The following is a 55360-nucleotide window of genomic DNA, read 5'->3' as shown; positions in this document are numbered from 1 at the left end:
CCACGAGACCCTGGCCCCCTGGAGCCAGGCCACCCTCACCTGGAACAACCGCCCACCGATCGGCCCGGTCATCGACGGCTGGGAGGACATCACCGCGCTCGGGCTGTACTTCTGCGACATCACCGCACTGGTGCAGCAATGGGTCGACGGTGCGCCGAATCACGGCATTGCGGTCACCTCGGACGAACTCCGCGTGATCGGTTTCTGGACTTTCGAGGACGGCACGGTCAGTCCCAACTTCAAGCCGAGCCTCCTCGTCGAGACGCTTCCCGAACCCACGATGACCGCAGGACTGCTCTGTGGCGGCGCAGCCGTGCTCGCGTTGCGCCGCGTCCGCGCAAGACGGGAATCCAAGAGCGCGCGGAAATCCCAGATGAAGACTAGGAGTTCATGATGAAGATCCGATTCCACTTACTCGCACTGGTGCTCGCGCTCGCCGCGCCGGCACACGCCCAGCTGTTCGACGTGACCATCGATCCGGTTGACTTCGACCGCTGGATGTATCCCTTCAACGGGACGCCCGGGGTCCGCAACGCAGCCTCGACGTTCATTGCATTGGATCCCTGCTTCGACAACAAGGACGGGCAGTTCGTGATCGCCGTCGACACGGCGGCTGCGGGGATCCCGACCGGCCAGGGACTCTCGAACTACAGCTTCATCACCATCCGCGTGACTGCGACCCACTCCTTCGTGTCGGCGGGCGGCGCGGGCATGACCTACGACCCGACCTACGACGCCTGGCAGACCTACCTCGATCCGATGGACCCGCTCTACGTCGCGGACGGAGACTCGGGGCGTCCCATCGAACTCTACGGCGTCGGCATTCGAACGCCCTACGTCGGCCCGCTCTCCTTCAACCCGCTGACGGCCGGTCCCACCGAGTTCGAAGAAGCCGAGCGCTTCACCGAGGTGCCCTTCGATCCCATGGACATGCCCTGCCTGGGTCAGACGCCAGGGATTCGCAACATCTATCCCCTCGGCTTCGGTACGCCCGACCCCGAAGACGACGTGTCCAACAACGTGCAGCGCAACGCGCCGCTCACGGGCAGCGGCTTCGACGTCACGCCGTGGGCGATCGGGGAGTCCACCTCGGGCCTCACGCCTGGGGATCCGGTACCCGAAGGCGCCTTCAACGTGTCCGCGGGCGAGACCTTCGAGTTCATCCTCGACCTCTCCGATCCCGACATCGAGAACTACGTGAAGGAAGGCCTCAACGCGGGGACGCTCTCCTTCGCGATCACGTCGATGCACTCGACGGGTGCCATGTCCAGTGACTCCAACCCGAACTTCTACACCTTCGAGTCGACCGACACGGCGGCCATCGACCCGACCGTCGAGATCGGCGTCATCGTTCCCGAACCCGGTGTCGGGGCCCTGCTGGCTGCCGGCGGGTTGCTGGTTGTGTGCTTGGCCCGGCGTCGAAATCGTTGATTTTTCGGCGATTTTGAATTGAAATCGACTTTCGATTTCAGTAAGGTTTCCTTCATGCGCGAACGATCCCGCTCCTGCAAGCACCTGAACCTCGTCACGAACCGCGTAGCCCGCGTCGATCAGTGCAGCCATGGGACACTGCACCTTCAACTCGGCGACATGACGCTCCGCCTGGCACCGGACGACTTCCTCGATCTCGCCCAGGCCTTGAGCGTGGCCGCGGCTCGGGTCGAACGGCCGCGTCTCGTCAGCTGACGATCGCGAGCCTACAGGCCGCACAAGCAGAAGCGCAGCGCGCACCGTTCGGGCTCGGACTTCGGTCCGGGCCCGAACGCTCGTTGCGCCCGTTCAGGCGTAGGATTGGGCGTCCTCGAGTTGGATCTCGAGTTCTGCCGCGATCACCTCGCTGACCCCGAGCACCTGCGCCTCCGCGGACGCCGCGAGGTTCAGGTCAGGCTGGGGCTCGATGCCGATCCCGAGCTTGTTGCAGGCCTGGTCGACGAGCCGGACCACGAGCAGGAGCTCGTCGTCGTCGGCGAAGTCGGGGTCGTGGTGATGCTGGGCGACCCGCGCGTAGAGCGCGGGGAGGCTCCATTTCTCGAGGAGGTCGCCGCCGCAGCGCGTGTGCAGCTTCACCAGCATCTCGCGCACGAGACCTTCCGGCGGGTCGAAGTCCGGTCGGCTCGCGGTGAGCTCGTCGATCACCCGCAGCACCAGCAGCTTGCCGATGTCGTGGAGCATCCCGGCCATGAACGCGGAGTCCGCGAGGTCCCGGCGCTTGATCCGACCCGCCAACCAGCGCGCTCCCAAACTGCACGCCACCGCGTGGTTCCACAGCTTGGCGACGATCTCTTGCAGCAGGCGATCCTTCATCCGGTAGTTCGACTTCAGCGCAACCACCACCGCGATGCCCGCCATGCGCTTCGCACCGAGGCGGACCACGGCGTCGCGCACGCTGTCCACCTGGGAGAGCCCCCCGTAGAAGGGCGAGTTCGCCATACGCAACGCCGCGCTCGCCAGGACGGGATCCTGCTCGATGACGGCCTCGAGCGCGGGAACGTCGATGCTCTCGGCGTTCGCGAGCTGCTGGACACGAAGCGACGTCCCGTCGAAGACCGGAAGCTCGGTCCGGTTCGCTTCGATGTGGGATTCGATGATCTCGGAGAAACTCGCTGACACCTTCTACTTCCCCACCATGCGCCACAGCTCGGGGAGCGGTCGCGGTACGTCCAAGCGAGGCAACATGCGATAGAGCTCGGAGACGGTCGTGAGGCCCTGCGCGGCCTTCACCAGGCCATCTTCGAACAGGCTCACGAGACCCGATTGCTCGCGGCTGATCCGGCGAATCTCGTAGGAGGTCTTGTGGTCGAGGATCGCGTCCCGGACCTCCTCGCCCAGCACCAGCAGCTCGAAGATCGCGATCCGACCTCGGTAGCCCGAACCCCGACAGGCGCCGCAGCCGCGTCCGATGCGCATCTCGGCTCCCTCGAGCTGGTCGGGCTGGAGACCGAGCCGGCGATGGTCGGCCGCCGTCAGCGTATAGGGCTCGGAACACTTGCTGCAGATCTTTCGGACCAACCGCTGGGCCAGCACGCTCACGACGGTCGATGAGATCAAGAACGCCTCGATCTCCATGTTGAGGAGGCGCACCAACCCACCAATCGTGTCTTCGGTGTGGAAGGTCGTGATGACCTTGTGGCCGGTGAGCGCCGCCTGGATCGCAGCGCCGGCCGAGTTCTGGTCGCGAATCTCGCCGATCACGATCACGTCCGGGTCCTGCCGCACCATGTGTCGCAGGGTCTCGTCGTACGTGAGATCGATCTCGGGATTGAGCGAGCACTGAGAGATCCCCTCGATCAGATACTCGACGGGGTCTTCGGCGGTCGTGATGGCCAGACCGTCGTGGTTGATGTGGTGCACCGAGCTGTAGAGGGTGCTCGTCTTGCCGGAACCCGTCGGGCCGGTCACGAGGATCACACCACTCGGACGCTCGAGCGCGTCCTCTTTGAAGCGTTGGAGGGTGCGGGGCGGCATCCCGATCTCGTCCAGGGGCTGGAGCGAGCGGGAGCGATTCAAGATCCGCAGGACCGCCTTCTCCCCGTGCACCGTCACGTAGAAGGAGACGCGCAGATCGAGCTCGCGCCCGCCTGCCTCGTAGGTCAGGCGCCCCCCCTGGTGACGGCGGCGCTCGGCGATGTCCGTACTGCACAGCACCTTGAGTCGTGTCGTGAACGGGGCCGTCAACGCAGACGGTAGATCGCGATAGGGGACGAGGACGCCGTCCTCGCGGAAACGGATGCGGAGGCGTCCCTCCTGCGGTTCGACGTGAATGTCACTCGCATCGCGTTCGATCGCGGCGAGGATCATGGCGTCGACTTCGCGAACGATGGCGGACTCGTGGGAGCCCGGGAGGTCGTCACGCACTGCGGTTCCCGCGAGACGCTCCCAGAGCTCCTCGACCTGACTGGGACGCGCGAGAAGCGGATCGACGCGCAGGCTGGGAAAGAGCCGCCGCGCGGCGTCACGACTCACCCGGTCTTCGTAGTCGGCGAACGCGATGGTCACGCTCGCTTCGTCGCGCCGGATCGGCAGCAACCGATGGCGCCGGCACCATGCGTGGGGCACCGCGGCGACCAGGGTGCGGTCGGGAGGCATCCGTTCGGCGTCGTAGACACCGCAGCCCATGCGCAACGACTGCAACCCAACCAAGGCGTCCTCCCCGACGAACCCCTCGTCCAACAGGACGTCGACGAGGGATCGCTTCGGGTCGGTCGCTTCGTTCGCGAGATCTTCCGCCTGGGCCCAGGTATCGGCATCGAGGAGACCGAGCCCGATCGCCAGTTGCTGCAGACTCAGCTCGACGGGTGCGGTCTTGAGGGTCGCCTGGAGCTCGCGCTCTCCCAGGATCTCGAGTTCCGAGAGGACGTGCGCGATGGGCTTCCGCCCCGGAAGCTTCGACCGAACGCGATCGGCGTAGGCGATCTGTTCCGGCGTGACCGCGCCGCGCTCCACGAGGAGCGCCGCGAGCCCGTCGGCTTCCGCCGCCTCGGGTTTCGCACGGGATGCCATGACCCTACATCGGAGGAAGTCGCGAACGGGCTTGAGGTACGCAGCTCACCGAGCCGACGATCCGTCGGTGTTCCTACCGAGGCCGGCTCGGAGAGAACCGGCACTCGACATCGCCCTTAGGAGTTCTCGTCCTCGACGTCGAGATCCGGGTCGGGCGCCGCCGGCGCGGCCGCGCCCGACGTCTCGCCCAGGTCGTCTTCCGGCCCCGGCTCGCCGCCCGGCGCGAGAACACCCGACTCGGTGGTCTGGATGCCGATGCGGAAGGCTGCGAAGCCCGGCATCACGACCTGATTGAGGGCCATGCCGAGCACGCGTCCATCCGAAGGCGCGGTCAGATCGGAGCGCACGTTCGTGATCGGGTCGGTCACGCTTCCGAGCACCTGACCCTTCTTCACGCGCTGGCCGAGGATCACGTCACCGAAGAGCAGGCCGCCGCGATCGGCGCGCACCCAGGTCGACTGGTAGTAGACCGGTTCGGGTTCGCCCCAGATCCGCACCCGGGTGTACATGCCGAGCTTGTTGAGCAGGGTCTGGATGCCCTTGGTCGCGTGATCGATCTCTTTTTCTTGGAGCGTCACCGGCTCGCCGGTTTCGAGGGTCACCGCGGGAATGCCGGCCTCGACGGCTGCGCGACGCAGCGTGCCGATCGCGCCCTGACTATGCAGCACGGCCGTGGCGCCGAACCCCTCGGTGAGAGCAGCCACGGTCGGTACGCTCATGTCGGCGCGCAGCTGGGGCAGGTTCGTTCGCTGGAACGAACCCGTGTGGATGTCCACCAGCGCGTCACAGTTGGCGATCACCTCGTTGAAGAACGAATAGGCGATGCGCGACGCGGAGCTGCCCGACTCGGTGCCGGGGAAGAAGCGGTTCAGGTCGCGTCGGTCCGGGAGGTAGCGCGAGCTGCGCCGGAAGCCCTGGAGATTCACGATCGGCACACCGATCACGGTTCCCTTCAGCTTCGACGGATCGAGGTCGTACATGACGCGACGCACGATCTCGATTCCGTTCAGCTCGTCGCCGTGGACGGCGGCCGTCAGACACAGCACGAGGCCGTCGTCCGCGCCGTTCACCACGAGCACCGGCGTCGGCACGGTGATGCCGTCGAAGCGCTGGTCGAGTGACCAGGAGAGACGTGCCGCGGTCCCGGACTGGACCTTCTCCCCCAGCAGCAGCAGGGGCTGGGAGGCCTCGGGGTCGACCGCTGCGGTCTGGGGCTCGGCGGGCTGCGGCGGCTCGGGAACGACGGGCTCGGGCTCGGGCGGTGCCACTTCGGGCTCTTCGGGCGCGGCCGGCTCCACCACGGGCTCGCTCAGATCGACGTTCTCGGCGACCGGCGCAGCCGCGACCTCTTCCGGGTCGGCCGCGCTCTGGGTCTGGGTCTGGGCCGAGCCCTGAGCGAGGGCGAGCAGCAGGCTCGCGCACAGCGCGGTGGCCAGAAGGCTCCGGCGCAGGCGCTCGGGCGCGCGCGCGGTCCGCTGCTGGTCTCGGTAGTGGGGCCAGGGGAATTGCATGGGGGGGAGGAATCCCGGATTTCGCGCCAGGGGGGAAGTGAGGCGGGTCACAGGAGCATAGGGATTCTGGGGGGGACATCGGCACGTGGGGCGCGTGTCTTTCGCCCCAATCGGCCCCGCCCCTTCAGGCAGCGGCAAGCGACTGGCAGGCGCTACGCCCCGACTGTGGCTTCGCCGTGGAGCTCGATCACGTCGCGCATCGCGCGCGTGAGCTGGGCGAGATCGGCGCTCTCGATGCTGTAGGGCGGCATGGTGTAGACGAGCCGGCCGAAGGGCCGCACCCAGACACCCCGCTCGACGAACGCCGGCTGCACGACGGCCATGTCCACCGGCGTCTCGAGCTCGACCACTCCGATGGCGCCGAGCACACGAACGTCCGCGACTCCCGGCTGTGTGCGCGCGGGCTCCAGCTGCTCCTTGAGCTGGGCCTCGAGGCCCGCGACCCGCGGCTGCCAGGGCTCGGCTTCGAGCAGATCCAGGCTGGCGTTCGCCGCGGCACAAGCGAGTGGGTTCCCCATGAAGGTCGGGCCGTGCATGAAGACGCCCGGGTCGGCGCTCGCGATCGCGTCGCAAACCGCCGCGCTGGCCAGGGTCGCCGCGAGACTCATCGTGCCGCCCGTCAGCGCCTTCCCCACACACAAGATGTCCGGCGTGACGTCGGCATACTCGCAGGCGAAGAGCCGACCGGCGCGACCGAAGCCCGTGGCGATCTCGTCCGCCACCAGCAGGAGCCCATGGCGATCGCAGAGCTCGCGCACGCGGCGCAGGTAGTCGGGCGCGTAGAACCACATGCCGCCCGCCCCCTGCACGATCGGCTCGAGGACGATGGCCGCCAGGCGATCCCCCTCCCGTTCGAGCGCCGCCTCGAGCTCGGCGGTGTCCGCGGGCGTGCACGGCGCGTCGAAGGCACACGCGGGACGTGGCACGAAGACATGCTCGGCCAGCACGTCCTGAAACAGGGTGTGCATCCCGGTCACCGGGTCGCAGACGCCCATCGCTCCGAAGGTGTCGCCGTGGTAGCCGCCGCGAACCGTCAAGAACTTCTGTCGCCCGGTCTCGCCGCGCGCCTGCCAGACCTGGAGCGCCATCTTGAGCGCGACCTCGACGGCCACCGATCCCGAGTCCGACAGGAAGACCCGCGACAGCCCGGCGGGCGTCATGTCGACGAGTCGCTCGCAGAGCCGCACGGCCGGCTCGTGGGTGAGGCCCCCGAACATCACGTGGGGCATGCGCGCAAGCTGGTCGGCCACCGCTTGCTGCAGCACCGGGTGGCCGTAGCCGTGAATCGCCGACCACCAGGACGACATCCCGTCGATCAGCTCGCGCCCATCGGTGAGCCGCAGACGGACCCCCTTCGCGCTCTCGACCGGGAAGATCGGGGACGCGGCGGGAGCCGCGTAGGGGTGCCAGACCGCGCGCGCGTCGCGCGCCACCAGGGAGTCGGAACCAGACATGGATTCCACGCTACCGCACCCGCGGCGCTCGCCAGCGTTTGCAGAACGTGAACCCGCTGGCGACACTCGGCGTGGGAGAATCGTATGGCCGCACCGTCTCCGAGCCCGGGCTCATCTACGGGGCTCGACTCCAACATCGCCGGCGCCCTCTGCTACGCCCTCGGCTTCATCACCGGGATCGTCTTCCTCGTGATCGAGCGCGAGGACCGCGACGTCCGCTTCCACGCCTACCAGTCGCTCGGCGTCTTCTTCTCGATCTTCGTGGTGTCGGTGGTGGCGGGCTGGGTGCCGCTGATCGGCTGGCTGATCGCCCTGCTCCTGACGCCGGTCACCGTGATCCTGTGGCTCGTCCTGATGATCAAGGCCTTCCAGGGAGAGCAGTGGCGGGTGCCTGTCGTCGGCGACTGGGCCGCGGAACAGGCTGACCGCAGCTGACAAGCCTCAGGTATTCGCCCACCAGATCCGGCGCAGCAGCACGGCGCCGGCGGCGATCGGATACCCGGTGACGACGTACGCGCCCATGAAGAGCGCCAGGTCGACGCGGGCCAGACCGGCGAGCGCCACGATCCCGGCGACGCCGATGTTGCGGGTCGAGAACTCGATCAGGAACGTGAAGCGATCGCGCGACTCGAGGCCCAGCAACCACGCGACCGTCCAACCGAGGGCCATTGCGGCGAGGGTCCAGACCGCCGCTCCGAGCACGCCCGCCTGTGCATCGTCGAAATCGAGTCCGTCGGACTCGCCATAGGCCACGCCCAGCGCCGTCAGCCCGACGATCACGATGAGCGCGCTCGCTTGCAGCAGGCGCCCCCGCCGCGCCACGAACTCGGGCCAGCGCGCGCGCAAGAACATGCCGAGACCGAGCGGCACCAGCAGCGTGAAGAAGAGCTGGGCGATCAGCTGCAACACCGGGACGTCGACGTCCACGCTCTCGCCCATGAAGACTTCGAGCCCGAGGGACGCGAAGGTCGGCAGGGAGAACGCGGCCAACGCCGACGCGAAGGCGGTGAGCGTCACGGACAGGGCCGTGTTCGCGCCGGCCGCCGCCACGAAGACGTTCGAGATCCCCGCGCCCGGCGCGACGGCCACGAGCACCGCCCCGGCGCCAAAGATCGGCGGGAGGTCCAGGAGCACGACGACTCCCCAGGTCAGGAGCGGGAGGCCGATCAGCTGAGCCGCCGTCCCACCCACCACCGCACCCGGACTCTTGCGAAGACGCCGGAAGTCGTCGGGCACGAGCTCGAGACCGACGGCGGTCATCAGCAGGAAGAGCACCACCGGGCCGACCCACTGGGCCAGCTCGTTCACCGATGACATCGCAGAGCCTCGCGCCGTCGCCTGCGGGGGAACGGGCGCGCCACCCCCGGGCCGGTCTCGATTGCGACGCAGAGCCTAGCGAGATCTACCAGGTGTCGATGCAGGGTCGCTTCTTCTCGGTCCGGGGCGGACTCGGCGGAACCGACGCCAGCGCCCGGAGGATCCAGCGCCGGGAGTCGGCCGGATCGATCACGTCGTCGATCTCGAAGACCGACGACATGTTCACGCCCTTCCCGTGCTCGTACATGCGGGCGACCATTTCGTCGAAGAGGGCACGACGCTTCTCGGGATCGGTCTCGGCCGCGAGCTCGTTGCGGTACCCGAGCTTGACGGCGCCTTCGAGGCCCATTCCGCCGAACTCGCCGGTTGGCCAGGCCACGGTGAACATCGGCGCCTTGAAGCTGCCCCCGGCCATGGCCTGGGCGCCGAGGCCGTAGCCCTTGCGCAGAACGATCGTGAAGAACGGCACCGTCAGGCTCGCCCCGGTCACGAACATGCGCGCCGCGTGCCGCACCAACCCGGTCTTCTCGACCTCGGGGCCGACCATGATGCCGGGCGTGTCGCAGAGGAAGAGGATCGGGAGATCGTGGGCGTCGCAGAGCTGCATGAAACGCGCCGCCTTGTCGGCCCCCGCGCTGTCGATCGCTCCTGCGAGATGCTGGGGGTTGTTCGCGAGGATCCCCATCGGCCGGCCCTCGATGCGGGCCAGCGCCGTCACCATGCCGTGACCGAAACCGCGCCGCAGCTCGAGCACGCTGCCCGTGTCGGCCAGTAGTTCGATCACGCGGCGCACGTCGTAGATGCGCAGCCGGTTCTCGGGGATCACCTGGCGCAGCAGGCGCGGGTCCCCGGCGTCCCCGCTGTCGAGCGGCCCCTGGAAGTACGCGAGGTACTGCTTCGCCACCTCGACCGCTTCGGCCTCGTCCTCGACGGCGATGTCGACGACGCCATTCGGGACCTGGTCGGTCATCGGGCCGACTTCCTCGGGCCGGAACACGCCGAGCCCGCCGCCCTCGATCATGGCCGGACCGCCCATGCCGATGTTCGAGTTGGCGGTGGCGATCACGACGTCGCAGCAGCCGAGGAGCGCTGCGTTCCCGGCAAAGCAGCGTCCCGAGTTGATGCCCACCATCGGCACCAGCCCGGAGAGCTTTCCCCAGTACGCGAAGGCCCAGCAGTCGAGCCCCGCGACACCAGCGCCATCCGTGTCCCCCGGCCGGCCACCGCCGCCCTCGGTGAAGAACACGACGGGCAAACGCCACTGCTCGGCGAGCTCGAACATGCGGTCCTTCTTGCGGTGGTTCTGCAGCCCCTGGGTCCCGGCAAGCACGGTGTAGTCGTAGGAGAGCACCATGCAGCGGGCGCGCTCCTCTCCGAAGGCCTCGGCATTCACGGTGCCGACACCCGCGACGAGTCCATCGCCCGGCGTCTTCTCGATCAGGTCTTCGAGGGTGCGACGCCGACGCTGGGCGGCGAGGGCCAGCGGTCCGTACTCAATGAAGCTCTCGGCATCGCAGAGATCGGCGATGTTCTCTCGCGCCGTGCGCTGCCCGGTCTTGCGGCGACGCGCCACCGCGTCCGGGCGCCGTTCGTCGTGCCCGACCGCATGGCGCTCGAGGGCCTCGGCCAGATCCGGACGGATCCGATCGAGATCCGCGGCGGACGCGTCGTCTCGCCGCTCGGCCGCGACATCCGCCTCTTCGAGGAACACCAGCGGGTGATCCTCCGCGACGGTGTCGCCCTCGCGCACGGGAATGGCCCGGACCACGCCACTGCGATCGGCTTCGATCACGTGCTCCATCTTCATGGCTTCGAGCACGAGGAGCGGAGCGCCTGCCGCCACGGCATCTCCCGGTGCCACCGCCACGCTGACGATCGTCCCCTGCAAGGGAGCGCGCTGGGCCACCGTCCCCGGCGGGCCCGAGGCCGCTTCGGCCAGCGCCGGGGCAGGTGCGGTCGGGGCGGAAACGGCGGCGCCCGTCGATTTGCCGTGATCGAGAACGGCGAGGGGATCGCTGGCGTCGATCTGGGCGCCCACGGTCTGGGCCCCGGCCCGCGGCGTCGCGGTCGAGGGCGCAGGGGACGCTGGCGGGGCCGACTCGGCGTGGAGGCGAGCGTGCTCGTCGTCGGCGGCGGCGACCAGTTCGGCCGCGTGCTCTTCCACGAACCGCGTCGTGATCTCCTGGGCCGCGAAGGCCGGATGCTTCACCAGGGCCTGCAAGAGTCCGCGGTTGGTCTGGATCCCCTCGATGCGGAACTCGCAGAGCGCGCGGTAGGCGCGGTTCAACGCATCGGTGAAATCGCGCGACGGCGAGTGCACGACCAGCTTCGCGAGCAGGGAGTCGAAGCGCGGATTCGTCTGATAGCCGACGTGGCCGGCCGTATCGACGCGCACGCCCAACCCGCCCGGCGGTTCGAAGGCGGTCAGCGTTCCCGAGGCGGGCAGCGCGAGACCGTCCTTCTTGCGCAGCTTCTCGGTGTTGATGCGCAGCTGGATCGCGTGGCCGCGCGCCCGGGGAATCTCGGGCTGCGAGAACCCCAGCTCGGCGAGCGAGCGCCCTTCGGCGAGATCGAGCTGCAGGGACACGAGATCGACGCCGGTGACCTCCTCGGTCACCGTGTGTTCGACCTGGAGGCGGGCGTTCGCCTCCATGAAGGTGAACGCGTCGGGTCGCGTGGCGTCCACCAGGAACTCGATGGTGCCCACCCCGGTGTATCCGGCGGCGCGACCGAGCGCGATCGCCGCGTCCCAGATGCGCTGACGCAGCCCGTCCTCCAACCACGGGGCCGGCGCGAGCTCGATCAGCTTCTGGTGTCGCCGCTGGGTGCTGCACTCGCGTTCGCCGAAGTGGACCAGCTCGCCCGCGGCGTCACCGGCGATCTGCACCTCGACGTGACGCGCGGAGGGCAGCCAACGCTCGACGTAGAGATCCCCGTTGCCGAACGCAGCCGCGGCTTCGCTCGAGCAGCGTGCGAACGCTTTCTCGAGCTCCTCGACCGAATGTACGGGCCGCACGCCGCGCCCCCCGCCCCCGGAGATCGCCTTGATCATCGCCGACGCGCCCGGGCCGAGCGAAGCGAGGAAGGCCCTCGCATCTTCGAGGGTGGTGGCGCCCTCGGTGCCTTCGATGACCGGCACGCCGCACTCGATTGCGAGGGCGCGGGCACGCGCCTTGTCGCCGAAGAGTTCGAGGGCTCCGGGTGTCGGCCCCACGAAGGTCAACCCGGCGGCGCTGCAGCGCTCGGCGAACGCGGCGCTCTCTGACAAGAAGCCGTAGCCCGGGTGGACCGCATCGCAGCCCGCGCGCTGTGCCGCCGCGACCAGCGCGTCGGGGTCCAGGTAGGCCGCGGCTCCCTCCCCAGAGAGGGCCTCAGCGGCATCGGCCTTGCGCACGTGAAGTGCGTCCCTCTCGTCTTCCGAGAACACCGCGACGCTCCGCAACCCGCGTGCGGCAGCGGCGCGCATCACGCGAATGGCGATCTCGCCGCGGTTGGCGACCAACAGGCTCTGGTGGGGCATGGGGACTCGCTTGGGGCCGGGGGAAATTCCGGAACCCCTAGAGATGCCACAGTTCTGCCGGGTCCCGCACGCTTCCTCCCCTGGGGCTCAATCTGGAGGCGAGATCGTCCGAATCGCCAGGAGCCGCCCTCCGGAGCCCTCACTCTGTTTCCCGCCGATCTCACCCTCGACACACCGTTCCGGCTGCGTTTCGAGCGCAGCCGATCGCTGGATCTCGCTGCGCAAATCGAGGAGTGCGCCGACTACTTGCACTTTCCCGACGTGCTCGTCGCCGAGTTCCTCGAGTCGTACTACCAGGTCGAAGGAAAGCTCGATCCCGAACGCGAGGACGAACGACTCGAAGCGAGCCTCGCCGAGATCGTGCTCGAGCCCTACTTCGACTCCCTCGAGCTGCACTCCCAGATGGGACCGAAGACCGAGACCATCACCTGCTTGAGCGGTGCGTTCGCGCCCGTAGCCGGGGAGCAGCACCCGGCGCTCGAACGCAGCGGCGTGGACTTCGTGGGCGTTCGCCAGGGGCGCGAGAGCCTGGTCTTCGGCGTGACCGATCCCGAGGGCGAGGACTCGCCCTTCGTGTTGCTGCTCCGCGGCTTGAACTGTCTGGCCGAGTTGTCGCCCCCCTTCCAGATGGCGCGACTGGGGCGTCATGTGCTGAAGAATCGCGTCGGCCAGGATGCCCGCTTCGACCTCCAGCTGGGGATTCCGAAGCGCGAGCGCGGCCCCAGCGAACTTTCCTTGTGGGTCCTGACCCGCGACCTCGCCGAGGTCTTCAAGGCCCGGATCGCGGAGGAGGCCCAGTTCCGCGGCGAGATCGGGCTGATCGAGTGCGTCGAGCTCCCCGACGGCGAGAACGCGGCGCTGCGGGTGCGCTGGCGCGCCTAGGTCTCCAGCAGCGAGGTTCGAACGCCGTATACTGCGGCGCGATGCCGATCGTGGAAGGCTATGCGCACCGCACCGGCGAACACTGCGCCTCGACAGCGCTTCGGAACCTGATGGCGTTCCGCGGAACCGAGCTCTCCGAGGGGATGGTGTTCGGCCTCGCGAGCGGGCTGGGCTTCTACTACCTCGAGGCCGACGGCATCTCGCCCACGCGCATGTTCCATGGCCGCACGGCCACCCTCGAGAGCGATTTCGGATCGAACACCGGAATCGGAATGGTCGATCGTCCGGAAGACGACGACGCCCGGGCGTGGCAGCTCCTGCGCGAGCACATCGACCACGGCGAACCGGTGATGCTCTCGACGGACACCTTCTACCTCGGGTACCACAACACCACGAGCCACTTCCCAGGACACCGCTGCGTGGTGGTCGGCTACGACGACGAGACGGAAGAAGTCTGGATCGCCGACCGGAAGTACGACACCTACCAGCGCTGCGGCTACGAGGAACTGCGCGCCGCGCGCAACGCCCGCGACTATCCGATCTCCTGCCAGAACCAGTGGGGCGACTTCCGCGATGCGAAACCCCTCACCGATCTTCCCGGCGCGATCCGGCGCGCGCTCCGAAAGAACGCGCACGCCATGCTCGATCCCCACGAAGCGCTGCCGGCCGGCATTCCGGCGATGCGGCGACTGGCGCGCGCCCTCCCCGACTGGAGCGACGCAACCGACTGGTCCTGGGCCGCGCGCTTCGGCTATCAGATCATCCTGAAGCGAGGCGCCGCCGGCAGCTTCTTCCGCGCGCTCTACTTCGAGTTCCTCCGTGAGGCAGAAGGCTTCTGCCCGGGCCTCGGCGAGCACGGGCTCGTGCCCGCGATCGAAACGATCGTGACCCAGTGGCAGGAGCTCGCGGTTCCGCTGAAGGAGCAGAGCGAGCGCGAGACTTGCGACCCGGGCCTCTTCCGGGAGGCCGGCGCCCAGGTGGCACGACTCGCAGACGCCGAACAGGCGTTCTTCGAGCGGGTCCTCCGGGCCACCGCGGCCTGAGTTCGGTTGGAGAGCCGCCTGGGCGGCTCTCCGTACGGCGCTGCCCACCCGTTCTCGCGGCCCGGATGCCCTCGCTCGGGATTTTTTTCGCAGATCGGCCCGCGGACTTCCGAGCCCCGCTGCACCCGCCTTGCCGGTGCCGTCTCGCTTTTTCATTGACGTGGGAAATCTTCCCACTATTCTGGGTCGCTCAGGGGGAGTGGGAATGTTTCCCACGGACCCTGAACCAAGACCCAGCGGGCCAGGGGCCCGCGGAGTGGAGAAGAACCCCATGCGTGCTTCGAAGATGAGTCTGTGGGTGGCACTGACCGCCCTTTGTGTGGGCCTGGGCAGCGCCGCCAGCGCCCAGGAGTTGATGCTGGACACGCGCGACGCCGTCGAGGTCGACCGCGACGGCGTCGCCCTGATCGACGCGATCCGCGTCCCCGAGCCGGACCGGGATGTCGCCGACACGGCGATCGTCCTCACGAACTTCGGCCCCCGCGATCAGAAGGTCGTTTGCGGTGGCTTCAACAAGAATGGCCGCGCCGTGGGCCGCGTCTGGGTGAAGGTGCCGGCGCACGGTCTGCGCTACGTGCTCGCCTCCGACCTGGCCGATGACCTCGACTTCATCGGTTCGGCGCAATGTGCAGCCAGTGGGAACATCCGCGGCTCGGCGATCTTCCTCGGCCCCGGGCTGACGGACCTGCCGGTCCAGCAGATCCATGGCGCTGCGGGTCGCCTGCGCTTCCCGCTGGTGGCCACCTACTGAGGCCCCTCTCGGTGTCCCCGACCCGGGTGCGCGACCGATGCACCGGCTGGCCGAGCGAGCCCGGCCGGTGCGCGCCGCCGGTTCGTGCTCGGGTCGGGGCTCCGAGACGTTCCTCGCGAGACGCGCCCCGTTTGGCGACGGGGCGGGAGCGGCCCATCATGCGCGGGAGCCCTGCCACGCAGGTGCCGGAGCCCCGATGAGCCGAACCGAAGGTCCCCCCCAGACACAGGTGCCCCCGGCGCTGGCGCGCGCCGTTTCCTACCTGTTACGTCCGCTGGTACGACTGCTGATGGACCACGGCGTCACCTACCCGACCTTCGCGGGCTGGCTGAAGCAGGTGTACTTCGACGTCGCCCGGGAAGACTCCGAGCGGCGCGGCGAAGCGGCGAATGCCAGCCGCTGGAGCGTGCGCACCGGGCTGCACCGCAAGGACCTGAAGCGCCTGCAAGAGGCGTCGGTCGCGGGTCCGCTCGTCGCACCGCCTGCTGTCTCCCTCGGCGCGCGCGTGCTCGCCCAATGGACGGGCGACGCGCGCTTTTGCGACGCCGAGGGCCAGCCCCTCGCCCTTGCTCGCAGCGACGACCCGGCGGCAGCGACCGACGGGAGTCCGAGCTTCGAGACCCTCGTCGAATCCGTCAGCACCGACGTGCGGCCGCGCGCCGTCCTGGACGCGTGGCTCGAGCTCGGGCTCGTCGAGGAAGACGACGAAGGTCGCCTGCGTCTCGTCTCCGACGCGTTCGTCCCACGCCGCGGTTTCGACGAGAAGGCGCACTACTTCGGACGCAACCTCCACGATCACCTGGCCGCCGCCGCCGGAAACCTCGCCGGCGATCCGCCGCGCCTCGAGCGCAGTGTCCACTACGGATCCCTGCGTGCGTCCAGCGTGCGCGAGCTGCGCGAACTGGCCGAGTCCGACGGCATGGACACCCTGCGTCGCCTGAACCGACGCGCGCGCGCCCTGCAGGAACGCGACGCCGATGCGCCCGACGCCGCCCACCGGATCAATGTCGGTCTCTACGTGTACGACGCGTCACAGGGCGACCCGGAGCCCGAATCATGACGTCACAAGGGCTCGCGGTTTTCCTGCTGTGGCTCGTCTTCTTCGCGTCGTCGTCCCCCGCCGCGGCCCAGCTCCCCTGCGTCGAGTTCGCCCAGCGCGGCGGCGACGACGGCATCGGCGGCACCGGTCGGTCGAGCGGCGTCGACGGCGAAGACGGGTTGGGCGGAACCGGGCGCGATCCCGGAGATGGCATCGGTGGAACGGGCATCTACGGCGCGATCACCGGCTTCGGCAGCATCTGCGTGAACGGGCTGCGCATCCACTACGACGAGGAAGTCCCGGTCGAGCGGGACGGGGTGCCCGGTACGCTGCGCGACCTCGCCGTCGGCCGGGTCGTCTGGGCATTGGCCGACGTGCGTGAAGGCGAGCTCTGGGCGACCTCCCTCTCGGTCGAGAGCGCTCTGCGCGGACCGATCGAAGCCCTCGCGCCCCAAGGCCGCCGCTTCCGAGTGGCCGGTGTCGAGGTGCGGGTGCCCGAAGGGGTTCCGTCCCCGGGCGCCGCGCTCGCCGCCGGACAGAGCGTCGAGGTGAGTGGCTTCTGGCGCGACGCGGGAACCCTCGTCGCGTCACGGGTCGAGCGCGCGCCCGCCGGCCCAGCGCTGCAGCGACCCCGCTTCGACGGGCCGGCTCGGGTCCGCGGTCTCGGCTGGGTGTCGCTCGAGGGGCACGTGACACCGCTACGCCCCGAGACCGCCCGCGCGGACGTGGCGCGCGGCGTTCAGGGTCTCGCCCTCGAACGCGCGCCCGCCCCGGATGGCACACGCGTCTGGGTCGAGGTGCGTCCGGTCGCTGGCAGCTGGCGCCCCGAACGCGTGCGGGAACGCGTGGAGCGTCCGCCCGCCACGCGCCGTCCCAGCCCGGACCGGACGCGCCCCACCACGCCGGACCGCGCGCCCGAACCCGTGCCCGCGCCCGACCTCGAACGCCCGGAACGGGTCGAGCGCCCGGAACGACCGCTCCCGCCCGAGCGACCGCCGACCCTCGACCGCATCGAACCGATCGACAGACAAGTGAAACCGGCGACCGACGTGCTGCGATAGCGACTCAGGGGTTCCAATCGAGTCGCAGCTGGGCGCCCAGCGCGTAGTCGGGACTGCCCTCGGTGAGTCCCGCCACGGCATACGGACCGAACCGCAGCCCGGGACGCGCGCGCCACCAGGAGAAGGCGACGATTTCGTTGGCGTGCTCGTTGCCGGGCTGCGCCGCGTGTCGCCAGTCGTAGAGGACGCCGACCGTGAGGGCCTCGTGCAGCCGCCAGCTCACGCCTCCGCTCGCGAGCCAGCGATCCACCAGGCGCACGAAACGCGGCTCGCCCATGAAGCGGCGACCGATGCTCCCGAAGGGCGTGAAGGGGCCGAAGCGGCGCGATACCCCGAGTTCGACGGTGACGTCGGTCCGCCCGGTCCCGAGGCCACGGCTGGCGTCGGCGGTCGGAAACTTGACCTGCGCCGACACGTCGACGTTCGGAAGCCAGGACTCCCTCGGCGCGGCGACGAAATAGCTCCCGCGCAGCACCACGTCTCCCAGCCCGCGCTGACGTTCGGTGTTGCGCGGCGCGCCGCCGACGAAGCTGCCGACGCGGTCCACCGAACCCGGCCCGGACACCTCCACCACGGGCAGAGTCGCGCGGATCTCGAGCCAATCGTGTGCGCCCTTCGTGAGGGGCAGCTCGGGGCTGAGATAGGCCAGCGAGAGCGTCGCGAACTGGATCTCGGTCGTCCGACTCGGACGGGCGTCGTAATCGCCGCGGCTCCAGTCGTAGCCGAGCCCCAGGGTCACACGGCCGCGGTCTTCGGCGCCGGCCGACGCCGATAGGAGCCCCGCCGCGACGACGCCGCCGATCCCGATCGCGCACCGGCTTGCGAGGCGCGCGCCGGCGGCGACGAGGCGCGAACTCAGAGCGGCTCCGGCGGCCCGGGCACCTGGCGGTCGAGCTCGTCCTCGCGCTGGCGCTGCTCGTCCACGAAGTCGCAGAGCTCCTTCGCCGTCGGGTAGATCGCGACGTAGGCGTTGCGGACGAACTGGACGGCCTGGGGTTCGACCTGGTCGTAGGGGCCGAAAGCGAGGCCGTTGTAGAAGTCGATGGCACCGATGCCCGTGTCGCCGGGTTCGTCGTCGTCGTCGGCTCGCTTGCGGAACACGGTGCGACCCGGCCGTGCCCCCTCGATCGCGAGCTGCGGCTTCACGAAGGCGCTGTAGATGTACCCGTCGCGGCGACCGTTGTCGGCCGCGAGGATCTCGACGACCCAGTAGGCCCGGCTGGGGCTGCTCGCGATGTCGGTCCCGAGCTCCTCGAAGGCATCGGCCATCGCGCCGGCGATCCGGGCTCCGATCTCGGGATTGCCCTGGCGCGAGTAGTCGATCCAGACAGTCATGAACTCGCAGTCGCGTATGGGAACGATCGGAGCTGCCTCGCCCTCCTCGTTCTCATAGGGCGAATCGAGGAAGGCGGCCTCGGGCGCGACACAGCCGGACGCCACGCCGAGTGCCAGCAGGGCCCAGAGGGCCCTCGGGCCTCGCGACCTCCGGCGTTGGTACTGGTCTTCGAGATGCACGGCGAGTTCCTGGCCGCGCTAGGCGGACACCTCGGCGTAGCCCAGGTCGCGCAGGGCCGCGCGGATCTTCTCGGCCGCGGCGTCGAGGTCCCCGGGCTTGGGGTTGGCATCCGCCCTCGAGAAGTCGAGATCGCCGATGGCATCGATCGGGACCAGATGCACGTGGACGTGCGGCACCTCGATCCCGACGATCGCCTGGCCCACCCGCGTCGGCTGGAAGGCCTGCTGGATTGCGCGTCCGACGCCGTGACACACGGTCATGACGTGGGCCGCGAGCGCGGGCGGCAGATCGATCCAGTGATCGACCTCCTGGCGGGTCACGACCAGGGTGTGTCCCGGCTTCACCGGGTTGATCGTCAGGAACGCCACCGCCTGGTCGTCCTTCCAGACGAAACGGCCCGGCAGCTTGCCCTCGATGATCTGGGTGAAGACGCTCGGCATGACCTCTCCTCGGTTGTCGGCGCGCCGAGTTTAGCCCGGTTGGCGTCGTTCCCGGGGCGTCGAGAGAGCGCCAAGTGGGGACGCCCAACCGCGGCCGCGCTCCGCCGGCTAGCCCCCGAGCCCGCCGAAGACCTGGCGGAGCAGCTCGGTGGTGCGTGCGGCCGGGTCGCGGCGGATGCGCTGCTCCTCCTCGCGGAGGATCGTGAACAGTCCGTCGAGGGCTTCGTCGGTCACGTACCGGTTGAGCTCGACTGTGGGATCCGCGAAGAGCGATAGCACCCGGCTGCGCGTCACGAGTTCGTCGTAGGCACGATAGAGCCCGACCTGCTCCATGGCTGCGGATACCACGGGCGAGAAGCGCGAACGCAGCGCGTCCTCGGTGCGGGAGCGGAAGTAGACGGTCGCCGCGTCGTCCGGACCGTTCAGGATCCGCACGGCGTCCTGGATGGTCATGCTCGTCACGGCGTCCCAGAAGATCGTCTTCGCCTCCGCCGAGGCCCGCTCCGCGGCGCGGTTCATCGCCACTTCGAGTTCGTCGGCGGGGCCACCCAGATGGATCGACCGCAGCCGATCGGCGATCTCGGCGAGTTCATCGGGCAAGACGATCCGCACCAGGGGGTTGTCGAGGAAGCCCCCCTGGCGCGCGGTGCGCGTCACGGTCCGCTCGGTGCCGACCTTCAGCGCCTCCTTCAGGCCCGACGCGATCTGGGACTCGGAGAGTCCGGCCCCGCGGATCTGCAACAGCTCTTCGACGAGCGCGGGGTCGATACCCAGCTCGGCGCAGCCGGTGGCCAACCCGGCGAGCGCGACGGCCATGCCGATGCGACCACGGTGTACGAGACGTCGAATGCGCGACAAGAATCCCCTCCTAGGCTCGAACGCCGAGCGGGCGGTATAGCGCGCCCCCAGGCGAGCGACACCCGCCCGCGCTGGGCTCAGCACAAGCGGTAGACTGCGTCCGTGATCGCTCGCTCTTGCGCCGAGTCTCCCACCGCCCCGGGTGTCGAGACACCGCGTTGAGTGGCGTCTCGCGTCGCGCGGCCCTCCTCGGGCTCGCCGCCTTCGTGGCGGTGCTCTCGCTCTACGCGAATGCCTCGTTCTGGGTCGAGAGACCGGCGGGCCTGCGCTTCTTCCCGCCCTTCCTGGCCGGGGTCGACATCAACGCCAACCTTCATCTCGGGGCCGAGAACTGGAGCATCGCCCAGGCGCTGGTGGCCGGGCGCGGCTTCAGCGACCCCTTCTTCGTCGAGAGTGGTCCGACCGCCTGGATGCCCCCGCTCTACCCCGGGTTCCTCGCCCTGCTCCTGATGCTCACGGGGAGCCCGGTCGCCGTCGCCGTCCTCATCGTCCTCTGCAAGAACCTGACGCTGGTGGCGAGTGGTGCGGTGGTCTGGGAATGGGCACACCGCACACGACGCCGACTCCCGCCGGCACTCGCGCTCGTGCTCTTCGGAGTCTGGATCGCCACCCACTTCGCCTGGTTCTTCCAGATCACGCACGACATCTGGTGGGTGCTCCTGTGGATCAATGGGATCTTGTGGGGGGCGCTGCGCCTTTCGGACCAGGATCTCAGCGACAAGGAAGCGGCGGGTTGGGGGCTCCTAGGCGGCGCCACCGCGCTATCGAGCCCGATCGCCGGGGCGAGCTGGGGCGCCCTGACGCTCTTCCTGGCGGTCGTGCGGCGGGCGCCCCGTCTGCTGGTGATTGCGGCGCTGGTATCGGCCACCGTCGTGTCGGGCTGGGTGGCGCGCAACGCACTCGTGTTCGGTGAGCTCGTGCTCGTCAAGTCGAACCTGGCCTACGACCTCTACCAGGCGAACTACGTGAGCCCAGACGGCGTCTACGACGAGCCTTTCCTGCTGCGCCATCCGGTCATCGCGGCGCGCCGGGACGCCAACCACGAGTACCGCCGGCTCGGTGAGCCCGCCTTCATCGACCTCTACGCGGAGCGCTTCGGTGAAGCCTTTCGCGCGGAGCCGGGAACGGTCGCGTCGAAGGCGCTGAACCGGTTCAAGGCGGCCACGCTCTTCTACAAGCCCTACCGACCACGCTACGAGGGGAACCAGCCGCCGATCACCAGCCTGGTGATGGCACTCCCCTGCGTGGGGCTCCTGATCGTGCTCGCGTTGCGTCGCGGGCGCCTGACACGCCTGCAAGTGTGCGCGGTCGTGCTCTACGGCTCCTTCCTGCTGCCCTACCTCCTCGCGGCCTTCTACTTCCGCTACCTGCTCCCGCTCAGCCCGCTGCTGACGCTGTTCGTCTTCTGGGCCCTCGACGCGGTCGCCTCGCAGCAAACAGCCGCCGAAGCCTCGGCCGACGCCGGCGCTTCGGGGTAAGCTGCGGCCGTGTCGGTGGGAAAGCAGGGTGTGGGGGCCGAGGCGGACGCCCCGGTCGTGGGCCTGTTGCGCCGCCTCGACCCGCTCTTCCTGTTGGCGCCGGTCGCCTGGATCGTGGCGACCTTCTCGCGCCCGGGCTTCCTGCCGAACCCCGACTCCTACTACCACGTGAAATGCGCTCAGCTCCTCTGGGAGCGCGGCTGGATCGACGCGTTTCCCTGGTTGCCCTTCACGACGCTGCGCGACTTCCCGAACGCCTACGTCGCGTTCCATGCGCTGATGGCCCCCCTGCACGGACTCGCACAACCCGAGACCGTGCTGCGCCTCTCCGGCACCGGCTTCGCACTCGCCTTCGTGTTCAGCGTCTACGCGATTCTGCGACGCTGGCAGGTGCCGTCGGCCGGCCTGTGGACGGCGGTGATGACGCTCGGCACGCCGCTGGTGACGCTGTACCTCGGCACGCTGAAGGGCGGCGCGCTCTTCTTCGTGCTCTTCCCCTGGTTCCTCCATTGCCTCTGGCGCGAGAGTGCGCGCGGCGTGTTCCTCGTCACCCTGCTCGCGGCCTACGCGTACGTCGGCACGATCCTCTTGCCCGGCTTGAGCGTGTTGTTCGTGGTCTTCGCGGGACGGTGGCGCGAGCGCGAGGGTTGGGCGCTCGTGGCCGCTGCCGGCTTCGCATTCGCGCTGGGCAGCGTGATGCGCCCCGAACCCTGGAGCTTCGTCCAGCACATGGGGCGCGAACTCCTGAGCAGCTACGCCCGCCCGAGCGACCTCGTCGCGGGAGCCCAGCTCGGCTCCGAGTGGGCCACGTTGCCCGCCGCCGAATGGTTGCGCCTCGCCCTCGCACCGATCGTGGTGTGGGCGGCGTTCGCGGCGCTGCAACTGCGTCGCGGCGGCATGACCATGCGCGACCTCGGGATCGCGGCGGTCTGCTTCGCGCTGCTCGGCTACAGCGCGCTCTCGGGCTCGAAGCTGCTGCACCTGTTCGGCGTCGCTTCGATGTTGGCGCTCCCGATCCTGGTCCACCGCTACCGACCGTTCCCGGGCATCGCGACGGCTGCGCTCGCGCTGGGTCTGTTGGGCTTCGCAGGCTGGAACGCCTGGCACACCTACACCGACGAAGTGCCCCTCGACCCGCCAGCGGCCTACGCGTCGCTTGCCGCCACGATCGCCGAGCACAGTGAACCCGACGAGGTCGTGGTCGCGCCCTGGGGCGCGTTCCCCGCCCTCTTCTTCTACAACGACCGCAACCGCTACGTCGCGGGCATGAACCTGCTCTTCCTGCTCGACGGATCCCCCGAGCGCTTCGAGGCCTACCGTCGCCTCTACGCAGGGCGTTCCCCCAACCCGGACCGGCTCGTCGCGAACGCCTTCGACGGAGCACGCCTCGTGCTGGTACGCCTGCACATGCCCGGTGCCGGGCGGCTGGCCGCCCAGCTCGAGGCCCATGCGGCCTTCGACGAGCTAGGAACCGGACGGCGGGGTTGGCGACTGTTCCGCCGGCGCGGCTGAGGGTTCGCGCCGCAGCAGGACCCAGTCCCCCGAGCGCGCGATCTCGGTTCCGGACCGAGACAGTGCGGACCACGCCCGCGGTGGCGGACTGCGCAACAGCCAGTGGTCGTAGCCTGCGTGGCGAGCGAGTTCGAAACGACCCGGGCGGTACTGGGGTGGCGCGAGCGGAGGCTGCCCCTCCGCGTACCGGACGGGAGCCAGCGGGTGCGGAAAGAAGTACGGCGTAACGCCCCCACCCTGCAGCACGTGGACCGCGTGGTGGATGTGGAGGAAGGGCGCGAAGAGCCGGGGGTCGAGTTCGTCGCTGTACGGATCGAAGACGAGGGGAAGCAGCGCGGCGTCGCGCGGTACCTGCTCGAGGAGCGGCAGCACCTCGTCCATCGCCTCACCGACCCGCCGCTGCTGGGCCACCGCCACGCCAAGCGCAGCGCAGAGCAGCAGCACATGTGCCGCTGCCCAGGGGCGTGGCACGCGTAGTGGCGCGATCGCCATCGCGAGACACAGCATGGCGACGCCGGGCATCCGCGCGTTGATGTAGCTGTAGTGGCCCATCCGGAAAGGGAAGACGAGCGTCGCGAGCGTGGCGATCGCACAGGCGAGCGCGAAGTAGCGCGCCTCGTCGGACACCCGCTCGGGAGCGCGCCACCACAGCCAGGCGAGCCCCGTGAACCACACCCACCAGAGCGTCGCCACGACGGGATCGATCCGGTCCGCGTGCATCCCGAGGAACGGCAGCGCGAGGATGCGGAGGCTCTCGGCAACGCCGAGCCACTGCACCCCCTCGGGCCCGGACGCCCCCTGACCGCCGTCTGCCGCCAGGAACCAGGCGGCGAAGATCGCGGTCGCGAGCGTCCAGGCGCCCCACCCGGCCACGCGCGCGCGCAGGTCGGCCTCCCAGACGAGTCGCAGCCCCGCGAACCCCAGGAAGACCAGGTAGCTGAACGGATGGGTGGTGAAGAGGCCGACGATGCAGGCGGCGAGCACGGAAGCCGTTGCGACGCTGGGGCGGCGCGCGAAGCGGGGCCATACCCAGAGGCCTCCCAGCAGGAACGGCATCGCGAGCTGGTAGTTGAGGAACCCTAGGACGTAGGTCGGTTGGATCGCGGCGAAGGGCAGGAGCGCGAGGCCGGGCCAGAGCGGCCGACGCGCTTCGACGGCCCAGGCGGCGAGCACTCCGGCGAGGAGCACGAAGTAGAGCGTCACCACCAGGCGCCCCGCGGTCTCGACCGGGAGGACCCCCGACAGCGCACTCGTCAGCGCATAGAAGGCCGCATAGGGACGGAAGCCGAGGTCCCGTTCGAAGGCGGGAAAGGCCGCGGCGTCGGCCTCGAGGATCTCGACCTGAGCCAGGTGGTAGGCGTAGTCCTGGAGCGGAGGCAGCGCCGTGAACCACAGCGGCGACGCAGCGAGGACGGTCACCGCTGCCAGCGCCGCCCAGAACGCGACGCCGACCCCGTCGGCCTCGGGTTCGACGGCAAGAGCGACGGCTTCTTCTTCGGAGGCTGTGCTCAGAGCAGGCCCGGGCGGATGCCGACGTCGACCTCGCCGCAGTAGCCGTAGTCGACCTGAAGATCGTGGCCGCTCAAGAACCGGGCCGCGTCGCTGTTCAAGAGGATCAGGGGCTCGGCCATCTCCTCGGGCGACGCGTTCCGGCCGATCGGCGCGTGGAAGAACTTCTCCAGGTTCTCTTGTCCGCCCGCCTGGCCGTGGAAGGTCGGGAGCATCTGGGTGTCGGTCGGCGCCGGAAGTAGACAGTTCATCCGTACTTCGCGGGCGACGAGCTCCGACGCGCGCCGCTTCGTGTAGACGATCAGCGCCTGCTTCGATCCCAGATACCCGGTGGCCACGTCGGGGTTGGCCTCGCACCAGGCCTTCGCTGCGGCGAAGTCCGGCGTCGCGCAGAGCTCGTTCAGCTTCTCGAGCTGCTTCGCGTAGCCGATCCCGGCCACCGAAGAGATCAACGCGACGGCACCACCGCGCGGCACCTGAGGAAGGAGCGCTTCGGTGATCGCTCGGACGCCGACGAAGTTGACGACCATCGTCTGCTGGGCGTCCCAGCGCGGCGGCCCGGGGACACCGGCGCACACGAAGAGCTTTGGAATCTCGCCGTCGATCTTCGCTACCGCGGCTTCGATCGACGCCGGATCCGCGAGATCGACCTCGATCGATTGCTTTACCGGGGCCGTGATCGGCGCGATGTCGAGGGCGATCACCTCGGCCCCCATGTCCACCAGCGTACGCGCACAGGCGTCGCCCATACCGGACGCCGCGCCCACGACGACACAGCGGGTCCCGGCGTAGCCGAGGATGTCCTTCACGAGCGGCCTCCTTGCTCCGGAATCACTCTTGCACCGGAATCCGAAGCGTGCGGCAACCCCGACGAAAGCGCGAGCCCGGGGCCGCGACTTGACAGCCGTCGACCTCTCTAGAACGCTGGAAGGATGGAAACGACCCAGGCCGTGACGGCGTTGGCGGCGCTCGCTCAGGAGACCCGGCTCGACGTGTTTCGTTTGCTCGTCGAGGCGGGGCCGGACGGGCTGGCCGCGGGGGAGATCAGCGAACACCTCGAGATCCCCTCGGCGACCCTTTCCTTCCATCTGAAGGAGCTGCGGGCGGCCGGCCTGGTGGCCTGCGAACGCGTCGGCCGTTCGCGCATCTACCGCCCGGAGTTCGCGGAGATGCAGCGCCTGCTGGACTTCCTGACCCGCGACTGCTGCGGTGGAGTCCCTCGGCGCCGCTCCGCGCGAGGGCGCTAGAAGCAGTCTCATTAACCCTGGACCGAGCCCGGTGCTCGAATTCGGCCCGAGATCAAGGCGCGAAATCGCAAGCGTACCGAGCGGTACGGCGAATTTTCCAACACAGAGATCGGGTCGAAGGCGGGTGCCAGGCGACGGGAGGGGTTGATGAGACTGCTTCTAGTTCAGGCGACCACGCCAGCTGCGCGCCGCATCACGCAGCGCGCCCTGCAGGCTCGGATGGTCGCGCCGTCGGGTCGGGCGGCCCTTCGCCGAGTCCTCGACCACGTAGCGCTTGGGATTCTTCTCCTGGCTGCGGACGCGCACGGTGCGTCCCTTGTCTCGAAGTCGGGCGCCGAATACGAAGGGGCGGATGGCCATCGGGGATTCTCCTGTGGGGGATCACGTTCGTGTGACCCGTGAAGGAGCGTTTCGGCGCGACTTCGAATTCCTTGAGAAAAATCTTCGAATACTGGAAAAGCCCTAATCTTTCAGGGCCTTACGAGCGAACCGGGGCCCTCCTCCAACGCGCGCTACGCTGCGCGTGACGCGGGGTCAGGCCCGCTGGGGGAGGGAATTCGGATGGCCGATTGCGTGATCTCCGGAACCGGGCTCTGGGTGCCGGACGAGGCGATCTCGAACGCCGAGTTGGTGGCTTCGCTCAGCCAGGCCGTCGAGCGCTGGAACCTCGAGCACAAGGCGGAGATCGAGGCCGGCACCCTCGAGGAGCGCGACCTCCCGAGCGAGCGCTTCATCGTGAAGGCCTCGGGTGTCGAGCAGCGCTACGTGATCGACAAAGAGGGAGTCCTCGACCCGGAGCGCCTGCGCCCTCACCTGCCCACCCGCACCGAGAACGAGCCCTCCATCCAGTGCGAGATCGCCGTCGCCGCCATCGAGCAGGCGCTCGACCAGGCCGGGCGCCGACCCGACGAAGTCGATGCGGTGCTGGTCGCGTGTTCGAACCTACAGCGCGCGTACCCGGCCGTGGCCATCGAGGTCCAGCATGCGCTCGGCGCGTCGGGCTGGGCCTACGATCTCAACGTCGCCTGCTCCTCGGCGACCTTCGGGATCCAGGCCGCGGTGGACGCGGTCGCCCGGGGCAACGCGCGCTGCGCGGTGGTCGTGAATCCGGAACTCACGTCGGCCCACAACAACTTCGAGCTGCGCGACTACCACTTCATCTTCGGCGATGCGTGCACGGCGGCGGTGATCGAACCGGCCGACGCTGCCCGCGCCGCCGCTCCCTTCGAGATCCTCGACACGCGTCTGCGCACCCAGTTCTCGAACAACATCCGCAACGACTTCGGTTTCATGAACCGCTGCGAAGACGAGCCGCGCGACGCCTTCGAACTGGTCTTCCGACAGAACGGACGGAAGGTCTTCCGCGAGGTCTGCCCGATGGTCGCAGAGCAGATCACCACCCAGCTCGGGGACCTGGGGCTCGACCCCCAGGATGTCCGCCGGATGTGGCTCCACCAGGCGAACCTGTCGATGAACCAGTTCATCGCGAAGGCGGTGCTGGGACGCCCGGCGGAGGCGGACGAAGCACCGGTCATTCTCGACGAGTTCGCGAATACGAGCTCAGCGGGCTCGGTGATCGCCTTCCACCGCTATCGGGACGATCTCGCGTCGGGCGATCTCGGTGTATTGTGCTCGTTCGGGGCGGGCTACTCGATCGGGAGCGTGGTCGTCCGACGCGTTTGAGCGTCGGGGAACGATCTGCTCGCGAAGGGCGCGCCGTTCGGGCCCCCTTCGGATTCGGGCCCTATTCGGGCTCGCCGGTGGGCTCTTCGACGAGGCCGTAGCCCGCCAGGTCGTCCGCGGACGCCACCTGAGAACCCCCGCCGCCCTCTTCGCGTCGCATGGCGCGGTCTTCGCGCTTGCGCTCGGCCTTCTCGAGCTTTTCTCGCTCGCGCTGGCGCTTCAAGAATCCCTGTCGCGATTTGGTGGCCATGGGGTTGTCTCCTGGTGCTGGCGGTGCAAAAGAAGCGGCCGGGGCGGAACCCCCCCCCGCCCTGGAGTCTGGAATCGGCGCTAGCCGCGGCTCTGGGCGTCGGTCACCCCGATGCTGCGACCACCGAGGTCGCTCCCGTCGAGGGCGCGGATCGCCTCTTCGCCGGCGCTCTGCTCGGCCATCTCCACGAAGGCGAAGCCCCGCGGGCGGCCGGTCTCACGGTCGGTGATCACTGCCACCGAGTCCACGGCGCCGAAGCGACCGAAGGTGTCCTGCAAATCCTCTTCGGTGCAGGTAAAGGGAATATTTCCGACGTACAGCCTCTTGCTCACTCGTTCGTCCTGTTGCCCGGGTTCCCGGTGGAACGCGGGCGCTGGGCCCTGAAGCTTTGCTCGGATCGTCCGAGCGGGGGGCTTCGGAGCCATCGACTGACCGGCCGCATGGACGCGATCAGGAAAGGCAAAATTCTCTAGGGGACGAAGAAAGATGGCGAGGAAAGGTGTCGCCGCGACGGCCCGCTATGACCTCTCGGCGCGGAGCCTAGGTAACCGCCCTGGCGCCCGCAAGCGGACCTGTCGGGCGTTTTCAGGCCTCTTCGGGCGTTTCGGGGGGCTCTCCGTCCGGGTTTCGGGCCTGCACCCAGGCCACGCCGGCCTCGGTCGAGTCGAAGGCGCCGGCGAGCTGGGCTTCGTAGCAGGCGGCGAGCCAGCGACCCAGCCTCCGCCCCTCGATCCCGAGCGGCAGCAGATCGCGCCCGAGGACGAGGCGCAGCGGAGGCGCCTCCTCGACACCGAGCCGGCTCGCACGAGCGAGCAACCAGTCTCCGGCGGGGAAGTCGGGCGGAAGCGGCGGGCGACCCGCGTGGTCGGCCCGGGCCACCCGGACCAGGCGGTCGATCCGTCCCACCCGACGTGCCAGACGTCGGATCGCCGCGTCGCCTACCCGCGCGCGGTCGCGGTAGAGCTGGGCCGGCGCCAGGTGGTGCGCGACCAGGGGCTCGACGGCATCGAGCAGCGCGGGCTCCGGAGCGAATCGGGTGAGGAAGCTGCGCGTTCGCTCGACGCCGCGCGCGTCGTGGCCGTAGGACCTCAAGCGACCGTCGCGTTCGCGGGTGGTCTCGGGCTTGCCGAGGTCGTGACACAGCACTGCGAGACCCACGATCCAGTCTTCTTCCGGGTTCCCCAGGCGCGCCTCGGCGAACGCATCGAGGCAGTGACCCGTGTGGACCCAGACATCGCCCTCCGGATGCCAGGTCGGATCCTGCGCGCAGCCGACCAGCGCCGCGAGCTCGGGAAAGGCGCCCAGCCAATGCGCGTCGTGGAGGAAGGCCAGGCCCGCTCCGAGCTGTTCGCCCTGCAACAGCAGTTTCCGCCATTCGCCGCGGATCCGCTCGGCGGCGAGTCCAGCCGGGGATAGCGTGCGGCACACTGCGATCGTGTCCGGGTCGGGTGTGAGGGCGAAGCGCGCGACGAGCTGCATGCCGCGCAGCACCCGCAGCGGATCCTCTCCGAAGCGCTCCCCGGTGTGGCGCAGGCGGCGTCGGCGTAGATCCGCGGCGCCCTGGTGGGGATCGACGAGTTCCCCGCTACGCGGGTCCCAGGCCATCGCGTTGATGCGGAAATCGCGACGCGCGAGCGCGTCGTCGATCCGCGCGCTCGGGTCGGCGCCGAACGCGAAATCGCGATCTCCGGAAGGCCGGCCGCGCCGCGGGACCGTGACGTCGACCGGTCGTCCTCGCAATCGCAGGATCGGGAAGCCACGCCCCACGACATCCGCGCGCGCGACGCGCTGGACGCACGCGATCACGGCTTCGGGGGAAAGGCCGAACACCTCCAGGTCCGCATCTTCCGCCACGCGTCCGAGGAGCGCGTCCCGCACCGCGCCCCCCACGAGGAGCGCCCGGCCGCCGTCGCGCGCCACGGCCGCGGCGATGCGCGCGACACTGTCCTCGAGCTCGAGACCGGCGAAGCGCACCCGAACGGTTTCTCCCGCGCCACTCGTCATTCGAAGAGCATAGACGGGAGCGCCCGTGCCTACGTTCGGATCCACGCGAGAGCGACTCGGACGGGACGCTACACGTGGTTGCGGAGCATCAGCTCCTTCGGGTGGGGCTCGAGATAGGTCTGGCCGGCCAGGTACGCGGTGTCGTGCATGCGGGCGTGATGACGAATCAGCGTGATCGGCACGACGAGCGGAACGAACCCCTGGCGGTACTCCTCGACGAGGTCGGCGAGCTCTGCGCGCGCGTCGGGGTCGATCCGCTTCTTGAAGTACCCGGCGCAGTGGTTCAACACGTTCGCGTTGCGCCCGCGTGTGGCGCGCTTCTCGAGCGCCTCCATGAAGAGGTGCTCGTACTGGTCGCGGAACTCGGCCCGCGACGTCTTCGCCACCTCGGCCACGAGCGCGCCGAGCGTTCGATACGCCGCCGGCGAGTGCGCCATCAGCTGGAGCTTGTGGGCGGTGTGGAACGCCACCACCCGGCCCGCGGTCCAGCGGCCGGTGAAGAGCTGCTTGAGGCGCGCGTAGGCAAAGACCCGCTCGATGAAGTTCTCGCGTAGGGCCGCGTCGCGCAGTCGGCCCTCTTCCTCGACCGGAAGGCCCGGAAACGCCTCGCAGAGAGCCCGTGCGAAGAGGCCCTGCCCCTTGCGCTCGGCCATGCCCTTCGGGTTCCAGACCTTCACGCGCGTCCAGCCACAGCTGGGCGAATCCTTCTTGAGCAGGTACCCGCAGAGCGAGAGTCCCCGCAACGCACGCACCCGCTTCGCCGAGAACCGCTCGAGTTCGTCCGTGCGGTCGGCGCCGGACTTGATCTCGACCAGGCGCACCTCGCCCGAACCGGACTGGAGCCGCAGGGCGGGACGCGGCACGCCCATCCCGGCTTCCAGCTCGGGACACACCGGAACCCACTCGAAGTAGTCGGCGAGGTCGTCGGTGAGGTAGCGATCCCGCTTGTGGCCGCCGTCGTAGCGGACCTCCTGCCCGAGCAGGCACGACGAAACCCCGAGCCGAATCGGCAACGGGACCGAGGGGCGCTCCGGTGCCGCGACGCGCGGGCTCACGCCGCGCCCTCGCGCGCGTCGCGGTAGCGCTCGAGGGCGAGCGCACGGCGCTCGGCATGGTCGACGATCGGGTCCGGATAACTCGAGAAGAGCGGGTCGCGCTTCTCCGGCTCGTGCACCGAAGCACCGGGGAGGTCGCGCAGCTCGGGCACCCACTGGCGCACGTAGTCGCCATCCGGATCCCACCGCTTGCCCTGAGCGGTCGGGTTGAAGATCCGGAAGTAGGGCTGGGCGTCGGTTCCCGTCGAGGCCGCCCACTGCCAGCCTCCGTTGTTCGAGGCCGGATCTCCATCGACGAGCCACTCGAAGAAGAAGCGTTCGCCGTGGCGCCAGTCGATCAGCAGGTCCTTGGTCAGAAAGCTGGCCACGATCATGCGCACACGATTGTGCATCCAGCCAGTGGCTCGGAGCTGGCGGATCCCCGCGTCGACGAAGGGGAAGCCGGTCCGTCCCCGACACCAGGCCTCGAAGCCGGCCGGATCGTCGTTCCAGACCAGGCGATCGTATTCCTGGCGATGGTTCGAGCGAGCGACGCGCGGATGGGTCTCGAGGATGCCGGCGTAGAACTCGCGCCAGACGAGTTCGTCGAGCCACTTGCCGACGCCACGTCGCAGTCGAGGCTCGGACGCCATCGCCTCCAGACCAGTCGCGACACAGTGACGCACCGAAATGGCCCCGAACCGGAGGTAGGGAGACAGCCGGGACGTCCCATCGAGGTCGGGGCGATCGCGGTCCTCGTGGTAGCGGGCCGCCGCAGCCTCGAGGAAGCGCCGGAGGCGGCGATCGGCCGCGGCTTCGCCGCCGGTCGGGAGCTTGGGCCGCTCATCGACGACGGGAAGCTTCGGCAGCGACTCGCTGGCCAGACGACCCGGGATCGGTTCGGGAAGCCTGCGGCGTCGCTTCGGCCACTGGGGATCGTCCTCCCAGCGCCGCCACCAGGCGTTTCGATAGGGCGTGTAGACCGCGAAGGCACCGCCCTGCTGGGTGCGCACCTGATCGGCTGTGAAGACGACGTCGTCGCGACACGACAGGGTTCGAACCCCAGCGGCATCGAACGCGCGCTCCACCCTCGCGTCGCGGCTGCGACCGATCGGAGTCGCACTCGCGTTGAAGGAGACCCACTCAGCCTTCGCCTCGCCCGCGAGTTCCGGCAGCACCTGCTCGGGGGCGCCACTGCGCACGATCAGCCGGTGACCGCGTGCCTCCAGATCGTCGGCGAGCCGTCCCAGGCAGTCCGCCAGGAACGGCGTGCGCGCACGTGCACCGGCGCGCCAGAAATCCTCGGAGACGACGAAGACGAACGCGCAGGCGTCGACCTGAGCGGTCAGCGCGTCGAGGGCCGTGTTGTCGCGGAGCCGGAGATCGTTGCGAAACCAGTGGAGCCCGCGGCTCATTCGGCCAGACCTGCGTCGGCCCAGGCTTCGCAACGCTCCCAGAGGGTCGCGCGATCCGATTCGGTTTCCCGCGTGCCGGGCAGCCAGTAGGTGCTGCGCGGCCGACGGTCGAAGAAGAACCGTCCCGTCGGCTCCGCCGCCGCTTCGCTGGCGGCCAGCCACACGATCGTGTCGGCGCCCTCGGCAGGAGTACGCAGGATGGCCTGGGTCACGCGGTGGAAGAGCGGCAAGGACTCGCGCACACCGGCCGTATCGGCCCAACCCGGGTGCATCGCGTTCACCCGCACCGACGTGTCCCGCAGCTCGTCGGCCCAGCGCTCGGCGAGGATCACCTGGGCGCGCTTCGCCTGAGCGTAGGCGCGCACGCCGTCGAAGGAGCTCTCCTCGGCGTCCGCTTCTTCCAGGAACGGAGGCCCGTCGAGACACAGGCGCTGGGTGTACATGCCGCCCGAGGCCACCCAGATCACCCGCGCCAATGGCGCGCGTGCCAGCGCGGGAAGCAGGAGGCGCGTCAACAGATGCGGGCCGACCACATGGGTCGCCAGCGTCTGCTCCAAGCCCTCGTTCGTGTACACGGGTTCGTCGGAGAGTGAGCCCGCGTTGTGCACGAGGACGTCCACGGGCTGTTCCGAGAGGCCTGCTGCTGCCGCACGTACCGAGGCGAGATCCGAGAGATCGACCTCGACGCAGGAGACGCCCGCGTTCCCCGTCGCAGCGCGGATGCGTTCGGCCGCGGCTTCGCCGCGCTCGGCACTGCGACACAGGAGCACGACGTCGGCTCCCAGATCCGCGAGCGCCAGGGAAGTCTCGTAGCCGAGGCCTGCGTTCGCCCCGGTCACCAGACAGCGTCGACCGGCCATCGAAACATCGAGCGCACCGGGCTCGAAATCGAGGGCGTGGATGCGAAACCCGGTCCTGTCGAAGGAAGCCACCACGGTGGGGTCGACCAGCCGCGAGAGCACGCGTCCCGCGGCCCGGGACCAGGGATCGCTGGCTGGCGTTTCGTCCAGTGGAGGCGCTGCCGGGTCCAACGCTGCGAGCACGTCTTCGATCGCCGCGTGGTCTCCCGCTTCGCGGCTGCGATGCTCGAAGAGCAGGTCTCCGCCCTTGCTCAGCACGAACACGCCGCCGAGCTGCCAGGCATCGCCCTCGACCGCGGTTTGGCGAGAGCCGCTGCGCAGGGCGCGCAGCGCGTGGAAGGGCAGCCGCGGTGACAGCAGCTCGACCCGGCCGCGTCGGAGGCCAGCCGCCCGGTACGCGCGCAGCTCGGGATCGACCAGCAGCGGCCCTTCGAGTTCGAACTCCTTGCGGAAGGCGCGCGCGAAGTGGGTGGCCCCGTTGCCCACGATCACCAGCTCGGCTCCGCGGGCATGGATGTCGTCGAGTGCGTCGCGCAACTGCACGACCTGCTCACGGCAGAACAGTCAGCCGAAGTGGCGCAGGAAGACCAGGACGACCGGCGCGTCGCGCCAGGTGGACCCCAGCTGGACGGGCGTCCCGTCCCAGGCGTCGAGCGTGATGTCCGCCAGCTTGGTGCTGATTCGCAAGACCGACCCCCAAAAGGCGCGTCCTCGACTGTAGCGGGGGCCATGGACTCCGCGATACTGCGCCCATGGCCAACCCGATCCTCCACCACTACGACCTGTCCCCCTACTCGGAGAAGATCCGACTCGTCTTCGGAGTGAAGCACCTCCGTTGGCAGTCGGTTCAGATCCCGATGGTGATGCCGAAGCCCGACTACACCGAGCTGACGGGCGGCTACCGCCGCGCCCCCTCGCTGCAGCTGGGCGCCGACGTGTATTGCGACTCGAAGGCGTGCGTCCAGGCGCTGGAGGCGCTGCACCCGGAACCGAGCCTCTTCCCCGACGGGGACGCAGCATCGGTGTGGGGCCTCGCGCGCGAAGCCGAGGCCAGCTTTCTGATGGTCGTGATGGTGTTCTTCGGGCTGGGGGGCGTGTTCGACGAGGCCTTCGTCGAAGACCGCAAGAAGATGGTCCCGGGCCTCGACATCGAACGCATCCGTGGGATCGTGCCCGCGAAGCTCCTGCAGCTCGCGCAGAACCTCGAGCGTCTCGAGGGTCAGCTCGACGACGGACGCGCCTACCTGATGGGCCCAAACCTGTGCCTCGCCGACCTCGCCGCCTTTCACACGCTCCAGTTCATGCAGTTCCACCCGGCCACCGCTGCCGTGCTCGAGCCGCACGAGGCGCTCTCTACGTGGATGGAGCGGGTGCGTTCCGTCGGCCACGGGGAACGCCAGGAGCTCGACGCAGCCGACGCCATCGAGATCGCGCGCGCAGCCGAACCCGCGGCCTACGCGGGCGAGCCGGCATCGCTCCCCGACGGCCTCGCCTATGGCGACGCCGTGTTCGTGATGCCCGAAGAGCCGGGCTCGGGCGGAGTGACGGGGCGCCTGGAGCCCTCGGGCGTCGACGAGATCGCGATCCGGCGCGAGACCGAGCGCGCTGGCGACGTCGTCGTGCACTTTCCGCGCGCCGAGTACCTCGTCATCCCGGCCTAGCCCGGCGGCGGTTTGACACGTGTATCAGGGGCGTGCCACCGTCGGAACGCGCCCAACAGAGGAGCTTCCGATGTCCACCCCCTGCGATTTCTGGGTTCGTCGCGACGACTACAGCCAGACCCGCTTCGTCGAGCCCGCTGCCGACGCCCACGCCCTCGACGACGGACAGGCCTTGCTGCGCATCGACCACTTCGCGCTCACGGCGAACAACGTCACGTACGCCGCAGCGGGCGACATGCTGAACTACTGGAGCTTCTTCCCCGCGGACGAAGGATGGGGACGCATCCCGGTCTGGGGGTTCGCCGACGTCGTGGCGTCGCGTTGCCCGGATCTCGCGGAGGGCGGGCGCTACTACGGCTACTACCCGATGTCGACCCACCTGCGCGTCGCGCCGGTGCGCGTCTCGGAGACGGGCTTCTTCGACGGCTCGGAGCACCGGCAGGCCATGGCGGCGACGTACAACCAGTACCGCGACGTCGCCGCCGATCCGGGCTACCGGGCGGACGGCGAGGCCGCCCAGATGCTGCTGCACCCGCTCTTCACGACGGGCTTCCTGATCGACGACGCCCTCGGTGATGCCGCCTTCCACGGGGCGGAAGCAGTGGTGATCTCGAGCGCATCGAGCAAGACCGGCTTCGCTCTGGCTTTCCAGCTGGCCCAGCGTGGCAGCGTCCGGGTCATCGGACTCACGTCACCCGGCAATCGCTCCTTCACCGAGGGGCTCGGCTGCTACGACCAGGTGTGCACCTATCCCGAGATCTCGTCCCTCGACGCCAGCGTGCCGACCGCGTACGTGGACATGGCGGGCAACGGATCGATCACCGGCGAGGTGCACCGACACTTCGGAGCGCAGCTGCGACACAGCCTCGTGGTCGGCATGACCCACTGGAAGGAAGGACAGCGGCCCGAAGGGATGCCCGGCCCGGAGCCCGAGTTCTTCTTCGCGCCGACGCAGGTGCAGAAGCGGCATCAGGACTGGGGCGCAGCGGGCCTCCAGGAGCGGGTGGGCAAGGCCTTCCTGGCGTTCCAGGGTCTCTCGGACCGCGCGCTGCAGGTGGTCCGCGGCGGACGCGGCGACCTCGACCGCGTCTATCACGAGCTCCTCGAGGGCCGAACTGCGCCCGACGTGGGGCACGTGCTCGGGCTCCACGAGGGCGAATGACCCCCAGCGCTGCGCGACGCGTGGCGGTGGACCGATCAGCATGTCGCGGGGCCGGCGAGTGCCTGTTCCGGGCTCCGGCGAGTTTCCGCCTGGACGCCGAGGGCCGGGCCGAGGCGCTCGACCCGCCTTGCGACCCCCCGGAGCGGCTCGCCGAGGCGGTCCAGAGCTGCCCCCACTTCGCCCTGCGCTTCGCCGACGGCGAGTAGGGCCCCCGGGGCGGCCGCGTCGTCCGTTCAGGCCGCTCTCGTGGGCGGCCGATACGGGGGTATGCGCTGGTGCCTCCTGCTCCTGATCGCGGGCCTCTGCTCGGGCTGCTTCGTCCTCGACGAACTCGATGCGGGCACCGAAATCATGGACGCCCATACCCCGGTGAAGGAAGGCGACGCGCCGACCAAGTCCGCTGGCGGCGCGCCTGGACAGGACGGTGAGGAAGCGGGCCCGCCCACGGGCCAGGCCTGGTGGTCTGGGGCGAAGAGCCTGAACACGGCACCCCAGGAGCCCGAAGCGGGCGATCCCAACGCCCTGGTCTCGTGCCGCCTCGGAAACGGGACCCGCTTCATGCGACGGAGCGACTGCGTTTCCCAGGGCGGCCGCGCGGGCTGAGCTCTTGGAACGCCGTCGCAGTCCGCGCTTCCGGACCCGCTTCGACGCCCTGATCTCGGCGGACAAGGAGGGTGCGGGCACCCTCGCCGAGATCTCCTACGCCGGCGCCCGGCTGGACGAGAGCTCGGTCCAGCCACCGATCGGCACGCGCGTGCGGCTCTACCTCTTCGTGCAGCCGATCGCCCCCTTCGAGCTGGAGGGCGTGGTCACCCGCCACACCGACGGTGGATTCGCCCTGACCTACGAGCTCTTCGATCCCGAGGTCCGTCGGCTCGTCGACGACGTGGCCGCCCTCGTCACGGAACGCGCTCGCGCCTGACCCGCCGCACCGTCGGTGAGGCGTGCCGAATTCGCGTCACACCGTCGGAGAAACGCCGGTTTTTCGTTGCAAACCGGTGGTTTCGTGGACGATGATGCGTATTGCAGCGGGCCGGCTTCGCCGCCGACCTTCCCCCCCTCGCTCCCCTTCTTGCTCCAGCCCGAGCTCCGCTGTGCCGCTCATCACAGAGGCTGGTTTGAAGTCGGAGTTTCATCCGCGCTGCTGCAACGGTCGCGCTTCGCGCGCACCGCGGTGCCTTCTGTGAAGAGGCGACCTCCGACGTACTGAGGAGCTGGACCGATGTTTCCCCATGGGCTGCTGCTGACCCTGCTGACTCCCGCCTTGTTCACGGCGAGCGCGGATCCGGGAGTCGTCGTCGAGATCAACCGTTCCGAGTACCGGCTCGAGGTCACCGACCTCGCCACACGCGAACGCGGACCCTCGCTTCAGGTGGCGATCGGTTCCCCGTCCCACCCGACACCCGCCGGAGAGTTCTGGCCGTCGGCGGTGATCCGGAACCCGAGCTGGTCGCCGGGTCCCCACGCGCGCGCTCTGGGCGCGACCTTCACCGCTCCGTCGAGCGACAGCCCGCTCGGTGTCGGGAAGATCCCCCTCGGATACAACGCGATCCAGATTCACGGCGGGGCCCACCCCCTCGAGCTCGGGAAGCCGATCTCCCTCGGGTGCATCGAACTCCAGGACGCCGAGTGGTTCGCGCTCGTGCGCTGGCTCGAGCAGCGCGGCACGCTGGCGACGTGGCAACCGCGGGCCGCGGGCGACGTGCACACCACCTTCCGTCGACCGGTGCGCGTCATCGTTCACTGAGGGCCCCCGATTCCATCGGCGCCGGCTAGGGTCGGCCCGATGGCAAGCCCTGCCACCGAAACGGTCTGGGTGCTCGGGGATCAGCTGAACCGGGCCACCGGTGCGCTGCGAGGGCGTCGTCCGGGGGACGTGCGCGTCCTGTTGATCGAGAGCGACCGGCGCATCCAGGCGCGGAACTGGCACCGGCAACGCCTGCACCTCTACCTGACGGCGATGCGGCGGTTCGCGCGGGAGCTCGAGAAGAGCGGCTTCGAAGTCGACTACCGACGCGCGCCGAGCTTCCGGGCCGGGCTCGAGGAACACCGCCGCTCCTTCCGCCCGGACACCGTGACCGCGATGACGCCGTCTCGATTTGGCGCGGCGAGGTCGCTCGCCGACTGGAACGTGTCCCTCGTGCCCAACGACCAGTTCCTGTGTTCTCCCGACGCCTTCCGGGCCTGGGCGGGCGACCGCCAGAGCCTGCGCATGGAGACCTTCTATCGCTGGCAGCGCGAGCGCACGGGCTACCTGATGGAGGATGGAGAGCCCGCCGAGGGGCGCTGGAACTACGACACCGAGAACCGGAAGCCGGCGACGGCCGACGACGTCTGGCCGGCCCCGCCGCGGGCCCGGCTCGACGACCTCGACCGGGAGGTCCTCGACGACCTCGGAAATGCGGGCTTCGGCGACGATCCCGAGGGCTGGTGGGCCACCTCGAGACGGCAGGCCCTGGGCCAGCTGCGGCACTTCGTGAAGGAACGCCTGCCGGTCTTCGGCCCGCACCAGGACGCCCTGACCGAGCGCTCCTGGCACCTCGCCCACGCGCTGTTGAGCCCCGCGCTCAACCTGGGGCTTCTGCATCCGCGCGAGGTCTGCGACGCGGTCGAGAAGGCTTACCGCGCCGGAGACGTCCCGATCGCTTCCGCCGAGGGATTCCTGCGTCAGGTGATCGGCTGGCGCGAGTACGTCTGGGGCCTCTACTGGCTGTGGATGCCCGACTACCGCCGCCTGAATCGGCTGGAGGCACGGCGCGCCCTGCTGCCGTGCTTCGAGGCTCCGGAGCGGACCGAGATGCGCTGTGTCGCGCACGCGGTGGGTGGTGTCCGGGCGCGCGGCTGGTCCCACCACATCGAACGGTTGATGGTCCTGGCGAACCTGGCCCTGCTGACCGAGGTGCGGCCCCAGGCGTTCCTCGACTGGATGGAGCGCTCCTACGTCGACGCCGCCGAATGGGTGATGGTCCCGAACGTCATCGGGATGGGACTCCACGCCGACGGTGGGCGGATGGCGTCGAAGCCCTATGCGGCCGGTGGCGCCTACGTGAACCGCATGAGCGATCACTGCGGCGCGTGTCGCTACGACCCGAAGCAGCGAACGGGCGAGCGGGCCTGCCCGCTCTCGTCCCTCTACTGGCGGTTCGTCGACCGCCATCGCGAGCGGCTCGCGCGCAACCCGCGCACCTCGATGGCCGTCCGCAGCCTGGACAAGCTCCGCGATCGAGACGCCACCCTCGAGCGCGCGAACCAGCTGCTCCGCGGGCTCTCGCGAGGGAAGGTGTGAGCGGCCGGCGGGATCTACTTCGCAAACAGGGCGAGACGAAACTCTGCAGCCACTGCGGCCGCCCCTTCAGCTGGCGCCGGAAGTGGCAGCGCGTCTGGCCCCAGGTGAGGTACTGCGGCGCGCGCTGTCGGCGCGAAGCGCGCCGCGGCGGCGGCGAACGCGTCGAGCAGGCGATCCTGGCCCTGCTCGGCGCGCGCCAGGGAACCGTGTGCCCGTCGGAGCCGGCACGCACGCTCTGGCCCGATGCCTGGCGACCGCGCATGAACGACGTGCGCGCGGCCGCGCGGCGCCTCGCGCACGAAGGACGCGTCGTCTGGCGGCAACACGGCAAGCCCGTCGACCCGACCACGGCGCGCGGTCCGATCCGGCTGGCGCGAGGGCCGCGCTTCGAGAGAGGCTGACGCTCGCCTACTGGGGCAGGTAGGTCTGGAACATCTCGCCGAGCTCGGTGTCGTCGCGGGCCGGCACCTTGTAGTAGGTGCGGATCGTGACGTCACCGTTCTCCTCGAAGCGATAGGTCTCGATGCTGGTCGACATCATCGTGTCGCCGTCGGTGGTGATGTGGTTCTCGAGAACCCAGGCCACCTCGTTGCCGTTCACGAGCACGATGTCGTTGTGGAACTTGAACTTCACACGGTCCTGAAAGAGCCCCCAGGAGTCGAGGCAGCAGTGCTCGAAGCCCACCTTCTCGGGCGTACCGACGGGATCCAGCATGCGGAACTCGCCGGGACCGACCTTCTTCCAGTTCGCCGTCCAGGCCTCTTTGTCGCCGGCGTTCCAGAGGTCGACGTAGTTGTGCGCCCACTCGAGCAGGGCTTTGCGGTTGGGGACGGCCATCGGTTCCTCCGAGCGAAGTTCGCGTGTCACCCTATCGAGGGGCGGCGCGAAAAGCTACGGGGAACGCGCGGGTCTCGCTGGTCTAGCGTCCCTTACTGAGTCGCCCGACGTCGATGAAGCGGCGGATCTTCGCCTTCGACGCCATCGGAGCGCCCGTGCGGTCCCAGAACTCGATGCGATTCCCCGTCCCCGTCTGAACGTTGAGGATCACGTCGCTGACGACGTGAAGGTCCCGAGGTTCGGGAACGCCCTCCCAGCCCGGGTAGTAGGCCCCGGTGAGCGAGTGGTCCTCACTCCAACGCTTGTTGTGGGTGATGATCTTCCAGATCTCACCCTTCTGGTCGTAGGCGAACGAGTACATCGCCGTGAGTGTCTGTTTGTCGAGGACGATGTCCTTGTACTTGTAGGGATGGTCGTCGTTCTTCGGACGCATCCGGATGGTCACGACGTCGCGGAGCTCCCAGCGATCGTTCGCGAAAGAGATGCCGTGGGGTCCGAAGGCGTAGTCGTCGGCGTAGGGATACGCCTTCGCGCGCGTATTCATCGGGCCGAGCATCTGAGCCTCTCCGATACAGGTCCAATCGTACTGGGGCACGACGCCGTTGAAGCTGAAGAGATCGTCGAGGGTGAAGTCGGTGCCCGAGACGGCGTCGGTGCGCTGGGCCGTCGAGATCCGGCGCACCCGGCGCAGACTCGGCAGATAGACCCAGGTGTCGTCGTTGCGGGCCTCGCTCCGAGGCAGGTCCGACGACTTGTAGCGGAAGGTGAGGAGCGTAATCCCGCGCGCGTCGAAGGGCTCGTCGACGGTCGGGCCCCCGGCGTTGCGTCGCTTCTCGCCGCGGAACACGTCCCCTTCGGTGGCCTGGTAGCGCGGCTCGACCCGCCGCGACAGCTTCACGAACTGGGCGCGCCCCTGGTAGTAGAGCGGGAGCTGCTCGCCGCGGTCCCAGTAGGAATACAGGAAGCGCGCGTTGGCGCCGGCGCCCTCCCACTGATAGCTGAAGTTCCACATCGTCTTGACGCCAGCGTGCGGATCTCCGGCGCAGTCGATGGGCCCGGGGAAGGGCCGCCCGGTGGTGTAGTTCTCGAGGCTGCCGTCCGGCCCGATACGGGCCTCGCCTGCGTGCTTCGCGCTCGCCTCCCGCCAGGCGGCCGGCGGCGAGTAGTCGGCCATCGTGGGACCGATCTCGAGCTGCATCCCGTCGAAGAAGAAGTAGTCGCGGTGCTGCCAGAAGGGCCCGGGCAGGAACGGCCGCAGCTTCTCGATCTCTTCGAAGGAGATGACATCGCCCTCGGCGAACGCGGGCTTCTGCGCGGGCTCCGACGCGGCGGCGAAGGCGCACGCGAACACGGCGATGGCAGCGAGGAGACGCATTCCTCCTCCATCGGCCGCCCGGCCCACCGATCCCACCACGAACCACGGCAAACCCCGTCGACAACCGGCAACGCCCCTTCAACCACCGGCAGAACAGAAGCAACACAGGCAGCGTCACGCCGAGATGCGGCTGGGCGCCGGACGGTGGGTCCGGGCTCCCCTCCGCGAAATGGCTCGCTGCGGCCTCTGCGCGCCCCACCCCATCTCTCCCTCACGCGCGTCGTCGAGGCGCAGCGCGCGCTCCCGCGGGCTGCGCTGAGTTCCGCTCCGGAAACCCGGAACCCGCCGTCCGCGCGAGTACAGCGAGTGCGGACGCGCCGGCGCGCGAGCGGCGGCCGTGTCCCAAAGCGGAACTCAGCGCAGCCCGAGAGAAGGCGAGCAAGATGCTCGGGGCGCGAACGGAGGAACCGCCGTCGAACGACACCCCTGCACCGCAGCGAGCCATTCCGCGGTGGGACACGGCCGCCGCGAGCCTCACGCAGACCGCAAGCAAACTCCCGCTGCCCGCGTTCACCGAGGGCTGGGAGGAAGGGAGGGACTAGTCGGAAAAGATCAGCCGCGTCAGCGTCTCGGCGACGCAGCCCGGCTTGTCCTCGCCTTCGATCTCGATCGTCACCACCTGCTTCAGCTGCAGGGTGTTCGGCGCCTTCTGCTCCACACCGGCCAGCGTGCGCCGTGCGCGCACCTTCGCATCCACCTTCACCGGGTTCGGGAAGCGGACCTTCTCGAGGCCGTAGTTCACGCCCATGACGACGCCCTCGTAGGCCTTCGGCTCTACCGGGGGCACCTTGCCGCCGAGGTAGGGCACCAGCGACAGGGTGAGGAAGCCGTGGGCGATGGTCACCTTGTAGGGCGAGAGCTTCGCCGACTTCTCCGGATCGATGTGGATGAACTGATGGTCGAGCGTCGCATCGGCGAAGTCGTTGATGCGCGCCTGGTCCACCTGGAACCACTCGCCCACCCCTTCTTCGTTTCCGATGTGCTTCTGGAAGAGCGCGAGCGCGTTTGCGGCATGGCTCATGATCGATTCCTCCACGGCAGGCCGCCCGCGCCGAGCGGGGGCGTGCGAATCGGGAACGGCGAAGCGCCGCCGGCCCTCGAGGACCGGCGGCGCCTGGAACTCGCCGGACTCAGCAGGCCTCGAAGAGCGAGGCGAGGCCCTGACCGCCACCGATGCACATGGTGACGATGCCGTACTTCTTGCCCGTGCGGCGCAGCTCGCGCACCAGCTGACCCGTCATGCGCGACCCGGTCATGCCGAAGGGGTGCCCGATCGAGATCGAGCCGCCGATGGGGTTGAGCTTGTCGTTGTCGATTCCGAGCTCGCGCTGGCAGTACAGGAGCTGCGACGCGAAGGCCTCGTTGAGCTCGACGATGTCGATGTCGTCGAGGGTGAGGCCGTGGCGCTTGAGCAGCTTCGGCACCGCGAAGACCGGGCCGATGCCCATCTCCTCGGGGCCGCAGCCGGCCACCGCCGTGCCGCGGTAGATGGCGAGCGGCTCGATCCCGAGCTGCTTCGCGCGGTCCGACGACATCAGCAGCGTCGCGGACGCGCCGTCCGACAGCTGAGACGCGTTCCCCGCCGTCACCGATCCGCCCTCTTCCGGCTTCTTGAACACCGGCGGGAGTTTCGCGAGCCCCTCCAGCGTGGTGTTCGGTCGGTTGCACTCGTCGGCTTCGACGACGAACTCTTCCTCGTAGGGATCTTCGCCCTTCTTCATCACGCGGCGCGTGACCGTCATCGGCACGATGTCTTCGGCGATCTTGCCGTCCTTCACCGCCGCCGCGTAGCGCTGCTGGCTCTGCAGGGCGTAGGCGTCCTGATCCTCGCGTGAGATGTTGTAACGCTCGGCGACGATCTCGGCGGTGACGCCCATCGGGAAGTAGAGACCCGGGAAGCGCTTCTGGGCCGTGGCGTTGACGACGCGATTCTGGTTGGACGTGCCGTCCTGCATCATCGTGATCGTCTCGACGCCCGCGCCGATGGCGACTTCTGCACCTTCGTGCAGGATCTCGTGAGCGGCCATCGCGATCGACTGGGAGCCCGACGAGCAGAAGCGCGTGACCGTCGTCGCCGCGACCTCCTTCGGGAAGCCCGCCGCCATGGCGGCGATGCGGCCCATGTTCATGCCCTGGCAGCCTTCCGGGATGCCGCAGCCGAGGTTGACGTCCTCGATCTCCGCCGGATCGAGGTTTTCGTGTCGCGCGACGACTTCGCGCAGCGCGTGGGCGGTGTAGTCGACGGGCTCGGTCATGTTGAACGAGCCGCGATGGGCCTTGGTCAGACCGGTGCGAACGCTGTCGACGATGACGGCTTCTCGGGCCATGGGGGGGAAACCTCCGGTGTGGCGCGCGTTCGGACGTGGTTCCGACGCGGTTTCAAGGGTGCGCTAGCAGGCGCAAAGTGACAGACTAGGTGTCACAAAGAGGCGCCACAAGGGCTCGAACCGCCGCCTCGGCGGCCGGGTGCAGCGGGGTGGAATCGCCGGCGTGGCGCCCACCGATCCGGGTCCCTCCCATCCCTTCCGGTCTCTCGAGACCGCCCACTTCGTCCGCGCACGGGCACAAGGAGAACGCCGTGGCCGAGAACTTCGAGATCACCCCCGAGATGCAGTCGGTCGTGGGGGTCGAATCGTCTCCCTGGACCTACGAGGTCACCACCACCAGTGTGCGGGGCTTCGCCCGAGGCGTCGGCTACGCCGACCCGGTGTACTTCGACATCGCTGCCGCCCAGGCCGCGGGCTACCGCTCGCTCCCCTGCCCTCCCACCTACCTGGGCACGCCCGTCTTCATCCCGGGAAAGAGCGACGAGACCTTCAGCGGCCCGCGAGAGACCGGGCCGCGGCTGAAGCACGGGCTCAAGAACGTGCTCGATGGCGGCGCCGAGACCGAGTACTTCGCCGACATCTGCGCCGGCGACACGCTTCAGGTGTCGAGCCAGATCTCGGACCTGTCGGTCAAGCAGAGCAAGACGACGGGCCAGATGCTCGTCGTGACCGGCACCACCACCTACAAGAACCAGGACGATGTCGTCGTGGCTGTCCAGCGCAGCCAGGCCATCTACTACTAGGAGCCCTGCCATGCCGCTTTCCTGGGACGCGTTCAAAGAAGGCGACGAACTGCCGGTGCTGAAGAAGGCCCCCAGCCTGCAGCAGCTCGTGAAGTACTCGGCGGGGGGCGGCGACTTCAACCCGCTCCACCACGACTACAACTTTCCCCAGAGCCAGGCGATCGGCTCGATCATCGTGCACGGTCGTTTCAAGTACGCCGCCCTCGGCGAGCTGGTCTCGAACTGGCTCGACCACGGCGGGCGCATCGTGAAGCTCTCGTGTCAGTACCGGGGCATGGACCTGCCCGACGGTGAGTTGACCCTGACCGGGCGCGTGACGCGCAAGTTCGAGGAAGGTGGCAAGCAACGGGCCGAGGTCGAGCTCGCCGCTACGAACGCAGACGGCAAGAACACGACGCCGGGAAGCGCGGTCGTCGAGTTCGGGTAGCCCTCCCCGGGGGCTGCACAGACCCGCCCGCCGGCGTGAATCCCTGGGCGGCGCGGTTAGTCTGAGAGCACTGACGGCGCCGCTCGAGGGGCCGATCCCGTTTTCGGAGCCCCGCGGTTTCAGGGGCTCCGCCGCCCGACCGATGAGTCGGTCATGGCTGCCGCGCCCTTCGAGAGGATTCCCGTGCACCGACTGCGCCTCCGGCCCGCCCTCGTCCGGCGCCGGGCCACGGGCCTGCTGGCCCTGCTCGCGGCCTGCCTGTTCGCACTGCCCGGTTCGACCGCCACCCTGGAAGGGGTGCGCTTCGCAGAACGCGTGGACACGGGCGACGTCGAGCTGTCCCTGCATGGACTCGCGCTGCATCGCTACCGCTGGGTGATCAAGGCCTACGTCGCGGCGCTCTACCTCGAAGACGAGACGCCGGGTGCGCAGGCCCTGGAAGACGTGCCGAAGCGCCTCGAGCTCGAGTACTTCTGGAATCTGCGGGGGCAGGACATCGCCGAGGCGGGCGACGCCATGCTCCGCGAGAACGTCGACGACGCGACCCTTGCGACCCTCGGACCGCGTCTGCGCCAGCTGAACGCCCTCTACGAGGACGTGGCACCGGGCGATCGCTACTCGCTCACCTACGTGCCGGGCAACGGCACCGTGCTCGCGAAGAACGACGTGCCCCTCGGCAGCATCCCGGGCGCCGACTTCGCTTCGGCGTACTTCGCGATCTGGCTCGGCGAAAGTCCGCTCGACGCGTCGGTTCGCGACGCGCTGCTGACCGGTCGCTAGCGCCGCGCGTTCGCGTCGGCACGCTCCAACTTGGCGGCGTGCTTCACGTTGCGCGCCTCGGCCACCAGGATCACGTCTTCGGCGATGTTCGTGGCGTGATCGCCGACGCGTTCCAGATGCTTCGCGACCATGATGACGTCCACTTCCTGCGACGCCTTCTCCGGGTGGAGCTGGATCTCGCGCAGCATGCTCTGCACGACCTCGTCCTGGATTCCGTCGATCGTGTCGTCTTCGGCCATCACCGCGCGAGCGAGGTCCGCGTCCGTTCGACTGAAGGCATCCAGTGAGCTCCGAAGCACGCGCTGCGCCGCGCGTGCCAGGGTGGTCAGCGCCGCGGGGTACGGCATGCTCGGGTGACTGCTGATGCGCCGCGCGCTCTTCGCGATGTTGCGCGCGAGATCGCCGACGCGCTCGAGGTCCGTGGCGATCATCTTCGCCGCCATCACCTCGCGGAGGTCCTCGGCGACGGGGGCTTGGAGCGCCAACGCCTTCAGCACGCGCTCGTCGATCGCCACCTCGAGCCGATCGATCTCGATGTCGTCGTCCGCGACCTGCTGTGCGAGGTCGACATCGCGGTCCCAGAACGAGCGCATGGCCTTGTCGAGGATCGCCTCGGCGCGACTCCCCATCCGGTAGAGGTCTTCGCGCAGCTCCTCGAGAACGCTGTCGAAGAGTCGGCTCATCCGTAGCGCCCCGTGATGTAGTCGCTGGTGCGCTGCTCCTTCGGGTTCGTGAAGATCTCGTCCGTGCGGCCGTACTCGACGAGCACGCCGAGGTGGAAGAACGCCGTTCGCTGGGACACCCGTGCCGCCTGCTGCATGTTGTGGGTCACGATCGCGATTGCGTACCGACCGCGCAGCTCGTAGATCAGCTCTTCGATGCGCGCCGTGGCGATCGGATCGAGGGCCGAGCAGGGCTCGTCCATCAGGATAACCTCGGGGTCGACGGCGATCGCGCGCGCGATGCAAAGCCGCTGCTGCTGCCCGCCAGACAGCGCCGTTCCCGCCTCGTCCAAGCGATCCTTCACTTCGTCCCAGAGGCCCGCCCGGGAGAGGCTCGTCTCGACGACCCCCTCTAGCTCGGAGCGATCGTCGGCGAGGCCGTGGATTCGCGGCCCGTAGGCGACGTTCTCGAAGATCGACTTCGGGAAAGGGTTGGGCTTCTGGAAGACCATGCCCACACGGGCACGCAGCTGCTCCACGTCCATCACTTCGCTGTAGATGGAGGTTCCATCCAAGCGAATTTCCCCCGTGACCCGACACCCGGCGATCGTGTCGTTCATCCGGTTGAAGCAGCGCAGGAAGGTCGACTTCCCACAGCCGGAGGGCCCGATCAGGGCGGTGACCTCGTCCCGCAGGATGTCCAGCTCGACGTCCTGGATGGCGTGGTTGTCGCCGTAGAAGACGTCCACCGAACGAGCGGACATCTTGACCTCCGCCGCGCCGTTCGCTGACTCCGTGGCCGATCCAGCGGAATCGGACGCTGGTTTCTGGGTCATGACTTCGGTCACCAGGTGAGGTTCTTGCATGAAGCCTACCAGCTCTTCTCGAATCGGCGTCGGAGCCAGATGGCCGCGCCGTTCATCACGATCAGGAAGCCCAAGAGTACGAGAATCGCGCCGGAAGTCTTCTCCACGAAGGCGCGCTCGGGACTGTCGGCCCAGAGGAAGATCTGTACCGGAAGGGCCGTCGCCGCCTCGTTCAGGCTCGACGGAATGTCCACGATGAACGCGACCATGCCGATCATCAGCAAGGGCGCGGTCTCCCCCAGTGCCCGGGCCATGCCGATGATCGTCCCGGTCAGGATCCCGGGCAGCGCGAGGGGCAAGACGTGGTGGACCACCACCTGCAGCGGCGACGCACCGAGGCCGCGGGCGGCCTCGCGAATGGAAGGCGGGACCGCCTCGATCGCGACGCGCCCGGTGATGATGATCGTAGGCAGGGTCATCAGGGCCAGCGTCATGCCGCCCACCACGGGCGCGGATCGGGGCAGATGCAGGGCGTTGAGGAACACCGCCAGACCGAGCAGCCCGAACACGATCGAGGGCACCGCGGCCAGGTTGTTGATGTTGACCTCGATGATGTCCGTCACCCGGTTCTTCGGAGCGAACTCCTCGAGGTACACCGCCGTCGAAACGCCGAGCGGAAACACGATCGACAGAGTGACCATCAGCGTGAGGAACGAGCCCACGACGGCGCCCCAGATCCCCGCGAGCTCGGGTTCGCGAGAATCCCCGGAAGTCAGGAAACGCGTGGCGAAGACGCTCCGCACACGACCTTCCGCGTCGAGGCGGTCGATCCAGGCGAGTTCCTGGTCGGAGAGGCGGCGATCGTCCTCGGCCACCTCCCGGGAGATGCCGCCCTTGCGATACACGTCGACATCGTCGTCCGCCGGCACCCAGAGCGTCGCCGACGACCCGATCACGCCCGGGTCCGCTTCGACGATCTCTCGAAGCTGACTCCGGGCTCCCGAGCTGACCAGGCCCATCAGCTTGCGGAGGTTGCGGCGGCCCTCGACCTCGGGGAAGAGCTCGCGCATCGCGTCGCGCACCAGCAACGCGTAGTTGACGCGCGCCAGGAATCGATCGCGTTCGTCACCCTCGAGACCTTCTAGCCCCTCGAAGTGCGCAGGGTCGAACGTGACATCCAGTCGCACCTCGGTCGCCCGAAAGGCGCCCAGGCCGTTCGAGAGGATGCTGCCGAGCAGGATGGCGAGGCCGGCCATGGCGAGGCCGATGGCGGTGAAGCCAGCCGCACGGAAGTTCCGCTCCGCGCGAAGTCGCCGCCGCATGCGGTTCTTCATGCGTTGCGAGGACCAGCGCGCTCCGGGGCTCTCGCTAGTCATACTGCTCCCGGTATCGCTTCACGATGCGCAGGGCGACCACGTTGAGTGCGAGGGTCACCACGAAGAGCGTCAGGCCGAGCGCGAACGCCGCCAGGGTCTTCGCGCTGTCGAACTCCTGGTCGCCTGTCAGGAGCGTGACGATCTGGACGGTGACGGTAGTGACCGCCTCCAGCGGGTTGATCGTCAGGTTCGCGGCGAGGCCTGCGGCCATCACCACGATCATCGTCTCGCCGATCGCCCGAGACACGGCGAGCAGCACCCCGCCAACGATGCCCGGCAGCGCAGCGGGCAGGATCACGAGCCGGATCGTCTCGGAGCGCGTCGCGCCGAGCCCGAAAGAACCGTCTCGCAGCGACTTCGGAACCGCGGTGATCGAATCGTCGGAAAGGGACGAGATGAACGGGATGATCATCACTCCCATCACCAGGCCCGCGGCCAGCGCGCTCTCCGAGGCCACGTCGAGGCCCAGCCGGGTTCCGAACCCGCGGACCGCCGGTGCGACGACCAACGCCGCGAAGAAGCCGTAGACCACCGTCGGAACGCCGGCGAGGATCTCGAGCAGCGGCTTCACGATGTCCCGGGTCCGCGCGCTCGCATAGAAGGTCATGTAGACCGCCGACATCAGTCCGATCGGCACCGCGACGAGCATGGCGATCAGGGTGATCAGGAGCGTGCCGGCAAAGACCGGAATCGCGCCGAAGGACCCGGAGCTCCCGACTTGATCGGCGCGCAGCGCCGTCTGCGGACTCCAATGGGTCCCGAACAGGAACTCGCTCACGCTCACGCTCTCGAAGAAGCGCAACGTCTCGAAGACCAGGGAGAGCACGATGCCGACGGTCACGAGGATCGCGACCGTCGAGCAGAGCATCAAGAAACCCTGCAGCACGCGCTCGACCCACACCCGGGCCGCGAGATCGGGACGGATGCGACGCAGCCCCAGGGCGGCGCCGCCGAAGCCGAGAACGGCGGTGAGTAGCCCGGCCGCCCAGGTGGCCTGAGAGCGCAGCTCGGTGTAGCGGGCTGCGGCCGCGCGAACCTCGGGGCCCGCCGTCCCGGAGGCGATGTTGCCGCTGGCCAGGTTCTCGATGTCGTTGATGAAGAGGTCGAGCGCGGCGGGCTCTTCCGGGATCGCGTTCGCGGGCAACTCGGAGAGCACGGTCGACTCGAGCCAACCCGGCGCCAAGGCCAACCACAGGGTGGCGGCCAGGAGCCCGGGGATCCCGCACCACAGGGCGGCATACCAGCCGTAGTAGCCGGCCAGGGACTGGGGCCGTCGTCCAGCCTCCGCCGCCAGGGCCAGCACGTTTCGCTTCCCCAGCACGTAGGCCGAACCGGCCAGCGCCAGCACGATCGCGAGAAGCAGCCCGAGCAGCATGGGGGGTCTTCCTGGGGCCGGCTCAGTCGAGGGGGTACGAGAACGGAGCGATCGCTTCGACCTGGCGACGGCCCGGAGAACCGATTCGGAGCATGGCCCTCTGCGACCCACCCGGCGACCGCAAAGCCACCCGGCGGGTCACCAGAGCCGGCGGATCAGTGACCGGCGGCGAGCTTGAGTGAGGTCAGGCTCTCCGCATCGGCACGGTACTTCATCCGCTCTGCCTTCGGGGCGGGAATCAAGCCGCGATCGGCGAGGTACCCGAGATCGCCGAGCGCTTTCTCGCTCGTGAACTCGGCAATGAAGTCGCGAATCCCGGGGATCGAATCGGCGTGGGCGTTCTTCACGTAGATGTAAAGGGAACGCGACACGGGGTATTTCCCATCAGCGATGTTCTCGAAGGTCGGCTCGACATCCCCGACGAGGCTGCCCTGGATCCGGTCCGCGTTCTGGTCGAGGAAGCTGAAGCCGAAGATGCCGAGGGCGTTGGGGTTGGCCACGAGTTTCTGGACGATCAGATTGTCGTTCTCACCGGCCTCGACGTAGGCCCCGTCCTCGCGCACCGATCGGCACACCTGCTTGTACTTCGACTTGTCTTTGCCCTTGAGCGCCTTGAGATCGGGGAAGGTCTTGCAGCCTCCTTCGAGAGCGAGCTCGTTGAAGGCGTCTCGGGTACCCGAGGTCGGCGGCGGTCCGAGCACTTCGATCTTGATGTCGGGAAGGCTCGGGTCTACGTCCTTCCAGGTCTTGTTCGGGTTCGGAATCAGCTCGCCGTTCGGCGCCGGAACTTCCTTCGCGAGCGCGAGGAAGATCTGGCGGAGGGTCAGCGTCTGCCGCGCCGTCTTCTTCGAGCTGGCCAGCACGATCCCGTCGTATCCGATCTTGATCTCGGTGATCGACTCGACGCCGTTCTTCGCGCAGAGATCGACCTCCGACTGCTTGATCCGGCGTGATGCGTTGGTCACGTCAGGGTGCTCGACGCCGACGCCAGCACAGAACAGCTTCATCCCGCCGCCGGTGCCGGTGCTCTCGATGATGGGGGTCTTGAACTCGCTGCTGCGGCCGAACTCCTCGGCCGCGGCCGTCGCGAAGGGGTAGACCGTGGAAGACCCGACGATGCGAATCTGGTCCCGCGCCGAGGCGGAAGCGGCGAGCAGCAGGGTTCCGAGCGCGACGAACCCGAGGCGGAGTGCGGACTTCAATTCGATTCCTCCCATCCGTTGAAGAGCCGCCCAGAACCTAGGCACCGGAGTTGTCCGCACCCGTACGATCGTGTGACGGTCCTGTGAAGACGCCGTCATTTCCCCTGGGGGGATCCGATTCCGGCCCCGTTCGCAAATACGACCTCGAAATCATCAGAACTGTTGGCTTTTTGCACCTTGACGCGGCCCGAGAGGCTGAGGACCCTTCCGTGGGGTCCGAGAGGTGCCGTACCGGTTCGAGTGCGAACCGGAACGCATGGGCCCCCCACCTCGCAATGTGCGAGGTGACGAGTCTTTTGGGGGGAAATCATGAGACTGAGCAGATGGCTCGTGGCGGGCGTCTCCGCCGCAGCGATGGTGAGCGTCGGTTGCGCGGCAAAGTTGCCCGTGGCCGGTGGCGCCGACGGTGTCGTGCTGAAGATGAGCAAGCGCGACTACAAGATGACCGGTGTGGGTGAGGGCAAGGACTGCAAGATGCAGATCATGAAGCTCATCCAGTTCGAGGCGCCGTCCTATGCGGTGGCCGAGCAGCAGGCGCTGAGCGCCTCGGGTGGAACCCACCTGATCAACAAGCGCCTGTATGAAGGCGTCGAGAACGACTATTTCGTGATCGCCGACCACTGCCGTTGGGTGGAAGGTACGGGAGCCAAGTTCTAGGCATCGCCTGGAGGAAAGGAACCGACATGACCAAGAAATTCATCAGCGTCATCGGCCTCGTCCTCGTGGCGGGCCTCATGCTTCCGGCCTGCGCGAACCGGGGTGGCACGCAGCACCCGGGTACGGCGAACGTCATTGAACTCAAGCCCTCGGACGTGATGTTCACGAAGATCGCGTCCGGGAAGGATTGCGAGCAAGTGATCCTCGGCATGCAATTCAACATGCCGTCGTACATGGATGCCCAGCAGCAGGCGCTGCAGGGTGCCGGTGCGGAGCACCTGCTCAACGAGATCACCTACGAGGGTCTCGAGAACGCGTTCTTCCTGCCGAATCCGGCGGCGAGCATCATCGGAGGCTCGCCCTACCTCTCGATCATCTACGGCAACCACTGCCGTTACGTCGAGGGGCACGGAATCAAGCGCCGCTAGCGGCGACCGATTTCGGTCCGAGAGGGGGTTCGCGCGCTGCGCGAGCCCCCTTTCTTTTTCGTGCTAGCGAAGCGCGTCCTGCGCCCCGTCCGCCTCGGCGGGCGCGGGCGGCGGCTCCGGTCGCCATACGCTCTGGTAGAGAACGCGACCCTCGGCGCTCAGCAGCAGGACCTGGGGCATCGGCGTCCCCGGGTCGAGCAACGTGCGGGTCCGCGCGGCGGCCTCCGTGCGCAGCACGAACGGGACGGCCAAGCCGACCTCGCGCAGGCGACGCCAGACGCGGGCATCGCGGCGGTCGTCTTGCGGAACCAGGACGATCTGGAGGTCCTCGCGTTCGGTCAGATCCGAGAGGCTCTCGGCGACGGCCCGAAACTCGGGCGAGACGACCTCGGCAAAGAGACACAGGAACGTGTCGTACTCCCCAGGGTCGAGCGCGTGCGCACCGGCGTCCTTGCCGGTCGCGTCCAGCAGGTGGCTCCCCAGGACGACGAAGGCGTTGGGCGCCACCTTCTCCAGGGCTCCCACCCGCACCAGGTTCGCGCGGGCCACGACGTCGGTGACGGCGATGGGAACGTCGTGGACCCCCGCCTCGCCGAGGTCCAGACGAGCGTGATCGCCCTCGACACGCACCAGCCGAGCGGGGCCCGGCGCGAGCGCATCCCCCGCACCCGTCGGCGTCCAGGGCTCGAGCGTGCGCACTTCGTGAGGCCAGAAGCGCTCGGCCTCCGCCAGCGAGGCGGCGGTGATCTCGGGGTGGTCCGGATCAGCGGCGCGGTACACGGCGTCTTCGGCGGTGGCAGCGATCGCGACCCACAGCGCGCAGCCCCCGGCGAGCCCCGCGAGTCCGCGCCGGCTCCGAGAATCGCTGCGCCCCCTCACGCGGCGAAGCTTGCCAGCCTCTCGCCGCTTCGCCAGCCCTCCCGCGGCGCTCAGGTGCCGCGTGCGGCTTCCTCGACGCGCGCCAGGAACCGCTGCACCCGAGGCTCGTCGCGAATCTGCAGCGCCTCGCGCAGCAGCTGAGCGGCGTTCGTGTAGTCGCTGCGCGTGACGAGCAGCTGCGCGCGCTCCAGCAGCGCGGCGTACTCGAAGCCATCGAGGTTCTGCGCGCGCTCCAGCAGCAGCAGGGCGCGGTCGACCTCGCCCTGGCCCTTGCGATAGCGCGCGAGTTCGAGGAGTGCCTCGCCACGCGTGCCGTCGCGACCGACGATCGACTCCAGCAAGTTCGCGGCTTCCTTCTTCCGTCCCAGCGCGCGCGCCACCTTCGCCTTCAGCGTGAGCACCTTCAACTCGTCGTCCTTCGAGAGGCTCTCGTAGCGCTTGTCGATCGAGGCCAGGACCTCCTCGGCATCGCGGTGGGATCCCGTGCGGATCAGCAGATCCGCTGCGCGGTAGGCGGCGTGGAACTGGGTCCCCGACTGGTCGGTCCGCACCACTTCGAGGTAGGCGCTCTTCGCGAACTCGGGCATGCCGGCGTTCATGTAGATGTCGCCGAGCAGCACCAGACTGCTCGTCTGCGCCTTCCCGAGCAGCCGGACCGCCTCGAGATTCACCGCGGCCTCTTCCGGCTTCTCGAGGCCGACGTAGGCGTTCGCCTGGAGCAGCCAGAGCGTCGCGTCCTGGGGGTTCTTCTCGATCAGGGAGCTGAAGTGGGCCGCCGCCTCCTCGTACTTCTCCATGGACAGGAGGGCGCGGGCGAGCCCCAGCTGCCAGTCCTGGGTCTCGGGCTCCTGCAGGATCGCGCTGCGGTAGGCCTCCTCCGCAGCCACGTAGTTCTCGAGATTCAGATGGCAGTAGCCGAGCAGGCCGAAGTTCTTGCCGTCTCGATCGCCGAGTTCGACCGCGCGAGCCAGGTGCTCTGCGGCGCCGGCGAAGTCACCGCCCTGCACGCGCACGAGTCCGAGGTTCTTGTGGGCCCGCCGGAAGTCGGGGAACTTCGACAGGGCCAGCTCGTAGGTCTTCGCGGCCTTCTCGGTGTTCCCGTTCTGGAACTGGAGATTGGCCAGCACGAAATCGAGGGCTGCGCTGCTGGTGCCGCCCGAGACGCCCACCAGGCGCGCCTCGGCGGCGCGCGGGTTCGCCTGCATCAGGTCGATCACCTCGCGCAGCAGCTCGAGCTCGGTGCCCGAGACACTCGGCTCCGCTCCGGAGAGAAAGCCGTAGCTCCCGAGGAAGCGCTTCCGCCATTCGGGGTCGCTGAGGACGCTCTGCTCGTCCCAGGGCGGCGTGATCTCCTCAGCGGAGGCCGCAGCCCCGAGCCAGAGCAAGACGCTGAGCGACAGCGCGAGGGTGGTGGCAGTCGATCGAATCATGATCAGCCTCGGATGTTGATCGGGATGGGGAGGCGTGCCTGGGCCTTCACCGGTTGGCCGTTCTTCGTGGGCGGCGTGAACTTCCACTTCTTCACCTGGGACAGCACGACGGCGTCGAACTTCGGCAGCGTCGAGGAATCGACCTTCGCGTCGAGGACGCGGCCGTCCGAATCGAGCTGAATGAACAGCACGACCTTCCCGCTGACGGCCTTCTTCTTCAGGCGCCGCGGGAAGTTCAGGCTCGCCCCCGCCATCGGCCGAGGCGTCTGGTCGAGATCGGAGAAGTCGACGAAGTCCTCGGTGCCGAGATCGCTCGCGGACGATCCGATCGTCGGCATGGCGAAGTCACCCGCCAGCGAGCCACCCGTGCCCGGGTTGAGCGCGATGTCGAGCTGGTCGAGCGAGAGCTGGGGCGGCTCGGCCTCGAGCTCGGGCGGCGGCTCCTCCTCCTCGGGAGGCGGCGGCGGCTCCTCTTCGACTTCCTCGATCTCTGGGGGTGCGAACGCCACCAGCGTCTCGTCGAGCGTCTGCTTCGGCGGCTCCACGTCTCCCAGCATCTGTGCCAACGCCATCAGCACGAACAGCACGAACGCGAAGGCCGCCCCGAGAAGGGTGCTCCACTTCTGTTCGTGCTTCGCGTCGGGGATGCGGTAGGTCGTGGGGGTCGGCATGGCTGTACGCCCGTTCGTCGGGTCAGTCGTTGCGCGTCGAGAGGCTGATCTTCTTCGCGCCCGCGTTCTTCACCTCGCTCCAGACGTCCGAGAAGACGCCGTGGTCGGCGCGAGAATCGGCCTGAATGATCACCGGGAGCTCGTCCCGACTGAGCAGCTGGCGGACGCGCGCGCCCACGCCGGCGACGCCCAGCTCCTTACCGCCGTAGACGACCTTGTTGTCGGTCGTGATGGCGATGATGATGCTGTTCTTCTCGAGATCCGCGTCGACGGTGGCGTCGGGTTTTGCGATCTCGACGCCGGGCTCTTCGACGAAGACGGTGGTCACGATGAAGAAGATCAGCAGGATGAAGATGCAGTCGATCATCGGAGACAGATTGATCTCCGTCTCC

General features: G+C 68.7%; 59 protein-coding genes (2 of these 59 only partly in view). 26 read left to right on the top strand and 33 right to left on the bottom strand.

All coding sequences use genetic code 11. The features are described from left to right. The 3 genes in view from AAF430_08835 to AAF430_08825 are tightly spaced (at most 54 nt apart) and all read left to right on the top strand, a layout consistent with a single transcriptional unit that may run on beyond the window. Nucleotides 1–394 carry the 3' portion of a DNRLRE domain-containing protein gene (locus AAF430_08835; protein MEM7410325.1) on the top strand. Its footprint begins 335 nt before the window's first position, so the window shows 394 of its 729 coding nt (coding positions 336–729); the start codon falls outside the window, past its left edge; its stop codon occupies nucleotides 392–394. Continuing rightward, the gene (locus AAF430_08830; protein ID MEM7410324.1) at nucleotides 394–1431 is read left to right on the top strand and encodes a PEP-CTERM sorting domain-containing protein; all 1038 of its coding nucleotides are present in this window, start codon (nucleotides 394–396) and stop codon (nucleotides 1429–1431) included. The genes AAF430_08835 and AAF430_08830 overlap by 1 nt, the downstream gene beginning before the upstream one ends. Before the next feature lie 54 nt (nucleotides 1432–1485). Further along, nucleotides 1486–1686, top strand: a complete 201-nt coding sequence (locus AAF430_08825; protein ID MEM7410323.1) for a hypothetical protein — start codon at nucleotides 1486–1488, stop codon at nucleotides 1684–1686. A gap of 93 nt (nucleotides 1687–1779) precedes the next feature. On the opposite strand, the gene AAF430_08820 is transcribed toward AAF430_08825, so the two are convergent. The 4 genes from AAF430_08820 to bioA form a co-directional block, all read right to left on the bottom strand. Continuing rightward, nucleotides 1780–2610 (bottom strand): HDOD domain-containing protein, encoded by an 831-nt coding sequence (locus AAF430_08820; GenBank protein MEM7410322.1) that lies wholly within the window; start codon nucleotides 2608–2610, stop codon nucleotides 1780–1782. 3 nt (nucleotides 2611–2613) lie between these two features. Further along, a complete protein-coding gene (locus tag AAF430_08815) occupies nucleotides 2614–4500 on the bottom strand; it encodes a GspE/PulE family protein (GenBank protein ID MEM7410321.1) in 1887 nt (628 codons plus the stop codon). Between the two features lie 116 nt (nucleotides 4501–4616). After that, nucleotides 4617–6011 carry a succinylglutamate desuccinylase/aspartoacylase family protein gene (locus AAF430_08810; protein ID MEM7410320.1) on the bottom strand — a complete coding sequence of 465 codons (1395 nt, stop codon included), beginning with the start codon at nucleotides 6009–6011 and terminating at the stop codon, nucleotides 4617–4619. Between the two features lie 152 nt (nucleotides 6012–6163). Next, nucleotides 6164–7465, bottom strand: coding sequence for an adenosylmethionine--8-amino-7-oxononanoate transaminase (gene bioA, locus AAF430_08805; GenBank protein MEM7410319.1), 1302 nt, complete (start codon nucleotides 7463–7465; stop codon nucleotides 6164–6166). A gap of 84 nt (nucleotides 7466–7549) precedes the next feature. Between bioA and AAF430_08800 the strand changes: the two genes are divergently transcribed. Continuing rightward, nucleotides 7550–7900: a DUF4870 domain-containing protein gene (locus AAF430_08800; protein MEM7410318.1), complete on the top strand. Its 351-nt coding sequence runs from the start codon at nucleotides 7550–7552 to the stop codon at nucleotides 7898–7900. Between the two features lie 6 nt (nucleotides 7901–7906). On the opposite strand, the gene AAF430_08795 is transcribed toward AAF430_08800, so the two are convergent. Continuing rightward, the gene (locus tag AAF430_08795) at nucleotides 7907–8782 is read right to left on the bottom strand and encodes a bile acid:sodium symporter (GenBank protein ID MEM7410317.1); all 876 of its coding nucleotides are present in this window, start codon (nucleotides 8780–8782) and stop codon (nucleotides 7907–7909) included. Between the two features lie 85 nt (nucleotides 8783–8867). After that, nucleotides 8868–12302: a carboxyl transferase domain-containing protein gene (locus tag AAF430_08790; protein ID MEM7410316.1), complete on the bottom strand. Its 3435-nt coding sequence runs from the start codon at nucleotides 12300–12302 to the stop codon at nucleotides 8868–8870. A 246-nt stretch (nucleotides 12303–12548) separates the two neighbouring features. Here AAF430_08790 and AAF430_08785 point away from each other — a divergent pair, with 246 nt between their 5' ends. The 5 genes from AAF430_08785 (at nucleotide 12549) to AAF430_08765 (ending at nucleotide 17078) form a co-directional block, all read left to right on the top strand. Continuing rightward, nucleotides 12549–13184: a hypothetical protein gene (locus tag AAF430_08785; GenBank protein ID MEM7410315.1), complete on the top strand. Its 636-nt coding sequence runs from the start codon at nucleotides 12549–12551 to the stop codon at nucleotides 13182–13184. A 41-nt stretch (nucleotides 13185–13225) separates the two neighbouring features. Further along, a complete protein-coding gene (locus AAF430_08780) occupies nucleotides 13226–14227 on the top strand; it encodes a BtrH N-terminal domain-containing protein (protein ID MEM7410314.1) in 1002 nt (333 codons plus the stop codon). Nucleotides 14228–14498: 271 nt separating this feature from the next. Continuing rightward, nucleotides 14499–14978, top strand: coding sequence for a hypothetical protein (locus AAF430_08775; GenBank protein ID MEM7410313.1), 480 nt, complete (start codon nucleotides 14499–14501; stop codon nucleotides 14976–14978). Nucleotides 14979–15174: 196 nt separating this feature from the next. After that, nucleotides 15175–16038, top strand: coding sequence for a DUF6502 family protein (locus AAF430_08770; protein MEM7410312.1), 864 nt, complete (start codon nucleotides 15175–15177; stop codon nucleotides 16036–16038). Continuing rightward, nucleotides 16035–17078 carry a DUF5666 domain-containing protein gene (locus AAF430_08765; GenBank protein ID MEM7410311.1) on the top strand — a complete coding sequence of 348 codons (1044 nt, stop codon included), beginning with the start codon at nucleotides 16035–16037 and terminating at the stop codon, nucleotides 17076–17078. The genes AAF430_08770 and AAF430_08765 overlap by 4 nt, the downstream gene beginning before the upstream one ends. Nucleotides 17079–17082: 4 nt before the next feature. Here the strand turns inward: AAF430_08765 and AAF430_08760 are convergent, their stop codons facing one another. The 4 genes from AAF430_08760 to AAF430_08745 all read right to left on the bottom strand — a co-directional run bounded on the left by AAF430_08760 (nucleotide 17083) and on the right by AAF430_08745 (nucleotide 19892). Next, entirely contained in the window at nucleotides 17083–17817 is a 735-nt protein-coding gene (locus AAF430_08760; GenBank protein ID MEM7410310.1) for a hypothetical protein, read from the bottom strand. 116 nt (nucleotides 17818–17933) lie between these two features. Beyond that, complete coding sequence (locus AAF430_08755) at nucleotides 17934–18593, bottom strand: hypothetical protein (GenBank protein ID MEM7410309.1); 660 nt, start codon at nucleotides 18591–18593, stop codon at nucleotides 17934–17936. 18 nt (nucleotides 18594–18611) lie between these two features. After that, nucleotides 18612–19034 carry an HIT family protein gene (locus tag AAF430_08750; protein ID MEM7410308.1) on the bottom strand — a complete coding sequence of 141 codons (423 nt, stop codon included), beginning with the start codon at nucleotides 19032–19034 and terminating at the stop codon, nucleotides 18612–18614. A 108-nt stretch (nucleotides 19035–19142) separates the two neighbouring features. After that, nucleotides 19143–19892: a DUF4197 domain-containing protein gene (locus tag AAF430_08745; protein MEM7410307.1), complete on the bottom strand. Its 750-nt coding sequence runs from the start codon at nucleotides 19890–19892 to the stop codon at nucleotides 19143–19145. 158 nt (nucleotides 19893–20050) lie between these two features. On the opposite strand from AAF430_08745, the gene AAF430_08740 reads away from it, so the two are divergent. After that, the gene (locus tag AAF430_08740; GenBank protein MEM7410306.1) at nucleotides 20051–21370 is read left to right on the top strand and encodes a hypothetical protein; all 1320 of its coding nucleotides are present in this window, start codon (nucleotides 20051–20053) and stop codon (nucleotides 21368–21370) included. A 9-nt stretch (nucleotides 21371–21379) separates the two neighbouring features. Further along, nucleotides 21380–22882, top strand: a complete 1503-nt coding sequence (locus tag AAF430_08735) for a hypothetical protein (GenBank protein MEM7410305.1) — start codon at nucleotides 21380–21382, stop codon at nucleotides 22880–22882. Here AAF430_08735 and AAF430_08730 read toward each other — a convergent pair. Both AAF430_08730 and AAF430_08725 read right to left on the bottom strand, forming a co-directional pair. Beyond that, entirely contained in the window at nucleotides 22835–24301 is a 1467-nt protein-coding gene (locus tag AAF430_08730; protein MEM7410304.1) for a hypothetical protein, read from the bottom strand. The two genes, AAF430_08735 and AAF430_08730, sit on opposite strands and share 48 nt — an antisense overlap. A gap of 89 nt (nucleotides 24302–24390) precedes the next feature. Then, complete coding sequence (locus AAF430_08725) at nucleotides 24391–25200, bottom strand: SDR family oxidoreductase (GenBank protein ID MEM7410303.1); 810 nt, start codon at nucleotides 25198–25200, stop codon at nucleotides 24391–24393. Between the two features lie 123 nt (nucleotides 25201–25323). Here AAF430_08725 and AAF430_08720 point away from each other — a divergent pair, with 123 nt between their 5' ends. After that, nucleotides 25324–25638, top strand: a complete 315-nt coding sequence (locus tag AAF430_08720; protein MEM7410302.1) for a metalloregulator ArsR/SmtB family transcription factor — start codon at nucleotides 25324–25326, stop codon at nucleotides 25636–25638. Between the two features lie 159 nt (nucleotides 25639–25797). On the opposite strand, the gene AAF430_08715 is transcribed toward AAF430_08720, so the two are convergent. Further along, the gene (locus tag AAF430_08715) at nucleotides 25798–25998 is read right to left on the bottom strand and encodes a hypothetical protein (GenBank protein ID MEM7410301.1); all 201 of its coding nucleotides are present in this window, start codon (nucleotides 25996–25998) and stop codon (nucleotides 25798–25800) included. A gap of 201 nt (nucleotides 25999–26199) precedes the next feature. Between AAF430_08715 and AAF430_08710 the strand changes: the two genes are divergently transcribed. Then, nucleotides 26200–27321 carry a beta-ketoacyl-ACP synthase III gene (locus AAF430_08710; GenBank protein ID MEM7410300.1) on the top strand — a complete coding sequence of 374 codons (1122 nt, stop codon included), beginning with the start codon at nucleotides 26200–26202 and terminating at the stop codon, nucleotides 27319–27321. A gap of 61 nt (nucleotides 27322–27382) precedes the next feature. Here the strand turns inward: AAF430_08710 and AAF430_08705 are convergent, their stop codons facing one another. The 7 genes from AAF430_08705 to AAF430_08675 form a co-directional block, all read right to left on the bottom strand. Beyond that, nucleotides 27383–27571 carry a hypothetical protein gene (locus AAF430_08705; GenBank protein ID MEM7410299.1) on the bottom strand — a complete coding sequence of 63 codons (189 nt, stop codon included), beginning with the start codon at nucleotides 27569–27571 and terminating at the stop codon, nucleotides 27383–27385. A gap of 80 nt (nucleotides 27572–27651) precedes the next feature. Continuing rightward, nucleotides 27652–27903 carry an RNA-binding protein gene (locus tag AAF430_08700; protein MEM7410298.1) on the bottom strand — a complete coding sequence of 84 codons (252 nt, stop codon included), beginning with the start codon at nucleotides 27901–27903 and terminating at the stop codon, nucleotides 27652–27654. 253 nt (nucleotides 27904–28156) lie between these two features. Beyond that, nucleotides 28157–29575 carry an HD domain-containing protein gene (locus AAF430_08695; protein ID MEM7410297.1) on the bottom strand — a complete coding sequence of 473 codons (1419 nt, stop codon included), beginning with the start codon at nucleotides 29573–29575 and terminating at the stop codon, nucleotides 28157–28159. A gap of 68 nt (nucleotides 29576–29643) precedes the next feature. Further along, entirely contained in the window at nucleotides 29644–30630 is a 987-nt protein-coding gene (locus AAF430_08690) for a DUF523 and DUF1722 domain-containing protein (protein ID MEM7410296.1), read from the bottom strand. Next, nucleotides 30627–32024 (bottom strand): deoxyribodipyrimidine photo-lyase, encoded by a 1398-nt coding sequence (locus AAF430_08685; GenBank protein MEM7410295.1) that lies wholly within the window; start codon nucleotides 32022–32024, stop codon nucleotides 30627–30629. The genes AAF430_08690 and AAF430_08685 overlap by 4 nt, the downstream gene beginning before the upstream one ends. Further along, nucleotides 32021–33427, bottom strand: a complete 1407-nt coding sequence (locus AAF430_08680) for an SDR family NAD(P)-dependent oxidoreductase (GenBank protein MEM7410294.1) — start codon at nucleotides 33425–33427, stop codon at nucleotides 32021–32023. The genes AAF430_08685 and AAF430_08680 overlap by 4 nt, the downstream gene beginning before the upstream one ends. Nucleotides 33428–33448: 21 nt before the next feature. Continuing rightward, a complete protein-coding gene (locus AAF430_08675; protein ID MEM7410293.1) occupies nucleotides 33449–33571 on the bottom strand; it encodes a hypothetical protein in 123 nt (40 codons plus the stop codon). 65 nt (nucleotides 33572–33636) lie between these two features. Between AAF430_08675 and AAF430_08670 the strand changes: the two genes are divergently transcribed. The 8 genes from AAF430_08670 to AAF430_08635 all read left to right on the top strand — a co-directional run bounded on the left by AAF430_08670 (nucleotide 33637) and on the right by AAF430_08635 (nucleotide 39394). Further along, the gene (locus tag AAF430_08670; GenBank protein MEM7410292.1) at nucleotides 33637–34545 is read left to right on the top strand and encodes a glutathione S-transferase family protein; all 909 of its coding nucleotides are present in this window, start codon (nucleotides 33637–33639) and stop codon (nucleotides 34543–34545) included. 70 nt (nucleotides 34546–34615) lie between these two features. Next, entirely contained in the window at nucleotides 34616–35707 is a 1092-nt protein-coding gene (locus AAF430_08665; protein ID MEM7410291.1) for a DUF2855 family protein, read from the top strand. Further along, nucleotides 35704–35913 (top strand): ferredoxin, encoded by a 210-nt coding sequence (locus AAF430_08660; GenBank protein ID MEM7410290.1) that lies wholly within the window; start codon nucleotides 35704–35706, stop codon nucleotides 35911–35913. The genes AAF430_08665 and AAF430_08660 overlap by 4 nt, the downstream gene beginning before the upstream one ends. Before the next feature lie 61 nt (nucleotides 35914–35974). Further along, nucleotides 35975–36310, top strand: a complete 336-nt coding sequence (locus AAF430_08655; protein MEM7410289.1) for a hypothetical protein — start codon at nucleotides 35975–35977, stop codon at nucleotides 36308–36310. A 4-nt stretch (nucleotides 36311–36314) separates the two neighbouring features. Continuing rightward, complete coding sequence (locus tag AAF430_08650; protein MEM7410288.1) at nucleotides 36315–36629, top strand: PilZ domain-containing protein; 315 nt, start codon at nucleotides 36315–36317, stop codon at nucleotides 36627–36629. 300 nt (nucleotides 36630–36929) lie between these two features. Further along, nucleotides 36930–37454 carry a L,D-transpeptidase gene (locus AAF430_08645; protein ID MEM7410287.1) on the top strand — a complete coding sequence of 175 codons (525 nt, stop codon included), beginning with the start codon at nucleotides 36930–36932 and terminating at the stop codon, nucleotides 37452–37454. 39 nt (nucleotides 37455–37493) lie between these two features. Next, nucleotides 37494–38993 (top strand): cryptochrome/photolyase family protein, encoded by a 1500-nt coding sequence (locus AAF430_08640; protein ID MEM7410286.1) that lies wholly within the window; start codon nucleotides 37494–37496, stop codon nucleotides 38991–38993. Further along, nucleotides 38990–39394 (top strand): DUF2256 and DUF3253 domain-containing protein, encoded by a 405-nt coding sequence (locus tag AAF430_08635; GenBank protein MEM7410285.1) that lies wholly within the window; start codon nucleotides 38990–38992, stop codon nucleotides 39392–39394. Before AAF430_08640 ends, AAF430_08635 begins: the two co-directional genes overlap by 4 nt. 7 nt (nucleotides 39395–39401) lie before the next feature. On the opposite strand, the gene AAF430_08630 is transcribed toward AAF430_08635, so the two are convergent. From AAF430_08630 to AAF430_08615, 4 genes are all read right to left on the bottom strand, one after another. Then, nucleotides 39402–39830, bottom strand: a complete 429-nt coding sequence (locus tag AAF430_08630; GenBank protein ID MEM7410284.1) for a hypothetical protein — start codon at nucleotides 39828–39830, stop codon at nucleotides 39402–39404. An 82-nt stretch (nucleotides 39831–39912) separates the two neighbouring features. Next, nucleotides 39913–41205, bottom strand: coding sequence for a DUF1329 domain-containing protein (locus AAF430_08625; protein ID MEM7410283.1), 1293 nt, complete (start codon nucleotides 41203–41205; stop codon nucleotides 39913–39915). Nucleotides 41206–41743: 538 nt separating this feature from the next. Continuing rightward, nucleotides 41744–42226 carry a MaoC family dehydratase gene (locus AAF430_08620; protein ID MEM7410282.1) on the bottom strand — a complete coding sequence of 161 codons (483 nt, stop codon included), beginning with the start codon at nucleotides 42224–42226 and terminating at the stop codon, nucleotides 41744–41746. A 109-nt stretch (nucleotides 42227–42335) separates the two neighbouring features. Beyond that, nucleotides 42336–43532 (bottom strand): thiolase family protein, encoded by a 1197-nt coding sequence (locus AAF430_08615; GenBank protein MEM7410281.1) that lies wholly within the window; start codon nucleotides 43530–43532, stop codon nucleotides 42336–42338. A 251-nt stretch (nucleotides 43533–43783) separates the two neighbouring features. On the opposite strand from AAF430_08615, the gene AAF430_08610 reads away from it, so the two are divergent. The 3 genes from AAF430_08610 (at nucleotide 43784) to AAF430_08600 (ending at nucleotide 45482) form a co-directional block, all read left to right on the top strand. Then, nucleotides 43784–44275 (top strand): MaoC family dehydratase N-terminal domain-containing protein, encoded by a 492-nt coding sequence (locus tag AAF430_08610; protein MEM7410280.1) that lies wholly within the window; start codon nucleotides 43784–43786, stop codon nucleotides 44273–44275. 10 nt (nucleotides 44276–44285) lie between these two features. Next, entirely contained in the window at nucleotides 44286–44702 is a 417-nt protein-coding gene (locus tag AAF430_08605; GenBank protein MEM7410279.1) for a MaoC/PaaZ C-terminal domain-containing protein, read from the top strand. 153 nt (nucleotides 44703–44855) lie between these two features. Then, nucleotides 44856–45482, top strand: a complete 627-nt coding sequence (locus tag AAF430_08600) for a chalcone isomerase family protein (protein MEM7410278.1) — start codon at nucleotides 44856–44858, stop codon at nucleotides 45480–45482. Here the strand turns inward: AAF430_08600 and phoU are convergent. The 5 genes from phoU to AAF430_08575 form a co-directional block, all read right to left on the bottom strand. Next, complete coding sequence (gene phoU / locus AAF430_08595; protein MEM7410277.1) at nucleotides 45479–46165, bottom strand: phosphate signaling complex protein PhoU; 687 nt, start codon at nucleotides 46163–46165, stop codon at nucleotides 45479–45481. The two genes, AAF430_08600 and phoU, sit on opposite strands and share 4 nt — an antisense overlap. After that, nucleotides 46162–46908, bottom strand: a complete 747-nt coding sequence (pstB, locus tag AAF430_08590) for a phosphate ABC transporter ATP-binding protein PstB (protein ID MEM7410276.1) — start codon at nucleotides 46906–46908, stop codon at nucleotides 46162–46164. Before pstB ends, phoU begins: the two co-directional genes overlap by 4 nt. Before the next feature lie 107 nt (nucleotides 46909–47015). Continuing rightward, nucleotides 47016–48272, bottom strand: a complete 1257-nt coding sequence (pstA, locus tag AAF430_08585; protein MEM7410275.1) for a phosphate ABC transporter permease PstA — start codon at nucleotides 48270–48272, stop codon at nucleotides 47016–47018. A 46-nt stretch (nucleotides 48273–48318) separates the two neighbouring features. Then, complete coding sequence (pstC, locus tag AAF430_08580; GenBank protein ID MEM7410274.1) at nucleotides 48319–49701, bottom strand: phosphate ABC transporter permease subunit PstC; 1383 nt, start codon at nucleotides 49699–49701, stop codon at nucleotides 48319–48321. Nucleotides 49702–49856: 155 nt separating this feature from the next. Continuing rightward, nucleotides 49857–50903: a PstS family phosphate ABC transporter substrate-binding protein gene (locus AAF430_08575; GenBank protein ID MEM7410273.1), complete on the bottom strand. Its 1047-nt coding sequence runs from the start codon at nucleotides 50901–50903 to the stop codon at nucleotides 49857–49859. A gap of 309 nt (nucleotides 50904–51212) precedes the next feature. Here AAF430_08575 and AAF430_08570 point away from each other — a divergent pair, with 309 nt between their 5' ends. Together AAF430_08570 and AAF430_08565 are read left to right on the top strand one after the other, a co-directional pair. Beyond that, complete coding sequence (locus tag AAF430_08570; protein ID MEM7410272.1) at nucleotides 51213–51560, top strand: hypothetical protein; 348 nt, start codon at nucleotides 51213–51215, stop codon at nucleotides 51558–51560. Between the two features lie 26 nt (nucleotides 51561–51586). Beyond that, nucleotides 51587–51988, top strand: a complete 402-nt coding sequence (locus tag AAF430_08565) for a hypothetical protein (GenBank protein ID MEM7410271.1) — start codon at nucleotides 51587–51589, stop codon at nucleotides 51986–51988. A gap of 63 nt (nucleotides 51989–52051) precedes the next feature. On the opposite strand, the gene AAF430_08560 is transcribed toward AAF430_08565, so the two are convergent. The 4 genes in view from AAF430_08560 to AAF430_08545 are tightly spaced (at most 50 nt apart) and all read right to left on the bottom strand, a layout consistent with a single transcriptional unit that may run on beyond the window. Next, entirely contained in the window at nucleotides 52052–52867 is an 816-nt protein-coding gene (locus AAF430_08560) for a hypothetical protein (GenBank protein ID MEM7410270.1), read from the bottom strand. Nucleotides 52868–52917: 50 nt separating this feature from the next. After that, nucleotides 52918–54297, bottom strand: coding sequence for a tetratricopeptide repeat protein (locus AAF430_08555; protein MEM7410269.1), 1380 nt, complete (start codon nucleotides 54295–54297; stop codon nucleotides 52918–52920). Between the two features lie 2 nt (nucleotides 54298–54299). Then, entirely contained in the window at nucleotides 54300–54968 is a 669-nt protein-coding gene (locus AAF430_08550; protein ID MEM7410268.1) for an energy transducer TonB, read from the bottom strand. 22 nt (nucleotides 54969–54990) lie between these two features. Beyond that, nucleotides 54991–55360 carry the 3' portion of a biopolymer transporter ExbD gene (locus tag AAF430_08545; GenBank protein ID MEM7410267.1) on the bottom strand. Its footprint extends 35 nt past the window's final position, so 370 of the gene's 405 nt are visible here — the last part of the coding sequence; its start codon lies off the right edge, out of view; its stop codon occupies nucleotides 54991–54993.

Source organism: Myxococcota bacterium (genome assembly GCA_039030075.1).
Taxonomy (GTDB): Bacteria; Myxococcota_A; UBA9160; order UBA9160; family SMWR01; genus JAHEJV01.
Note: the sequence above shows the minus strand (reverse complement) of the source record. Positions and strands in the feature narration are given on the sequence as shown.

What these genes read in the sequence shown, in the direction of transcription:
- AAF430_08830 (MEM7410324.1), top strand. Translation starts at nt 394, where the DNA reads ATGAAGATCCGATTCCACTTACTCGCACTGGTGCTCGCGCTCGCCGCG.
- AAF430_08825 (MEM7410323.1), top strand. Translation starts at nt 1,486, where the DNA reads ATGCGCGAACGATCCCGCTCCTGCAAGCACCTGAACCTCGTCACGAAC.
- AAF430_08815 (MEM7410321.1), bottom strand. Translation starts at nt 4,500, where the DNA reads ATGGCATCCCGTGCGAAACCCGAGGCGGCGGAAGCCGACGGGCTCGCG.
- AAF430_08810 (MEM7410320.1), bottom strand. Translation starts at nt 6,011, where the DNA reads ATGCAATTCCCCTGGCCCCACTACCGAGACCAGCAGCGGACCGCGCGC.
- bioA (MEM7410319.1), bottom strand. Translation starts at nt 7,465, where the DNA reads ATGTCTGGTTCCGACTCCCTGGTGGCGCGCGACGCGCGCGCGGTCTGG.
- AAF430_08800 (MEM7410318.1), top strand. Translation starts at nt 7,550, where the DNA reads ATGGCCGCACCGTCTCCGAGCCCGGGCTCATCTACGGGGCTCGACTCC.
- AAF430_08795 (MEM7410317.1), bottom strand. Translation starts at nt 8,782, where the DNA reads ATGTCATCGGTGAACGAGCTGGCCCAGTGGGTCGGCCCGGTGGTGCTC.
- AAF430_08790 (MEM7410316.1), bottom strand. Translation starts at nt 12,302, where the DNA reads ATGCCCCACCAGAGCCTGTTGGTCGCCAACCGCGGCGAGATCGCCATT.
- AAF430_08780 (MEM7410314.1), top strand. Translation starts at nt 13,226, where the DNA reads ATGCCGATCGTGGAAGGCTATGCGCACCGCACCGGCGAACACTGCGCC.
- AAF430_08775 (MEM7410313.1), top strand. Translation starts at nt 14,499, where the DNA reads ATGCGTGCTTCGAAGATGAGTCTGTGGGTGGCACTGACCGCCCTTTGT.
- AAF430_08770 (MEM7410312.1), top strand. Translation starts at nt 15,175, where the DNA reads ATGAGCCGAACCGAAGGTCCCCCCCAGACACAGGTGCCCCCGGCGCTG.
- AAF430_08765 (MEM7410311.1), top strand. Translation starts at nt 16,035, where the DNA reads ATGACGTCACAAGGGCTCGCGGTTTTCCTGCTGTGGCTCGTCTTCTTC.
- AAF430_08750 (MEM7410308.1), bottom strand. Translation starts at nt 19,034, where the DNA reads ATGCCGAGCGTCTTCACCCAGATCATCGAGGGCAAGCTGCCGGGCCGT.
- AAF430_08720 (MEM7410302.1), top strand. Translation starts at nt 25,324, where the DNA reads ATGGAAACGACCCAGGCCGTGACGGCGTTGGCGGCGCTCGCTCAGGAG.
- AAF430_08715 (MEM7410301.1), bottom strand. Translation starts at nt 25,998, where the DNA reads ATGGCCATCCGCCCCTTCGTATTCGGCGCCCGACTTCGAGACAAGGGA.
- AAF430_08710 (MEM7410300.1), top strand. Translation starts at nt 26,200, where the DNA reads ATGGCCGATTGCGTGATCTCCGGAACCGGGCTCTGGGTGCCGGACGAG.
- AAF430_08705 (MEM7410299.1), bottom strand. Translation starts at nt 27,571, where the DNA reads ATGGCCACCAAATCGCGACAGGGATTCTTGAAGCGCCAGCGCGAGCGA.
- AAF430_08695 (MEM7410297.1), bottom strand. Translation starts at nt 29,575, where the DNA reads ATGACGAGTGGCGCGGGAGAAACCGTTCGGGTGCGCTTCGCCGGTCTC.
- AAF430_08685 (MEM7410295.1), bottom strand. Translation starts at nt 32,024, where the DNA reads ATGAGCCGCGGGCTCCACTGGTTTCGCAACGATCTCCGGCTCCGCGAC.
- AAF430_08670 (MEM7410292.1), top strand. Translation starts at nt 33,637, where the DNA reads ATGGCCAACCCGATCCTCCACCACTACGACCTGTCCCCCTACTCGGAG.
- AAF430_08665 (MEM7410291.1), top strand. Translation starts at nt 34,616, where the DNA reads ATGTCCACCCCCTGCGATTTCTGGGTTCGTCGCGACGACTACAGCCAG.
- AAF430_08660 (MEM7410290.1), top strand. Translation starts at nt 35,704, where the DNA reads ATGACCCCCAGCGCTGCGCGACGCGTGGCGGTGGACCGATCAGCATGT.
- AAF430_08655 (MEM7410289.1), top strand. Translation starts at nt 35,975, where the DNA reads ATGCGCTGGTGCCTCCTGCTCCTGATCGCGGGCCTCTGCTCGGGCTGC.
- AAF430_08645 (MEM7410287.1), top strand. Translation starts at nt 36,930, where the DNA reads ATGTTTCCCCATGGGCTGCTGCTGACCCTGCTGACTCCCGCCTTGTTC.
- AAF430_08640 (MEM7410286.1), top strand. Translation starts at nt 37,494, where the DNA reads ATGGCAAGCCCTGCCACCGAAACGGTCTGGGTGCTCGGGGATCAGCTG.
- AAF430_08630 (MEM7410284.1), bottom strand. Translation starts at nt 39,830, where the DNA reads ATGGCCGTCCCCAACCGCAAAGCCCTGCTCGAGTGGGCGCACAACTAC.
- AAF430_08625 (MEM7410283.1), bottom strand. Translation starts at nt 41,205, where the DNA reads ATGCGTCTCCTCGCTGCCATCGCCGTGTTCGCGTGCGCCTTCGCCGCC.
- AAF430_08620 (MEM7410282.1), bottom strand. Translation starts at nt 42,226, where the DNA reads ATGAGCCATGCCGCAAACGCGCTCGCGCTCTTCCAGAAGCACATCGGA.
- AAF430_08615 (MEM7410281.1), bottom strand. Translation starts at nt 43,532, where the DNA reads ATGGCCCGAGAAGCCGTCATCGTCGACAGCGTTCGCACCGGTCTGACC.
- AAF430_08605 (MEM7410279.1), top strand. Translation starts at nt 44,286, where the DNA reads ATGCCGCTTTCCTGGGACGCGTTCAAAGAAGGCGACGAACTGCCGGTG.
- AAF430_08600 (MEM7410278.1), top strand. Translation starts at nt 44,856, where the DNA reads ATGGCTGCCGCGCCCTTCGAGAGGATTCCCGTGCACCGACTGCGCCTC.
- phoU (MEM7410277.1), bottom strand. Translation starts at nt 46,165, where the DNA reads ATGAGCCGACTCTTCGACAGCGTTCTCGAGGAGCTGCGCGAAGACCTC.
- pstB (MEM7410276.1), bottom strand. Translation starts at nt 46,908, where the DNA reads ATGTCCGCTCGTTCGGTGGACGTCTTCTACGGCGACAACCACGCCATC.
- pstA (MEM7410275.1), bottom strand. Translation starts at nt 48,272, where the DNA reads ATGCGGCGGCGACTTCGCGCGGAGCGGAACTTCCGTGCGGCTGGCTTC.
- pstC (MEM7410274.1), bottom strand. Translation starts at nt 49,701, where the DNA reads ATGCTGCTCGGGCTGCTTCTCGCGATCGTGCTGGCGCTGGCCGGTTCG.
- AAF430_08570 (MEM7410272.1), top strand. Translation starts at nt 51,213, where the DNA reads ATGAGACTGAGCAGATGGCTCGTGGCGGGCGTCTCCGCCGCAGCGATG.
- AAF430_08565 (MEM7410271.1), top strand. Translation starts at nt 51,587, where the DNA reads ATGACCAAGAAATTCATCAGCGTCATCGGCCTCGTCCTCGTGGCGGGC.
- AAF430_08555 (MEM7410269.1), bottom strand. Translation starts at nt 54,297, where the DNA reads ATGATTCGATCGACTGCCACCACCCTCGCGCTGTCGCTCAGCGTCTTG.
- AAF430_08550 (MEM7410268.1), bottom strand. Translation starts at nt 54,968, where the DNA reads ATGCCGACCCCCACGACCTACCGCATCCCCGACGCGAAGCACGAACAG.